Annotated in this window: 53 protein-coding genes (1 of these 53 only partly in view); 30 read left to right on the plus strand and 23 right to left on the minus strand. The window is 60.5% G+C overall.

What is annotated here, in order from left to right:
* Positions 1-572: 572 nt before the first annotated feature.
* Positions 573-1,238 (plus strand): hypothetical protein, encoded by a 666-nt coding sequence (locus B9Z41_RS11725; protein ID WP_100147262.1) that lies wholly within the window; start codon positions 573-575, stop codon positions 1,236-1,238.
* A gap of 14 nt (positions 1,239-1,252) precedes the next feature.
* On the opposite strand, the gene moaC is transcribed toward B9Z41_RS11725, so the two are convergent.
* A complete protein-coding gene (gene moaC, locus B9Z41_RS11730; protein ID WP_100147263.1) occupies positions 1,253-1,729 on the minus strand; it encodes a cyclic pyranopterin monophosphate synthase MoaC in 477 nt (158 codons plus the stop codon).
* Between the two features lie 67 nt (positions 1,730-1,796).
* Between moaC and B9Z41_RS11735 the strand changes: the two genes are divergently transcribed.
* Positions 1,797-3,398 (plus strand): M48 family metalloprotease, encoded by a 1,602-nt coding sequence (locus B9Z41_RS11735; RefSeq protein ID WP_100147264.1) that lies wholly within the window; start codon positions 1,797-1,799, stop codon positions 3,396-3,398.
* On the opposite strand, the gene B9Z41_RS11740 is transcribed toward B9Z41_RS11735, so the two are convergent.
* Positions 3,360-3,719, minus strand: coding sequence for a phage holin family protein (locus B9Z41_RS11740; protein ID WP_100147265.1), 360 nt, complete (start codon positions 3,717-3,719; stop codon positions 3,360-3,362). The genes B9Z41_RS11735 and B9Z41_RS11740 overlap by 39 nt on opposite strands.
* Before the next feature lie 77 nt (positions 3,720-3,796).
* Here B9Z41_RS11740 and B9Z41_RS11745 point away from each other — a divergent pair, with 77 nt between their 5' ends.
* A complete protein-coding gene (locus B9Z41_RS11745; RefSeq protein ID WP_100147266.1) occupies positions 3,797-4,198 on the plus strand; it encodes a DUF3717 domain-containing protein in 402 nt (133 codons plus the stop codon).
* Positions 4,199-4,244: 46 nt separating this feature from the next.
* On the opposite strand, the gene B9Z41_RS11750 is transcribed toward B9Z41_RS11745, so the two are convergent.
* Both B9Z41_RS11750 and purB read right to left on the minus strand, forming a co-directional pair.
* Positions 4,245-4,805, minus strand: a complete 561-nt coding sequence (locus tag B9Z41_RS11750) for a YaeQ family protein (protein WP_100147267.1) — start codon at positions 4,803-4,805, stop codon at positions 4,245-4,247.
* A 14-nt stretch (positions 4,806-4,819) separates the two neighbouring features.
* Positions 4,820-6,199 carry an adenylosuccinate lyase gene (purB, locus tag B9Z41_RS11755; protein WP_100147268.1) on the minus strand — a complete coding sequence of 460 codons (1,380 nt, stop codon included), beginning with the start codon at positions 6,197-6,199 and terminating at the stop codon, positions 4,820-4,822.
* Between the two features lie 84 nt (positions 6,200-6,283).
* On the opposite strand from purB, the gene B9Z41_RS11760 reads away from it, so the two are divergent.
* Positions 6,284-6,898: a glutathione S-transferase C-terminal domain-containing protein gene (locus B9Z41_RS11760; protein ID WP_100147269.1), complete on the plus strand. Its 615-nt coding sequence runs from the start codon at positions 6,284-6,286 to the stop codon at positions 6,896-6,898.
* Between the two features lie 33 nt (positions 6,899-6,931).
* Here B9Z41_RS11760 and B9Z41_RS11765 read toward each other — a convergent pair whose 3' ends face one another.
* Genes B9Z41_RS11765 through B9Z41_RS11805 form a run of 9 tightly spaced genes read right to left on the minus strand, consistent with a single transcriptional unit; the run spans position 6,932 to position 14,538 of the window.
* Positions 6,932-7,408 (minus strand): nuclear transport factor 2 family protein, encoded by a 477-nt coding sequence (locus tag B9Z41_RS11765; RefSeq protein WP_100147270.1) that lies wholly within the window; start codon positions 7,406-7,408, stop codon positions 6,932-6,934.
* 7 nt (positions 7,409-7,415) lie between these two features.
* Positions 7,416-8,189: an SDR family NAD(P)-dependent oxidoreductase gene (locus B9Z41_RS11770; RefSeq protein WP_100147271.1), complete on the minus strand. Its 774-nt coding sequence runs from the start codon at positions 8,187-8,189 to the stop codon at positions 7,416-7,418.
* Position 8,190: 1 nt separating this feature from the next.
* A complete protein-coding gene (locus B9Z41_RS11775) occupies positions 8,191-8,736 on the minus strand; it encodes a DUF3833 domain-containing protein (protein ID WP_100147385.1) in 546 nt (181 codons plus the stop codon).
* A 4-nt stretch (positions 8,737-8,740) separates the two neighbouring features.
* Positions 8,741-10,036 carry an MFS transporter gene (locus tag B9Z41_RS11780; protein ID WP_233202653.1) on the minus strand — a complete coding sequence of 432 codons (1,296 nt, stop codon included), beginning with the start codon at positions 10,034-10,036 and terminating at the stop codon, positions 8,741-8,743.
* On the minus strand, positions 10,033-10,608 hold the full coding sequence (locus B9Z41_RS11785; RefSeq protein WP_100147272.1) for a chalcone isomerase family protein: 576 nt from the start codon (positions 10,606-10,608) through the stop codon (positions 10,033-10,035). The genes B9Z41_RS11780 and B9Z41_RS11785 overlap by 4 nt, the downstream gene beginning before the upstream one ends.
* Complete coding sequence (locus tag B9Z41_RS11790; protein WP_100147273.1) at positions 10,608-11,852, minus strand: cyclopropane-fatty-acyl-phospholipid synthase family protein; 1,245 nt, start codon at positions 11,850-11,852, stop codon at positions 10,608-10,610. The genes B9Z41_RS11785 and B9Z41_RS11790 overlap by 1 nt, the downstream gene beginning before the upstream one ends.
* An 18-nt stretch (positions 11,853-11,870) precedes the next feature.
* Positions 11,871-12,650: a DUF1365 domain-containing protein gene (locus B9Z41_RS11795; RefSeq protein WP_100147274.1), complete on the minus strand. Its 780-nt coding sequence runs from the start codon at positions 12,648-12,650 to the stop codon at positions 11,871-11,873.
* A complete protein-coding gene (locus B9Z41_RS11800; protein WP_100147275.1) occupies positions 12,647-13,930 on the minus strand; it encodes an NAD(P)/FAD-dependent oxidoreductase in 1,284 nt (427 codons plus the stop codon). The genes B9Z41_RS11795 and B9Z41_RS11800 overlap by 4 nt, the downstream gene beginning before the upstream one ends.
* On the minus strand, positions 13,927-14,538 hold the full coding sequence (locus tag B9Z41_RS11805; RefSeq protein WP_100147387.1) for a glutathione peroxidase: 612 nt from the start codon (positions 14,536-14,538) through the stop codon (positions 13,927-13,929). Before B9Z41_RS11805 ends, B9Z41_RS11800 begins: the two co-directional genes overlap by 4 nt.
* A 115-nt stretch (positions 14,539-14,653) precedes the next feature.
* Here B9Z41_RS11805 and B9Z41_RS11810 point away from each other — a divergent pair, with 115 nt between their 5' ends.
* Genes B9Z41_RS11810 through B9Z41_RS11820 form a run of 3 tightly spaced genes read left to right on the plus strand, consistent with a single transcriptional unit; the run spans position 14,654 to position 16,780 of the window.
* Positions 14,654-15,598 (plus strand): MerR family transcriptional regulator, encoded by a 945-nt coding sequence (locus B9Z41_RS11810; RefSeq protein ID WP_100147276.1) that lies wholly within the window; start codon positions 14,654-14,656, stop codon positions 15,596-15,598.
* Positions 15,599-15,608: 10 nt separating this feature from the next.
* The gene (gene rfaE2 / locus B9Z41_RS11815; RefSeq protein ID WP_100147388.1) at positions 15,609-16,112 is read left to right on the plus strand and encodes a D-glycero-beta-D-manno-heptose 1-phosphate adenylyltransferase; all 504 of its coding nucleotides are present in this window, start codon (positions 15,609-15,611) and stop codon (positions 16,110-16,112) included.
* A 20-nt stretch (positions 16,113-16,132) separates the two neighbouring features.
* Positions 16,133-16,780 (plus strand): DUF2238 domain-containing protein, encoded by a 648-nt coding sequence (locus B9Z41_RS11820; protein WP_100147389.1) that lies wholly within the window; start codon positions 16,133-16,135, stop codon positions 16,778-16,780.
* Here the strand turns inward: B9Z41_RS11820 and glnE are convergent.
* Complete coding sequence (gene glnE / locus B9Z41_RS11825) at positions 16,743-19,445, minus strand: bifunctional [glutamate--ammonia ligase]-adenylyl-L-tyrosine phosphorylase/[glutamate--ammonia-ligase] adenylyltransferase (protein WP_100147277.1); 2,703 nt, start codon at positions 19,443-19,445, stop codon at positions 16,743-16,745. The two genes, B9Z41_RS11820 and glnE, sit on opposite strands and share 38 nt — an antisense overlap.
* Positions 19,446-19,550: 105 nt before the next feature.
* Here glnE and B9Z41_RS11830 point away from each other — a divergent pair, with 105 nt between their 5' ends.
* Genes B9Z41_RS11830 through B9Z41_RS11840 form a run of 3 tightly spaced genes read left to right on the plus strand, consistent with a single transcriptional unit; the run spans position 19,551 to position 26,190 of the window.
* Positions 19,551-23,546, plus strand: a complete 3,996-nt coding sequence (locus B9Z41_RS11830) for a YhdP family protein (protein WP_233202654.1) — start codon at positions 19,551-19,553, stop codon at positions 23,544-23,546.
* Positions 23,546-25,534 (plus strand): nitrogen regulation protein NR(II), encoded by a 1,989-nt coding sequence (locus B9Z41_RS11835; protein ID WP_100147279.1) that lies wholly within the window; start codon positions 23,546-23,548, stop codon positions 25,532-25,534. The genes B9Z41_RS11830 and B9Z41_RS11835 overlap by 1 nt, the downstream gene beginning before the upstream one ends.
* A gap of 17 nt (positions 25,535-25,551) precedes the next feature.
* Complete coding sequence (locus B9Z41_RS11840) at positions 25,552-26,190, plus strand: response regulator transcription factor (RefSeq protein ID WP_100147280.1); 639 nt, start codon at positions 25,552-25,554, stop codon at positions 26,188-26,190.
* Between the two features lie 5 nt (positions 26,191-26,195).
* Here B9Z41_RS11840 and B9Z41_RS17165 read toward each other — a convergent pair whose 3' ends face one another.
* On the minus strand, positions 26,196-26,351 hold the full coding sequence (locus tag B9Z41_RS17165) for a hypothetical protein (RefSeq protein ID WP_199172984.1): 156 nt from the start codon (positions 26,349-26,351) through the stop codon (positions 26,196-26,198).
* Between B9Z41_RS17165 and B9Z41_RS11845 the strand changes: the two genes are divergently transcribed.
* From B9Z41_RS11845 to secF, 6 genes are all read left to right on the plus strand, one after another.
* On the plus strand, positions 26,284-27,561 hold the full coding sequence (locus B9Z41_RS11845) for a murein transglycosylase A (RefSeq protein ID WP_100147390.1): 1,278 nt from the start codon (positions 26,284-26,286) through the stop codon (positions 27,559-27,561). The genes B9Z41_RS17165 and B9Z41_RS11845 overlap by 68 nt on opposite strands.
* On the plus strand, positions 27,540-28,076 hold the full coding sequence (locus B9Z41_RS11850) for a hypothetical protein (protein ID WP_100147281.1): 537 nt from the start codon (positions 27,540-27,542) through the stop codon (positions 28,074-28,076). The genes B9Z41_RS11845 and B9Z41_RS11850 overlap by 22 nt, the downstream gene beginning before the upstream one ends.
* Positions 28,077-28,188: 112 nt before the next feature.
* Positions 28,189-31,734, plus strand: coding sequence for an indolepyruvate ferredoxin oxidoreductase family protein (locus tag B9Z41_RS11855; protein WP_100147282.1), 3,546 nt, complete (start codon positions 28,189-28,191; stop codon positions 31,732-31,734).
* A 104-nt stretch (positions 31,735-31,838) separates the two neighbouring features.
* On the plus strand, positions 31,839-32,171 hold the full coding sequence (gene yajC / locus B9Z41_RS11860) for a preprotein translocase subunit YajC (RefSeq protein ID WP_100147283.1): 333 nt from the start codon (positions 31,839-31,841) through the stop codon (positions 32,169-32,171).
* An 18-nt stretch (positions 32,172-32,189) separates the two neighbouring features.
* The gene (secD, locus tag B9Z41_RS11865; RefSeq protein WP_100147284.1) at positions 32,190-34,043 is read left to right on the plus strand and encodes a protein translocase subunit SecD; all 1,854 of its coding nucleotides are present in this window, start codon (positions 32,190-32,192) and stop codon (positions 34,041-34,043) included.
* Between the two features lie 13 nt (positions 34,044-34,056).
* The gene (gene secF / locus B9Z41_RS11870; protein WP_100147285.1) at positions 34,057-35,013 is read left to right on the plus strand and encodes a protein translocase subunit SecF; all 957 of its coding nucleotides are present in this window, start codon (positions 34,057-34,059) and stop codon (positions 35,011-35,013) included.
* A 9-nt stretch (positions 35,014-35,022) separates the two neighbouring features.
* Here the strand turns inward: secF and B9Z41_RS11875 are convergent, their stop codons facing one another.
* Together B9Z41_RS11875 and dprA are read right to left on the minus strand one after the other, a co-directional pair.
* Positions 35,023-35,505 carry a DUF494 family protein gene (locus B9Z41_RS11875; RefSeq protein WP_100147286.1) on the minus strand — a complete coding sequence of 161 codons (483 nt, stop codon included), beginning with the start codon at positions 35,503-35,505 and terminating at the stop codon, positions 35,023-35,025.
* 63 nt (positions 35,506-35,568) lie between these two features.
* Positions 35,569-36,738 (minus strand): DNA-processing protein DprA, encoded by a 1,170-nt coding sequence (dprA, locus tag B9Z41_RS11880; protein ID WP_100147287.1) that lies wholly within the window; start codon positions 36,736-36,738, stop codon positions 35,569-35,571.
* Positions 36,739-36,837: 99 nt separating this feature from the next.
* Here dprA and def point away from each other — a divergent pair, with 99 nt between their 5' ends.
* From def to B9Z41_RS11900, 4 genes are read left to right on the plus strand one after another with little or no spacing between them, the layout of a single operon-like run.
* The gene (def, locus tag B9Z41_RS11885) at positions 36,838-37,344 is read left to right on the plus strand and encodes a peptide deformylase (protein WP_100147288.1); all 507 of its coding nucleotides are present in this window, start codon (positions 36,838-36,840) and stop codon (positions 37,342-37,344) included.
* A 10-nt stretch (positions 37,345-37,354) separates the two neighbouring features.
* The gene (gene fmt, locus B9Z41_RS11890) at positions 37,355-38,320 is read left to right on the plus strand and encodes a methionyl-tRNA formyltransferase (protein ID WP_100147289.1); all 966 of its coding nucleotides are present in this window, start codon (positions 37,355-37,357) and stop codon (positions 38,318-38,320) included.
* Positions 38,320-39,057: an AzlC family ABC transporter permease gene (locus tag B9Z41_RS11895; protein WP_100147290.1), complete on the plus strand. Its 738-nt coding sequence runs from the start codon at positions 38,320-38,322 to the stop codon at positions 39,055-39,057. The genes fmt and B9Z41_RS11895 overlap by 1 nt, the downstream gene beginning before the upstream one ends.
* The gene (locus B9Z41_RS11900) at positions 39,054-39,389 is read left to right on the plus strand and encodes an AzlD domain-containing protein (RefSeq protein ID WP_100147291.1); all 336 of its coding nucleotides are present in this window, start codon (positions 39,054-39,056) and stop codon (positions 39,387-39,389) included. The genes B9Z41_RS11895 and B9Z41_RS11900 overlap by 4 nt, the downstream gene beginning before the upstream one ends.
* A 45-nt stretch (positions 39,390-39,434) precedes the next feature.
* Here B9Z41_RS11900 and denD read toward each other — a convergent pair whose 3' ends face one another.
* Positions 39,435-40,460 (minus strand): D-erythronate dehydrogenase, encoded by a 1,026-nt coding sequence (gene denD, locus B9Z41_RS11905; protein WP_100147292.1) that lies wholly within the window; start codon positions 40,458-40,460, stop codon positions 39,435-39,437.
* A 32-nt stretch (positions 40,461-40,492) separates the two neighbouring features.
* On the minus strand, positions 40,493-40,876 hold the full coding sequence (locus tag B9Z41_RS11910; protein WP_100147293.1) for a hypothetical protein: 384 nt from the start codon (positions 40,874-40,876) through the stop codon (positions 40,493-40,495).
* Between the two features lie 80 nt (positions 40,877-40,956).
* Here B9Z41_RS11910 and B9Z41_RS11915 point away from each other — a divergent pair, with 80 nt between their 5' ends.
* Positions 40,957-41,706, plus strand: a complete 750-nt coding sequence (locus B9Z41_RS11915) for an SDR family oxidoreductase (protein ID WP_100147294.1) — start codon at positions 40,957-40,959, stop codon at positions 41,704-41,706.
* A 60-nt stretch (positions 41,707-41,766) separates the two neighbouring features.
* Entirely contained in the window at positions 41,767-42,960 is a 1,194-nt protein-coding gene (locus B9Z41_RS11920; RefSeq protein ID WP_100147295.1) for a phosphoglycerate kinase, read from the plus strand.
* Between the two features lie 7 nt (positions 42,961-42,967).
* Here the strand turns inward: B9Z41_RS11920 and B9Z41_RS11925 are convergent, their stop codons facing one another.
* Entirely contained in the window at positions 42,968-43,339 is a 372-nt protein-coding gene (locus B9Z41_RS11925) for a surface-adhesin E family protein (RefSeq protein WP_100147296.1), read from the minus strand.
* Positions 43,340-43,393: 54 nt separating this feature from the next.
* Positions 43,394-44,482, minus strand: a complete 1,089-nt coding sequence (locus tag B9Z41_RS11930) for a fatty acid desaturase (protein WP_233202656.1) — start codon at positions 44,480-44,482, stop codon at positions 43,394-43,396.
* 291 nt (positions 44,483-44,773) lie between these two features.
* Here B9Z41_RS11930 and pyk point away from each other — a divergent pair, with 291 nt between their 5' ends.
* The 3 genes from pyk (at position 44,774) to B9Z41_RS11945 (ending at position 48,246) form a co-directional block, all read left to right on the plus strand.
* Positions 44,774-46,207, plus strand: a complete 1,434-nt coding sequence (gene pyk / locus B9Z41_RS11935; RefSeq protein ID WP_100147298.1) for a pyruvate kinase — start codon at positions 44,774-44,776, stop codon at positions 46,205-46,207.
* Positions 46,208-46,288: 81 nt separating this feature from the next.
* Positions 46,289-47,353 carry a class II fructose-bisphosphate aldolase gene (fba, locus tag B9Z41_RS11940; protein ID WP_100147299.1) on the plus strand — a complete coding sequence of 355 codons (1,065 nt, stop codon included), beginning with the start codon at positions 46,289-46,291 and terminating at the stop codon, positions 47,351-47,353.
* On the plus strand, positions 47,350-48,246 hold the full coding sequence (locus B9Z41_RS11945; RefSeq protein ID WP_100147300.1) for a phosphoribosylaminoimidazolesuccinocarboxamide synthase: 897 nt from the start codon (positions 47,350-47,352) through the stop codon (positions 48,244-48,246). The genes fba and B9Z41_RS11945 overlap by 4 nt, the downstream gene beginning before the upstream one ends.
* 32 nt (positions 48,247-48,278) lie before the next feature.
* Here the strand turns inward: B9Z41_RS11945 and trxA are convergent, their stop codons facing one another.
* Entirely contained in the window at positions 48,279-49,235 is a 957-nt protein-coding gene (trxA, locus tag B9Z41_RS11950; protein WP_100147301.1) for a thioredoxin, read from the minus strand.
* A gap of 47 nt (positions 49,236-49,282) precedes the next feature.
* Between trxA and purE the strand changes: the two genes are divergently transcribed.
* From purE to B9Z41_RS11970, 4 genes are read left to right on the plus strand one after another with little or no spacing between them, the layout of a single operon-like run.
* Positions 49,283-49,777 carry a 5-(carboxyamino)imidazole ribonucleotide mutase gene (gene purE, locus B9Z41_RS11955; RefSeq protein WP_100147302.1) on the plus strand — a complete coding sequence of 165 codons (495 nt, stop codon included), beginning with the start codon at positions 49,283-49,285 and terminating at the stop codon, positions 49,775-49,777.
* Positions 49,774-50,964, plus strand: a complete 1,191-nt coding sequence (locus B9Z41_RS11960; RefSeq protein WP_100147303.1) for a 5-(carboxyamino)imidazole ribonucleotide synthase — start codon at positions 49,774-49,776, stop codon at positions 50,962-50,964. Before purE ends, B9Z41_RS11960 begins: the two co-directional genes overlap by 4 nt.
* Positions 50,965-50,989: 25 nt before the next feature.
* Positions 50,990-52,015: an L-threonylcarbamoyladenylate synthase gene (locus tag B9Z41_RS11965; protein WP_100147391.1), complete on the plus strand. Its 1,026-nt coding sequence runs from the start codon at positions 50,990-50,992 to the stop codon at positions 52,013-52,015.
* A gap of 29 nt (positions 52,016-52,044) precedes the next feature.
* Positions 52,045-53,313, plus strand: a complete 1,269-nt coding sequence (locus B9Z41_RS11970) for a hypothetical protein (RefSeq protein ID WP_100147304.1) — start codon at positions 52,045-52,047, stop codon at positions 53,311-53,313.
* A 4-nt stretch (positions 53,314-53,317) separates the two neighbouring features.
* Here B9Z41_RS11970 and dacB read toward each other — a convergent pair whose 3' ends face one another.
* On the minus strand, positions 53,318-54,802 hold the full coding sequence (gene dacB, locus B9Z41_RS11975) for a D-alanyl-D-alanine carboxypeptidase/D-alanyl-D-alanine-endopeptidase (protein WP_233202657.1): 1,485 nt from the start codon (positions 54,800-54,802) through the stop codon (positions 53,318-53,320).
* A 32-nt stretch (positions 54,803-54,834) separates the two neighbouring features.
* Here dacB and tsaB point away from each other — a divergent pair, with 32 nt between their 5' ends.
* Positions 54,835-55,587, plus strand: partial view of a tRNA (adenosine(37)-N6)-threonylcarbamoyltransferase complex dimerization subunit type 1 TsaB gene (tsaB, locus tag B9Z41_RS11980; RefSeq protein WP_100147305.1) — the 5' portion only. The gene runs 57 nt beyond the window's last position; only the first 753 of its 810 coding nucleotides appear in the window; it begins with the start codon at positions 54,835-54,837; the stop codon falls past the right edge of the window.

A 55,587-nucleotide genomic window follows, 5' to 3' on the forward strand; every position in this document is an offset into this window, starting at 1 on the left:
CCGTTGAACGCTTGTGACCACCTCAACCCGATTGGGCCTTGCTGAAGACATAGTCATATCCATAGTCGTATTCCTAGTTGTTAGTTTAAGGAATACCAACGGGACTGTTTTTCAGGGGGCTAACTCACCCGTATCCAATTCTGGACACTACTACGGACTCCTCAAGATTAGCAATTGATTGGGACTCTGTGAATGGAGTTTTTAGTTGGGATGCTTCTGGAATTACTTGGGCCGTGAATGGAGATCCAATTCCGCTATGGTACGGAGCGCTAAGTTACTTGAGTATTAAATGGGAGTTGACGGACTCTCAAGGGTTGAAGAATATTTGTACTTATACATTGAACTCTGATAATGGTACCGGACCGATACCAGATAACGAGAGCATCGCCTCATACATTGCAATAAGTCAAGATTATTCAAATTTCGCAACATATAGAAATCCTTACGTTTACGGCGTCGACAAATATGCACGTGTAGACAATGAACATACAGGCTACTACTCCCCCCCCGTCATCCTAGACCTCAACGGTGACGGCGTTCATTTCACCTCACTCCAAAGCTCCAACGTCACGATGGATGTTAACTTTGACGGCATTCAAGACAAGATGGCCTGGGCAGGCAACGACGATGGCGTGTTGGTGTGGGACAAAGACCACAACCATCAAATCACAGATGCTTCAGAGTTCGGTTTTCAAACCCTCAAGGTCGATGCCCAAACGGACTTGGAAGGTTTGCAAGCGCTAGACACCAACGGCAATGGCCTACTTGATGCGGGTGATGACAAGTTTGCGGAGTTTGCTGTTTGGCAAGACGCCAATGGCAATGGCAAGACGGATGCGAACGAATTCAAAACACTGAGCGAGCTAAATATTGCCAGCATCAACCTGAAGTCGGATGGCCAAATGCGTGATGCAGGGACGTTGTTGGCCAGCAGTGGCAGTGGCGAAAGCGATGCGGTGGTGATGGGCAATGCAGCCTTCACGCGCACAGACGGCAGCACAGGCCTGGTGGCGGATGCGATGTTGGCTTATGAACCAGGACGTGTTGCCGCAGCAGAAGCCGATGCACAAGTGGCAGAAGTTGTCCGCCAAGCTTTGTTGTTTAACCAGATGTGCAACACAGCCCCGGTTTCAGATGCTGCGGCGTTGGCGTTTGTTCCTATTGAGACGGATGTGACGGTGCAAGACTTACTGGCAACCGCCTCTGAAGCTTCGCACCAAACGCTGCAAGCCGCGTGATGTGAACGACCGACTCACCGACCCACATAACTCCCCGACTTCCCCCCATGCTTCTCTAGCAAGCGCACATCGGTGATGGTCATGCCTCGGTCGACCGCTTTGCACATGTCATAAATCGTGAGCAATGCAATTTGCACGGCGGTCAGTGCCTCCATCTCAACGCCAGTCTGTCCCACGGTTTCTACCGTCGCAGTGCACGCAATGCTGTGGTTGTCGGCGTTCATTGCAAACGCCACGGCAACACGTGTGAGCGCCAAGGGGTGGCACAGAGGAATCAAGTCACTGGTCTTTTTGGCGGCTTGAATCCCTGCGATGCGCGCAATGCCCAGCACGTCGCCTTTTTTCGCGGTGCCGCTTTGCACCAGTTCAAACGTGGCAGGCAGCATGTGAATGCTGCCACTGGCGACACCAACCCGACGCGTGTGGGCTTTGTCGGCCACATCGACCATGTGGGCTTGGCCTTGGGCATCAAAGTGAGTGAGTGTGGACATGGGCAAATTCACCGGGGGTTAACATGACAGGCGCATCATACGGCCCGGCCCCTCTGTCTCTGTCACCATGCTTTCATACGCTTCAATTTTTGCTTCTGTGCACCGCGCTGGCTGGCAACGTCTGGGTTTGCTGGGGCTGTGCGTGAGCTTGGGGTTGCCGCTCAACCCCCTGCACGCCCAGCCTGCTACCACCCGTTTGCCCAACTTGGGCGACGGCGCTGAATTGCCCCTGGGTGCAGAGCGTCGCCTGGGCGAGAGCATTGCACGCGAAATCTACCGCGACCCCGACTACATCGACGACCCAGTGCTGGGCGACTACCTGCAATCCATTTGGCAAGTGCTGTTGGACTCAGCCAGACAGCGCGGTGAACTCACCCCGGAGTTGGAGCAACAGTTTGCTTGGCAAGTGGCCTTGATTCGCGACCGCAGCATCAACGCCTTTGCGCTGCCTGGCGGGTATTTGGGCGTGCACTTGGGCCTGATCTCTGCCGTGGCCAGCCCCGATGAGTTGGCCTCGGTGCTCGCGCACGAACTCACCCACGTGACCCAGCGCCACATTGCCCGCATGATGGCGCAGCAAGGGCGTCAAGGCCCGATGGTGGTGGCGGCCATGATCTTGGGCATGCTGGCGGCCAGCCGAACACCCAGCGCCAGTGGCATGAGTGCTGCCAACGCCGTCATGGTGGGCGGTTCAGCCGCCGCCATGCAAAGCCAGTTGAATTTTTCGCGTGACATGGAGCGCGAGGCCGACCGCATTGGCTATGGCGTGATGACCGGCGCTGGCTTCGAGCCGCAAGGCTTTGTCACCATGTTTGAAAAGCTGCAACAAGCGGCGCGTTTGAACGACAACGGTTCCTTCCCCTACCTGCGCAGCCACCCCATGACCAACGAGCGCATTGCCGACGCCCAAGTGCGTCAGCAGTTGCTGCCTCCACGCCCTGCGTTGGCCTTGCGTGCGGTACACGCCATGATGGCCGCACGCGCCCAAGTGTTGACCGGCCCCGGTGTCGATGCCTTGCGTGCCATCAGCGCACAAGGCTCGGCCAGCAACTTGGCGTCGGCTCCCGTGGCCAAGCAGGCTGGGGCGTTATATGGCGCCACCATGGCTGACATGGCTCTGCGTGAATGGGCTTCTGCCCGACAGCATATGGCACGTTTGCAGGCCTTGCCCAATTCAGATGCCCCCGCCGCATACGCCGTGCGCTTGCTCAGCACTGAACTGGCCTTGGCCATGGGCGACGCCACGCAAGCCCTTGGTGTGATCGAACCCAAAGTCCGCGTGCTTGCCGCAGACGACCGTTCCGGCCACCTGCTGTTGGCGCAAAGTCGTTTGGCTTCCAAGCAAGTGGCGCAAGCCAAACTGGCCAGCCAAGAATTGATGCTGTGGCTCAACCAACGTCCGCGCGATGCCTTGGCCTGGCAACTGCTCGCGTCGGCCTATGAGCTGCAAGGCGACAGCTTGCGCGCCATCCGCGCACAGGCCGAGGCACGTGCCATGGAGTTGGATTACCCGGCGGCTGTGGACCGCTTCAAAGCGGCGCAAGAGTTGTCTAGGGGTTTGGCGCGTGAAGGTCGCTTAGACCGCGCCGGGCACATCGAGGCATCCATCATCGATGCCCGCCTGCGCCAGTTAGAGAATTTGCGGCGGGAACAAGCGCTGGAGCGCTGAGTCAATCACCACGCCAAACGCTGAGTAGACCAGCGAGCCCAGCAAGGCCGCGCCAAAGCCTTGCACCTGGAAGCCGTCCAAGATGCCGGCCACGGCCCAAAACATCAAGGCATTGATGACAAACAAAAACAACCCCAGCGTGACCACGGTCACAGGCAGCGTCAGCACCACCAGCGCAGGGCGCACCACCAAGTTGAACAAACCGATCACAAAGGCGGCCACCATGGCCGCGCCAAAGCCCGTGACTTCAACGCCGCTGTAGAGATGTGCCAGGGCCAAGAGGGCCACGGCATGGAGTAACCAAGAGAAAATAAGTTTCATGTCAGGCCAGCATAGCATCCCGGCTATCATCCACACCCCCCAACGCCCCGGTTTATTAGGTAGCCCCCTCTAGCGCCATGTCAGGTATCCACATCACCGACATCGAAGCCGCCATCAATTTTTGGCGCGACAAAAAGCCCTCTCCTGATGGCGTCACACTCGCGCCTGAAATTCGTGCCTTGGCAGAGGTCTATGCCTTGATGGTTTATTACCGAGAAGACGAAGCCGCTGAAAAAGGTTTCCCACCCAAAGCCTATGACGCGTGGCTCACTTGGTACCAGAGCACGCCAGACACGCCCTGCATCGCCATCTGCTCCACCAGCCAGGGTGACCCCGAATGCAAAGGCTGTGGCCGCACGTTTGACGAGGTGCAGTACTGGACCGAAATGTCACCCGCAGACAAGCGCAGCACCTGGCGGCGCATCAGCATCATCGGGACTTCGTGGCGCTTCAACAAATACGCTGAGCGCGCCGCCTAAAGTTTGAGAGAAAGCGCAGCCTCTTAAAAATGGGATGCGCTCGGGCCTACTTCCAGCGCTCGCACTCGATGTCAACCGTGGTCTTGCCATTGCTCATCATCACCACGCCTTCTTGCACCGTGGCTTGCAACTGCATGCTGCGCTCGGCCAGCTTGGCCAACTCTTGCGAGGCCGCGCTGGGAATGCGCCACACCTGCAAGGTGCTGGGTTTGATGAGTTTGTTTTGCATGGTGCGCCACCACACCTCACCCGAGCTGGAGAACACATACAGCATCACCTGATCGGCTTTGCTACAGGCTTTGAGCAGGGGCTTTTCTTCGGGCTGGCCGACCTCAATCCACAGCCGCGTGCGGCCGGTGAAGTCGCGCAGCATCACGTCGGGTTCGTTGGGGTCTGACAAACCGGCACCAAAGCCCAGCACGCCGTCACCGTTGCACACGTCTTGCAACTGGTGCGCTTGCAGCGACAGGGCCACCAGACGAACCATCATGCGTTCGTCGGTCTCGCTCGGGTGGCGCGCCAAGGTGAGCGCGTGGTCGGCGTAGTAGCCGTGGTCAATGTCGGCGATCTGAACGTTCGCCTTGAAGATGGTGGATTTGATGGCCATGGGGTGTGCGTCGCTCAGACGCGGCGGGCCAGCTCTGCCGCCTTGCCCACGTAGCTGCCGGGGGTCATGGTCAACAGGCGGTCAATCTCAGGCTGAGGAATCTCCAGCGAACGAATCAAACCATGCAAGGCTTCGGGGGTCACCGTCTTGCCGCGGGTCACCTCTTTGAGTTTTTCATACGCACCCTGCACGCCATAGCGGCGCATCACGGTTTGAATCGGCTCTGCCAGCACTTCCCAGGCGGCGTCCAGGTCAGCGTCCAGCGCTTCGCGGTTGAGTTCGAGCTTGTTCAAACCCACATGCAGCGACTGGTACGCCAGTGCGGCGTAGCCCAGCGCCACGCCCATGTTGCGCAACACCGTCGAGTCGGTCAAATCGCGCTGCCAGCGGCTGATGGGCAACTTCTCGCTCAGGTGTTTGAGCAAGGCATTGGCCAGACCTAAGTTGCCTTCGGCGTTTTCAAAATCAATCGGGTTGACTTTGTGCGGCATGGTGGACGAGCCAATCTCGCCCGCCTTCAAGCGCTGCTTGAAATAGCCCAACGACACATAGCCCCACACATCGCGTGACCAGTCGATCAGGATGGTGTTGGCACGTGCCACCGCATCGAACAACTCGGCCATGTAGTCGTGAGGCTCGATCTGAATGCTGTAGGGCTGGAACGTCAGCCCCAGGCCCACAGGCTCAGGTGTTTCCACCACGCGGCGGCTGAAGGCTTCCCAGTCCATGTCGGGCCAGGCGCTCAGGTGGGCGTTGTAGTTGCCCACCGCACCGTTCATCTTCGCCATCATCGGTACGGCGGCAATGCGCGCACGCACGGTTTGCAAACGCATCACCACGTTGGCCACCTCTTTGCCCACCGTGGTGGGGCTGGCGGTCTGGCCGTGGGTGCGACTGAGCATGGGCACATCGGCGTAGGTGTGCGCCATCTCGCGCAACTTGGCAATCAAGCCGTCGAGCCCGGGCAACACCACGTGGTCGCGACCGGCTTTGAGCTGCAAGGCGTGGCTGGTGTTGTTGATGTCTTCGCTGGTGCAGGCAAAGTGAACAAACTCGGCGGCTGCTTCAAGCTCGGCGTGCCCCTTGAATTGGTTCTTGATCCAGTACTCCACCGCCTTCACATCGTGGTTGGTGGTCTTCTCAATCTCTTTGATGGCGAGCGCGTCCTCGGTGGAAAACTGGCTCACCAAGCCCAGCAAGTGGCTGCGGGCTGCGGCGCTCAAAGGCTTGAACTCGTCAAAGCCCGCGTCACTCAAGGCGATGAACCAGGCGATTTCGACTTGCACACGGCGGTGCATATAGCCTTGCTCGCTCATCAAAGGACGAAGGGCGGAGAGTTTGGCGGCGTATCGGCCGTCCAGCGGCGATAAGGCCGTGACTTGGGTAATGCTCATCCTCAGATTTTAGGTGGTGCCGCGCACACCTGACGCTGCATGGAGCCCGATAAAATGCACGCCAATTCAAACCACACACGATTTATGAAACTCATTGGTGCCATCAGCAGTCCCTACGTGCGCAAAGTACGCATCGTCATGGCTGAGAAAAAACTGGACTACCAGTTCTTGCTTGAAGACGTTTGGTCTGCCGACACCCACATCGCCCAATCCAACCCCTTGGGCAAGGTGCCGTGCCTCATCATGGAAGGTGGCGAGGCGCTGTTTGATTCGCGCGTCATCGTGGAATACGTCGACACCTTGTCGCCGGTGGGCAAGCTCATTCCTGTAGGCGGACGTGACCGCGCCGAAGTCAAAACCTGGGAGGCCTTGGCCGATGGGCTGTTAGACGCTGCGATCTTGGCCCGCTTGGAAGCGCACTGGCCGGGTCGCGCCGATGCCGAACGCAGCCAAGCCTGGATTGAGCGTCAGATGAAAAAAATCGACGACAGCCTGGCTGCCATGGACCGCGCTTTGGCCGAACGCAACTACTGCATGGGCATTCACTTGAGCCTGGCCGACATTGCCGTGGGCTGTGCCCTGGGCTATTTGGATTTCCGCTTTGCCTACATCGATTGGCGCAGCGAGCACCCCAACCTCGGCGCTTTGTACGAGCGCTTGGCGCAACGCCCTAGTTTTCAAGACACCCAGCCAGCGTGAACGGCCAACGCCCGCTGCAGCGGGCCTTTTCTTTCAGCGGTTGGCGCGGCGTTTGAGCCAGCGCATCAAAGCGCCCACCAGCGGTAACTTTTCGTACAGCTCTTCGGCGGCATCCCAGTAGTCGCGGTGTACGGCCACGCGCCAAACGCCTTGGTCTTGGCGCAGCACCAAGTGGCTGGCCCCTCGGACGGTCTGCGTCGTGCCGCGCTTGAAGTTGCGAAACGCAAACAAAAAATCCCAGGTCACACAACACTGTGCGCCTTGTTGCACGCATTGGGTGATGACAAAGCGAGGGGCCTCTAATTCGCAAAACATGTGCTCAAAAATCGCGCGGATGGCGGCCAAGCCTGTCACCTCGTTGAACGGGTCTTTGAACTGTGCATCGTGGCTGTAAATGTCGCCCAGTTGCGCCAAGTCGCTGGGTTGCAGGTGTTCAAAAAAAGCCACCAAGCGTGCCACTGCGGCTTGCGGGGTGTCGGTGCCAAGAGGGGTGTGTTCGCGGGTGTGCATGAGGGCCTCACAGGCCGGTGGCGCGGTGCACGATGGCAAAGTACCACCGGTAGGGCAACACGCGCAACAGCTTGAGCCAGCGCGTGAAGCGCTTGGGGAAATGAATTTCAAACAGCCCACGGGCCCAGCCCTGCAACATGGCGTCGGCGGCTTGCGCCGGGCTGATCAAGGCCGGCATCTCGAAGCTGTTTTGTGCAGTCAGAGGCGTGGCGACAAAGCCCGGGTTGACCACGCTCACGCCGATGCCTTGCGATGCGAGGTCCATGTACAAGGCTTCGGCCAAGTGAATCAACGCCGCTTTGGTGGGGCCATAGGCCAGGCTTTGCGGCAAGCCCCTGTAGCCTGCCACGCTGGATATCAAACTCAGGTGACCCTGGCCTTGTTGCAGCAGGCTTGGCAACACGGCGTCCAGCATGTGCAAGGCACCGGTGTAGTTGACCGCCTGGTGTTGCAGCATCTCGGGCAGCGAATACGCTGTGGCCCGCACCGACTTGTAATAGCCCGCGCAGTACACCACCACATCCAGCCCTTGCAGTGCTTGCACTTGCTCGGCCACGTGTCGCATGGCGTGGGCATCTGTCACATCTAAGGCAAAGGCATGGGCGCCCGCGTGCGCTTGAACAAACGCTGCCAACAACTCGCCTTGGCGTGCCGACACCACCACGCGCGCCCCAGCGGCATGCAGCGCGTGTGCAGTGGCCAGGCCAATGCCGCTGGACGCGCCAATCAGCCACACACTGCGGCCTGCCCATTGGGTGATGGGTGGGTTCATGGGCCGCATGTCAGGCTCGCCGTTGGAACGACAGGGTCACATCGCCCAGGTGGATGCCCCACTTGGTCATGCGTGCTTTGTTGAGCATGACCTGTGGCGTCATCAGGTACATCCAGTCGTCCATCTGCACGTTCCAGACTTGGCCATCGACCGGCAGCGCCAGGGTGTAGCCCCACCGAAAGCTGTTGCCACGGGTTTGGCCTTGGGCCGTGCCCACCACGTCGCCCGCCGTGCCGCTGTAGGCCCCGTTGCCCAAGTGCTGCAAACGCCAAATGCGTTTGTCGCGGGTGCCGTCGGCATACACAAAGTCTTCGTCCAGCACGCCGCTGTCGCCTTGCCATTGGCAGTTCATCACCACGGTGAAGCGTTTGACCACCTTGCCGTTGCGGTCGGTGAACACGCCCCATGCATCCACGGTGCCGTTGAAGTACTGGCGCAGGTCCAGCAGCGGGCGCTCGTTGGCATAGTCGTCCACGCTGGGGCTGGCGCAGCCACTCAGGGCTGCGGCGCCCACCACCGTGCCCACGCTACCCAGCAACAGTTTTCGTCGGTTCATCATGTCAGTTCTCCTGCAACACATGGCGCAGCGTCCACAAACGCCACGCGGCTAAAAATTTCAGACCGCAAGGCAGCACACCATAGGCCAAGGTCAGCGCCCACAGTCCTGAGGCATTGTGCGCTCCTGGTGTGTAGCCCAGGGCTTGCAAGGCCGGCAAGCTCACGCCCGCAGCCAAGGCGAGGTTGAGTTTGGTCGCCACTTGCCACCACCCCAGGTAGCGGCCCTCATGCGCGCCGTCGTCACCCGCCCGTTGAATCACGCCTGTCAGCAAGGCACCAGGCACCACCAGGTCGGCACCCAGCGCCAAACCCGACAAGGCGCAGATCACGCCAAAGCCGATCAAGTCGCCGGCAGCCAAGCTGACCGTCCACATGAACACGCCCATGGCCAGCGCCATCCCGAGGCCCCAGGCCTGCAACAGTCCCACGCGGCGCACCACACGCAGCCACAGCGGCAGCGACGCCGCGGCGGCCACAAAGTAGAGGCCTAGGTAGCGCGCCTCAAAGCCGCTGGGCGCTTGCAGTTGGTCTTGGATGAAAAACATCACCAAGGTGGCCGGCACGGCGCTGGCAATGCCGTTGAGCACAAACACTTGCAGCAGGGCGCGAAACGCTGGGCGTTGCAGCGGCGATGCATCGCTGACCGGGACACTGTGTGTGTCGTGTCTTGGCTGCGACGGAAACGGTGCGCTGCGCCACAGCCACCAGCACAGGCCCAGTGCCAACGCAAATCCACTCACCAGCAGGTGGGCATGCAGCAAGGTGGGCAAGACCGAGGCCAGCACCACCCCCACCAGCCCTAAGCCTTCGCGCCACGCCACGATGCGGCTTTGCTGTGTGGCTTGGCCACCCAAGCGGGTGCCCCAAGACTGCAAGCTCAGGTTCAAGCAGGTGGCCCCCACATAGGCCAGCACCAAGCACACGGCGGCGAAGGGCAGAACGTTGTCGGGCGTGACCTGCACACCCAGCAGGCGCAACCACACATCGGGCAGCCACAAGCCAGCAAAGCCCAAGGCCAACAGAACGCTCAACGCGCCGGTGCGTTGGCGCACGCGTGCCATGCCCTGGGCAAACCAGCTGTCACAGCGCGCGCCCAGCCAGGGGTCGAGCAAGGCATCCAGGGCGCGCACGGCCAACAGCAAGGCGCCTAGGCTGGCCAGTGACACGCCCCACTCGGTGGCGTAACGGTGTGGCAGCAGCACATACAAAGGCAAGCTCACAAAGGCCAGCGGCAAAGCCATTCCACTCAAGCGCAGCCACTGCGTGATGGGCCACGGTGCGTGGTGGGTGTTCGTCACGGCGAAGCGCCTGCCAGCAACTGTTGGCGCAACAGCGGTTGCGAGGTTTGCGGCGAGAGCCAAATGCCAAAGAAGCGGCGTGCAAACTCCAGCTCGCGTATCTCGCCCACGGCTTTGCCTTGGTGCAAAAACTGCGCGCCCGACTCGGGCAAGTACACCCCGGTGATCACCTCGCCGCTGCGCACATTGGGCAGCAGAGATTGCAAGCTTTGCAGCCAAGTGGCGGACTGTTCGGCACTCAGGGCGCGCTGGCCTTGCATCTCGGCGATGGAGCGCTGCGCAATGTCGCGGCCCTGAAAGTCGCGCAAATAGCGCAGCTCCAACACCAAGCGCTGCGAGGCCCAGTCGTTGGGGGCAAATGTGGCGTTGCTGGCCCACAGGCTGGCGTGGTACACGTCAAAGCCCCAGTAGGTGAAGCGATGCTCACCCACCAGCCGTGGGTTGCCCAGCAGGGGGCGCAGGCGTTGAAAGGCCTGTGCGGCCAGTTCTTTGCTGGCGGTGTTGTCTTGCGCAAGCGCAGGCCAGGCGCACACCAAGGGCAGCGCGCCGAGGAGCCAAGACCTGCGCTGCATCACACCTTCTCCAGCGTGTACTGCACCACGTCGATGTTGGCTTGTTCAAACGCCGCTTCGCAATAGGCCAGGTAGAAATCCCAAATGCGTACAAAGCGCTCGTCAAAACCCAAGGCCAGCACGCGCGGCTTGTCGGCCAAAAAGTCGTGACGCCAGCGACGCAGGGTCTCGGCGTAATCCAGGCCAAAGGCCATCTCGTCCACGATGCGCAAGCCCGCTGTGGCCGCCTGCGCACGAAACTCGCGCGGACACGGCAAGCAGCCACCCGGGAAGATGTATTGCTGAATGAAGTCGGTGCTTTTGACATAGCGTTCAAACAACGCGTCGTCGATCACGATGGTTTGAATGCACGCTTTGCCGCCGGCTTTTAGCAAGCGCTGCACCGTCTCAAAGTAGGTCGGCCAATATTCCTGGCCCACGGCTTCGAGCATTTCGATCGAGCAAATCGCGTCGTAGGGCCCGTCGTTGATGTCGCGGTAGTCTTGCAAGCGCAAGTCGCTGCTGGCTGCCAACCCCACGCGCTGCATGCGCTCTTGGGCGTAGGCCAATTGCTCATGGCTCAGGGTCACGCCGTGCATGCGGGCACCAAACTCCAAGCCACCCATCTCGGCCAGTGCGCCCCAGCCGCAACCAATCTCCATCACCCGGTCGCCAGGCTTGACACCCGCCATGCACAAGGCGCGGTGCACTTTGGCGTTTTGCGCGAGTGACAAGTCTTGGCTGCGGTCATCGCCAAACCAAGCCGACGAGTAGTTCATGGTGGGGTCTAGCCACAGCTGGTAGAACGCGTTGCCCAAATCGTAATGGGCGTGGATGTTTTTGGCGCTGTTGCGCCGTGTGTTGCGGTGGAGCAAATGCCGCACGCGGTACACCAAGCGGCCCAGCCAGTGGCCGTAGATCAGGTCGTCCATCTCGCGGCGGTTGGCCACCAGCAGTTGCAGCAACTCCGGCAAATGCGGTGTGCTCCAGTCGCCCGCGATGTAGCCCTCGGCAAAGCCGATGTCGCCGGATTTGGTGGCCTCACGCAAAGGCTTCCAGTTGTGCAAATGCAAGTGCGCATGCAAGCCGGGATGCGCGTTGTCGTGTTGGCCAAACTGCGTGGTGCTGCCGTCAGGCCACATCACGCTCAAGCTGCCGTGGCGCAATTTGTGCAACAAGGCCACCACGCGGCGTGCGCTGGCGGGCATGTCGCTCGACAGGGGCAAGACGGAGGCAGATGTGGTGGAAGAGGTGGTGGTGTTCATGGCGAGTCAGGTTCAACGTCAACGGGTCACAAAATCTTGAGGGGGGGTGGGCTTGGTGAAAAAACGCACACGCTTGCGCCACAGTTGCAGCGCTTGCCAGTGGATGCGTGCCATCACCATCAGCGTCATCAAGGGAAAGCGCCATAAAGCACGCTGTTGCGCTGTGCGCGTGGCGGGCATGAGTGTGCCGCTGACGCTGGTTTGAATCAACGGGCCCAGCGCGTCGTCGTGGTCGACACGTGCCACGGTGCGGTCAGTGGTGCGCATGAAGCGAAAACGGTAAATGCCTTCGATGGCGCAAAACGGCGACACATGAAACACCTTGCTGGCCACCAGTTCTTGGCCCCAGCGTGGTTGATCCAGAAGGTAGCAATGCCGCTCGCCAAAGGTGTTGTTGACTTCAACCACGATGGCGCGCAAGCCGCCATCTGCGGTGTGGCAATACCAAAAACTCACGGGTTTGAAGGTATAGCCCAGCACCCGTGGGTAGCAATGCAGCCACACCTCACCTGTGGCGTCGGTGATGCCCTCTTGCAGCAGCAGCTCATCCAGCCATGCCAGTGCACCGCCTTGTGCGGCGCTGCGTCCGTCGCCGTGGTCCACGTCGTGAAAACTCATCAGCCCGGCCCGGTTGATGGCCAGTTCAGTGGGCGCACCTGCTGCCAGGCTGCGCATGGGCAGCAGCAAAAAATACGTGGCGTAGTCAAACGCATGGTGGCTGGGGCGCAGGCGCGTGTGGCGTACGCGTCCCAAGCCCAACAAGGGCCCGGCGGTGTGCGCGCGTGCGTTTGTGTTCATTGGGCCAGCACACCCAAAGCGGCATCGCGGCCGGCCTTGAAGCCGTCTTCGTGAAACCCATAGCCCATCCAAGCACCGGCGTACCAGGTGTGTTGTTGGCCTTGCAGTGCGCTCACTTGGGCTTGTGCCCGGATGGCGGCCAAGTCAAACACAGGGTGGGCGTACTCGAAGCGGCCCATCACTTGGGTGGGGTCAATCTCTTCGATCGGATTGAGTGACACAAACACGTTGTGTGTGAATGGCAAGGGCTGCAACTGGTTGAGCCAGTAGTGCAGACAGACTTGGGCGCGTTCCGTGTTGGCTTGCGCCGCGCGTTGGTAGTTCCACGCCGCCCAGGCCAGTTTCTTTTTCGGCATCACCGAGGCGTCGGTGTGCAACACCGCCAAGTTGGGGTGGTAGCGCACGGCACCCAAAATACGTTCTTCATCCACACTGGGCGCGGCCAGCATGGCCAACGATTGGTCTGCGTGTGTGGCCAGCACCACGGCGTCAAAGCGTTCACTGCCTGATGCGGTGTGGACGCTGACACCCTGTGCCTCGCGTTCAATCCGTCGTACCGGGGTGTTGAGGCGTTTGTCCTGAATGCGCGCGATGATTTTTTCGACGTAGTGGCGCGCCCCTCCACGCACGGTGTGCCATTGCGGGCGGTTGTTGACCTGCACCAGCCCATGGTTGTGGCAAAACCGCACCATGGTGGCCACAGGAAACATCAGCATTTGATCGGTGGGGCAACTCCAGATGCAGCCCAACATGGGCAGCAAATAGTCATCGCAAAACGCCTCCCCAAAACGGTTGGCCAGCAAAAATTCACACAACGGTTGTGCCAACTCTTCGTCGTGGTTGCGCTCGGCCAATTCGGTGACCAGCGTGTTGAAACGCAGCACCTCGCGCAGCATGCCAATGAAGCGCGGGTTGAATACATTGCGCCGTTGCGCAAACACGGTGTTCAGCGAGGCGCCGTTCCACTCGAGTGGTCGTTGGCCGGGGGCCTGCGGTGCTTGCACCGAGAACGACATGTCGGACTTCGCCGTCTCGACTTGTAATTCGTCGAACAACGCAATCAAACCTGGGTAGGTGCGTTCGTTGAACACCAAAAAGCCGGTGTCCACGCCATGCGTTTGCACACCTTGGGGTGTGGGCAAGGTCACGTCCACGGTGTGGGTGTGACCGCCAAAATAATCGGCTGCTTCAAACAGCGTGATGTCTGCACGACCCGACAGGTGGTGCGCGGCAGACAGGCCCGAAATGCCCGAGCCGATGATGGCGACGCGTCGGCTCATGACCCGTTGGCTTTCGCGGCCAATTGCTTTTCTACTTCGGCCACAAAGCTTTTGTCCTGTGGTCCGGTCATGGCGTTGAAGCTTTTGATGTGTTGGCCGTCACGGCTGATGATGTACTTGTAAAAGTTCCAGCGCGGCGCGGTGCCCGTCTGTTCCGCCAGTTGTTTGAACAAGGGCAGGGCCTCAGGCCCACGCACCGACGACTTGGCAAACATCGGGAATTTCACGCCGTAGGTGTTCTCGCAGAAGTCGGCAATCTTGGCGTTGCTGTCTGGCTCTTGGGAAAAGTCGTTGGAGGGAAAACCCAACAACACCAAGCCACGGTCTTTGTACTTGGCATACAGCGCCTCCAGGCCTTTGTACTGCGAGGTGAACCCGCAGTAGCTGGCGGTGTTGACCACCACCACCACTTGCCCCGCGTATTGGCACAAGGCTTGGGGCTTTTCGTCTTGCAAGCGCAGCACGGTGTGTTGCAGCACGCGTGGGCAGGCGGTGCCCGAAGCGCTGGGTGTGTTCTCAGCCGCGTGGGCCGTGATGGGCGACAGTGACACCCACCCAACCCAGAGCGCAAGGCCTAAACAACGAATGAAACCTGAGAAAAATGACATGAGACCCGCTTGATTTGTGATGGCTATTGAATGATGATGGCGTAAATAGGTGGTTTTGTCCATGACAAAGCCAGAGCCCTCACCTTCCCCTCGGCAATTTTTACGCGACCCCCTCATGAACTTTCGTGCTGACTCTGCGCCTGTGCTGCTGTCGATCGCTGCGGTCGAGCGTGACACGGGCCTTGGCAAAGACACCTTGCGTGTCTGGGAGCGTCGCTATGGCTTCCCGACCCCCGGTCGCGATGCCTATGGCGAACGCACTTACCCGCTGGAGCAGGTCGAAAGGCTGCGCCTCATCAAGCGCTTGATGGACCAAGGTCAGCGTCCAGGCCGCATTGTGCCCTTGCCCACCGAAGACTTGCAGCGTTTGAGTCAGAGCCTTTATGCCGCGCCGCAGTCATGGGTTGTCATACCGGTGGATAGCCATCTCGATGCGTCGCATTACATGGGGTTGATTCGCAGCCACGACGCCGAGAGCTTGCGTACCCACCTCAAACAAGCCTTGGCGCACCTGGGGCTCAAGCAATTTGTCATCGATGTGGTGGCACCCGTCACCACCGCTGTGGGCGACGCGTGGATGCGCGGCGAGATCGAGGTGTTTGAAGAGCATGTCTACACCGAGTGCGTGTCGGCCTTGCTGCGTCAGGCCATGGATACCTTGGTGGACAGCAAAACCGAGGCTATCCCACGTGTCTTGTTGACCACTTTTCCGCAAGAGCCACATGGCTTGGGGTTGTTGATGGCGCAGAGCATGCTGGCTTTGCAAGGGGCGAGCTGCGTCTCGTTGGGCACGCAAACGCCGCTGCACGACATTGCCAAAGCCGCACAAGCCCATGCGGTGCATGTGGTGGCCTTGAGCTTTAGCGCCAGCATGAACCCCAAGCATGTGGTGGATGGTTTGAAAGAACTCTGCCTGCTCTTGCCCCCCACCACTGAAGTCTGGGCGGGCGGGCAAAACCCGGTGTTGCAACGGCGTCAGCACACGGGGGTGGTGTGTTTGCAAGGCTTGGCCCACATTGCCGCTGAGGTGCAGCGCTGGCGTGCTGAGCACGCCGCCTAAAATTGCGGCCATGACCGCCACCCCTCTTCCCCCCCCCGCTTTTTTATCCAAACTCACCTCACGTGCCGAGGCCGTGCAGCGGGTGGCCGCTTTGAAAGCCGTGGGTCCGGTGGTCTTCACCAACGGCGTGTTTGACGTGCTGCACCGAGGGCATGCCACCTACTTGGCGCAAGCCCGCTCTTTGGGCACGAGCTTGGTGGTGGCGCTCAACAGCGATGCGTCTGCACGACGCTTGGGCAAAGGCCCGGATCGGCCGCTCAATGCCGAGGCCGATCGTGCGGTGTTGATGGCGGCGCTCGAATCGGTGAGCCTGGTGACGTGGTTTGACGAAGACACGCCGCTGGAACTCATCACCGAGTTGCGCCCCGACATCTTGGTCAAAGGTGGCGACTACGACATGGCCAAGCTGGCCGAGACCCGCGTGGTGCAAGCCTATGGCGGGCGTGCACTGGCGATTCCTTTTGTCGATGGCTACTCCACCACGGCGTTGGTCAACAAAATACGTGCGCAGTGACCCCCGAGGCTGCTCCCACCATGCCCACCTCCCGCACCCCATCGTTGCTTGTTGCTGTGGCAGTGTTGTCTTGCGGCCTGCTCTGGTCAGGCGTCAACGCGTATGACGTGCCCACATGGTGGCTGGAAGTGTTGCCGGTTTTCATGGCGCTGCCATTGCTGTGCGCCACCTACAAAAATCTTCCTCTCACCACGCTGGTGTACGTCGGCATCTTTGTGCACGCCTGGGTGTTGATGGTGGGTGGCATGTACACCTATGCCCGCGTGCCATTGGGTTTTGAGATGGCCGAATGGCTGGGCTTGCACCGCAACCCCTACGACAAGGTGGGCCACTTTTTCCAGGGGTGTGTGCCCGCGCTGGTGGCGCGCGAAATCTTGCAGCGTGGCGCCTACGTGCAGGGGCGCAAGATGCTGGCTTTCTTGGTGGTCTGCGTGGTGTTGGCGGTCAGTGCCAGTTATGAGCTACTGGAGTGGGCCGCCGCCATGGCACTGGGGCAAGGCGCGGATGAATTCTTGGCCACCCAAGGCGACCCGTGGGACACACAGTCCGACATGCTGTTTGCCCTGATCGGGGCCAGTACGTCACTGCTGGTGTTCTCGGGGCTGCACGACCGACAAATGGCCCGTTTGTCTAAGTGCCAAACACCGTTGCCCACAAGCGAACAATAGCCGAGCGTTCGTTTTCTAGGGTGTGCGCGTCCACTTGTGTGGGTTGCTCATCCAGCCGTGCGGTGTGCTGCACTTTGCGCAACTCACGGTAGGCATCGGCGGCTGCCACACCCACACCGGGCGGCAGCAAACCGGCTGCTTCGGCGTTGTGCAGCAGCGCAATATTGCCCAGGTTGGCGCTCAAGCTGGGATGGGTATGGGAATAAGCCAGCACCAGGTACTGCACCGCAAACTCCACATCGACCATGCCCCCGGTGCTGTGCTTGACATCAAACAACCCTGCCTTGACAGGCCGCGCCGCACGCAGCTTGTCGCGCATGGCTTGAATCTCTTGTGCCAGCGCCGCGTGATCACGCGGCGCATGGATGACGCTACAGCGCACGGCTTCAAAGCGCGTGCGCAACTCAGGCGACCCCAAGCAGCAGCGTGCCCGTGTCATGGCTTGGTGCTCCCAAGTCCAGGCCGTGTTGCTGCCACGCTGAGCTTGGTAGCTGGCATAGGCCTCAAAGGTGGTGACCAGCAAACCGGAATTGCCGTTGGGACGCAAGGCGGTGTCAATCTCGTACAAGTCGCCTTCGCCTGTTTTCACCGTCAACCAGTTGATCAGTTTGCGCACAAAGGCGGCATAAATTTCGCCCGCTTGTTCGTGCGGGTCTTCGTAGACAAACACGATGTCAAGGTCGCTGCCATAGCCCAGTTCTTTGCCGCCCAATTTGCCGTAACCGACGATGGCAAACAAGGGTTCGTCGCGGTGGCGCTGCTTCAAGCGTTGCCAAACCCAGCGGCTGGTGACTTTGAGCATGGTGTCGGCCAACGCGCTCAGGTCATCGGCCACTTGCTCGACCGTCAGGCTGCCTTCCACGTCACGTGCCAAGGTGCGAAAAATCTCGCCATGGTGTGCGCGACGAAGCAGGTTCAACAACGATTCGTCGTCGTCTTGCTCCACGTTGTGCAAGGCGGCGCGGCGTTGTTCGAGCTCGTCTTCAAAGCCCACGGGGTCAAAGCGCTCGTGCAACAAAGCCTCGCTGGCCAGCTCATCGATCACACCGGGGTGTTGCAGCAAATAGCGCGCAGGCCAACGTGCGGCGCCCAACAAGCGCAGCAATTGTTCGTGCACACGTGGCCGCTCCATCAGCAAGGCCAGGTAACTTTCGCGGCGCAGCAACGGCTCCATCCAGTCGCACCAGCGCACGGCGGCATCTTCGCTGGCGTGTCCTTCCAGCACCCATTTCTGGGTGCGTTGCAGCAACTTGAGCAAGCGCTGGCGACCGTCTTCGCGCAAAGCGCGTATGCGTGGGTGGTCGGGCCAGTCAGCCACGCGTGCGCGCAAACGTTCGCTGAGGTGCGGCAGCAGACTCTCCAGGTCAGGGCAGTCGAGCCCGTTGCTCTGGTTGCATCCTTTGCAGTCTTTGCCGTGCTTGTTTTTCGGGGCGCTGTCTTGACCCAGCAAACGGTCAAACTCTTGCGCAACCAATTCGCGGTGGCCGTCGAGCTGGATCAAAAAGTCACACACATCGCCAAAGCCCAAGGTCAGCGAAATCCAGTTCAGGTCGGCATCTTGGGTCGGCAGCAGGTGGGTTTGCTGGTCGTCTAAGTACTGAATGCGGTGCTCGACTTGGCGTAAAAACACATAAGCCTTGGCCAGTGCTTCGGCGGTCTGGGTCGGCATGAGCTTGGCTTGTACCAAGCGTTGCAAGGCTTGCAGGGTGGGGCGTGTGCGCAGTTCGGGGAATTGGCCACCACGCACCACTTGCAGCAGTTGCACGGTGAATTCAATTTCGCGAATGCCACCACGCGACAGCTTGACGTCGTTGGCGCGCTCGGGACGTCCTGCGCTGCGTTTGGCGGAGTGGTTGCGAATTTGTTGATGCAGCCCGCGCAAGGCTTCGAACACGCTGTAGTCCAGGTAACGGCGAAAAACAAAGGGCAACACGGTGTCGCGCAAATCTTGTGCCGAAGCTTGCGCATTGGCCGGTGCCACCACGCGGCTTTTGAGCCAGGCAAAGCGTTCCCACTCGCGGCCCTGCACCAAAAAATATTCCTCCAACGCACTGCGTGAGACCACACTCGGGCCCGAATTGCCGTTGGGGCGCAAGGCCAAATCCATCCGGAACACAAAGCCATGCTCGGTGGTGTCGCCAATCAGGCTGTAAATCACCTTCACCGCTTTGGCAAAGTAGTCGTGGTTGCTGATGCGCCCGCGTCCGTCGGGCAAGCCCGTGGTGTCGCCGTCCTCGTCGTACACATAAATCAAGTCAATGTCGCTGGACACATTGAGCTCGCGCGCCCCCAGCTTGCCCATGCCGATCACCCACAGCACGGCACGTTGGCTGTTGGGTGTCATAGGGGCGCCGTATTGCGCATCCAGTTGCGTGCAGGCTTCTTGGTAGGCCACGTCCAGGGCCAGCTCGGCCAGCTCGGTCATGGCGCGCGTGACCACCGACAACTCGGCATGTTGGGCGCAGTCAAGCACCACCAGGCGCTCCATCACCAGTTGACGCAAGATGCGTAGCGCCTCACCGCAACCGTGCTGTTGGCGCAAGGCAGCCAGGCACGTTTGCATGCTGGCCATCACCGGCTCACCTGGGGGCAACCATCCCATGTCGGCCTGGTAGCGGCGGCGAATACGTTGAACAAAGCGGGAGTAAGCGCTCAGGTCGTTCATCGAGGGGGGGATAATTCCGGTCACGTCGCTTTCACCATGAAACAGTTGTCCAATTTGTCAGAGTCCACCCCTCACATAAGTACCCCGCGGTCAGCGTGGTCGCGCTTGCTCACGGTTGTCGCATGGTGTGTCGGCGTGGTGTGTGTCACCGTCGTGGTTGCCTGGGCTGCTCTGCACGCTTTGATTGTGCCGCGAATCAACGATTACCGTGAGTTGTTGCAGCAGCAGGCCACGCGCGCCATCGGCACGCGCGTCGAGATTGGCCACATCCGTGCGCAGGGTGGTTGGCTGGTGCCCAGCTTTGAAGTGAGCGACATCTTGCTGTTTGACGCCCAAGGCCAAGAGGCCTTGCGCTTGCCGCGCGTGTTGGCTGCCTTGTCATTGCGCTCCGTGTTGCAAGGCGGGTTTGAGCAGTTGGCGATTGACCAACCCGAACTCGACATTCGCCGCGATGTCAACGGACAGCTCTGGGTCGCTGGTTTGAGCACACAAGCGTCGGGTGACGGCAGTGGTGCTGATTGGTTTTTTTCGCAGCATGAGTTTGTGGTCACGCAAGGTCTGGTGCGTTGGCGTGACCAAAGCCGTTTGGGTGAAGACGCGCCGGTGTTGACCCTGAGCCATGTTGATCTGGTGGTGAAGAACCAATGGAACGGCCACGACTTGCGCATCGACGCCACACCGCCCGAGGCGCTGGGTCAGCGTGTCTCGGTACGCGGCAAGTTTCACCAGGCCCCTTGGGGGCGTCCTGGCGATGTGGCGTCATGGACGGGCGAGGTGTTTGCTGACATGCCGTATGTCGATGTGTCCACCTTGCGTCAGTGGTTGCCCATGGCGCAGGGGGTGTCGGTGCAAGAAGGTCGTGGCGCGGTGCGTGTGTGGGTCGATGTGACCCATGGCCAGCCGGCCGGTGTGGCTGCCGATGTGGCGCTGGAGGCGGTGGATGTGCATCTGGGGGCTGAACTCAAAGCGTTGCGTCTGCGCCATGTGCATGGCCGACTGGGGGCCAAGTGGCAAAACACAGGTCCGAACCAGGAGGTGGAAGTCAACAGCCAGGACCTGGTGTTTGACACCGAAGAGGGCGAACGCTGGCCCGGTGGCGTGGTGCGCGTCAGCTGGCAAGGCGACGACTTGCATGCGGGGGCCTTGAGCGCCGATCAACTGGACCTGGAGGCGCTGGCCCAAATCGGCCAACGTTTGCCCCTGCCCGAGACCTGGCGCGCTGTGTTGGCGCGCGTTCAGCCCAAAGGCCACGTCGACAAATTACAAGCCAGTTGGAACACCCGTGGCAGCGCCACGACCCCCCCAGCGCTGACCTACACGCTGCGCGCTGGCGTGCGCGACTTGCATCTGTTGCGTGACACCATGGCGGGCAGCCCGCTGGCGGACATGCCCGGCATGCATGGCGCGCAGGTAGACATTGACCTGAACCAGCAAGGCGGCAAAGCGCAGCTCAAAATTCAGCAAGGCAGCGTCACCCTGCCACTTGGTTTGGACGATCCCCACTTGGTGTTCGATGACGCCTCGGCACAGTTTGCTTGGCAGCAGCGCGGGGAGCAGCTCTCGGTGCAAGTCACCCAGGCCCAATTGGCCAATGCCGATGTGGCAGGTGACTTCAGTGGCAGTTGGAAAACAGGTGAAGGCAGTCAGCGCTTGCCGGGTGTGTTGGATCTGACGGCCAACATCAGCCGTGCCCAGGCGGCCCAAGTGCACCGCTACTTGCCCAACAGCTTGCCCTTGGAGGTGCGCAGCTACGTGCGCGACGCGGTGCAACAAGGGGTGGCCAGCAAAACTAAGTTGCGCATCCGTGGTGACTTGAAAGACTTGCCCTTTGACAACCCCAAGCTGGGCGAGTTGCGCATCTCCACCCAAATTGACCAGGGTCGTTATGCCTACGTGCCCGTGCCCAAAGGCACCCGCGCACCCGCCGCCAGCAACTGGCCAGCACTCACGGAGCTCAGTGGCGAGTTGGTGTTTGACCGCAGCGCCTTGCACTTCAAAGGCAGCAGCCAGTTGGAAGGCGCTGACAAAGTGCCATGGCAAAAGGTGGAGGCTCACATTGCCAACTTGGCCCGACCCGAGCTCAACGTCACAGGCGAGGCGCGTGGGCCGTTGAGCGATGTGTTGGGGCTGATCTCCCGCACCGCTTTCAACGACTTGACGGGCGACGTGCTGACTGGCAGCCAAGGGTCTGGCCTTGCCAGCTACAAGCTCAGTTTGAAGTTGCCACTGGATGCGCTGCGTAAATCCAAGGTGCAGGGCAGCGTGACGTTCGAGGGCAACGAGCTGCAAGTCATGGCGGGCACGCCCGTGTTGAGCGCTGTCAAGGGCGCCTTGCAGTTCAGCGAGCAAGGCTTCAAGCTCAAAGACCTCAAGGCACGGGCCCTGGGGGGCGATGCACAAATCGAGGGGGGGTTGGCAGTGGGCACACCCTCGGGCGACTCGCCCTTGCAGCTCAAGATCAAAGGCCGTGTCAGCGCCGAAGGCTTGCGTCAAGCCCGCGAGCTGGGTTGGGTCACACGCATGGCGCAACACAGCAGCGGCAGTGCGGCCTATGACTTGACCCTGGGCCTGCGTCGCGGCCAGCCTGAGTTGTTGATCAACAGCGATTTGCGTGGCCTGGCCTTGGCGCTGCCCGCACCGTTGAACAAGGCAGCAGCCACGGCTTTGCCGTTGCGTGTGTCCATGCAGCTCACCCGCGAGTCCTTGCTGCCCAAGGCCAAATTGCTGCAAGACCAAATCAATGTCAGCCTGGGCCGTGTGGTGGCCTTGAGTTATGTGCGTGACCTCAGTGGCGACCAGCCCCAGGTCCTGCGAGGCGGCATTGCCGTGGGCCAAGCGGTGAGCGACAACGTGCCCTTGCGCGACAAAGGCGTGAGCCTGAACTTGCAGTTGCCCGCCTTCGATGTGGACGCTTGGGGTGACGCGGTGGGGCAGCTCACCGGTGTGCCCGCGCGCGATGCCTTGCGTGCCCCTTCGGCCATCAAGCCGCTGGGCAGCGCCGCCGAGGCGGGCAATGCCCAAGACTATGTGCCCACCTTCTTGGCTTTGCGCGCAGACCTGCTCACGGTCAGCGAGCGGGTGCTGCACAACGTGGTGGTGGGGGGCACCCACCAAGGCGAGGTGTGGCGTTTGAACATGCATGCCGATGAGCTCAATGGTTCGGCCGAAGTGCGTTTGGCCAGTGGCAACACCCCGGCCCAATTGTTGGCACGTTTGAGTTACCTCAACATCCCGCCCAGCCTGGTGCCTGACGTGGAGCGCATGCTCAGCGAACAACCCAGCAGCATTCCGGCCTTGGACATCGTGGTGGACGACCTGACCGTGCGCAACAAAAAGCTGGGGCGCCTGGAAATTCAAGCCGTCAACCGCACGGGCAGCAATGCATCACGTGAATGGCGCTTGAACAAACTCAACCTCACCATGCCCGAGGCCAGCTTCACCGCCAGTGGCAACTGGGCCGCAGACGGCCCCAGCGTGCGGCGCACCCAGCTGAGCTTTGTGATGGATGTGAACGACAGTGGTCAACTGCTGGCGCGCTTGGGAACACCCGACGCGATTCGCGGTGGCAAGGGCCGCCTGGAGGGGCAGGTGTCTTGGCGTGGCTCCCCCATCACGCTGGACTACGCCAGCATGTCGGGCAAGCTCAACATGGCGATTGAAAAAGGGCAGTTCCTCAAAACCGAACCCGGTGCAGCCCGGCTGCTGGGCGTGTTGAACTTGCAGGCCTTGCCGCGTCGCCTGAGCCTGGACTTCAGCGACATCTTCAGCGACGGTTTTGCGTTTGACTTTGTGCGCGGTGATGTGCGCATTGACCAAGGCGTGGCCTTCACCAACAACTTGCAAATGAAGGGTGTGGTGGCAGGCGCTTTGATTGAAGGACGGGCTGACTTGGCGCGCGAGACCCAAGACCTCAAGGTGGTGGTGGTGCCCGAGATCAATGCAGGCACCTACTCGCTCTACATGGCCACCATCAATCCCTTGGTGGGCCTGACCTCGTACCTGGCCCAATTGATTTTGGCCAAACCGCTGGTGCGCGCCAACACGCGTGAGTTCCACATTGATGGCACCTGGGTCAACCCCCGTGTGACACAGGTCGAGTGATGCCGTTTCCTGCGGGTACGTTGTTGCGTCGTTGGGCCCTGTGGCTGCTGCTGGTGTTGCTGGTGCTGTCAATGCTCAGCACCCTGGTGTGGCTGGCCGGGCGCTACGAGGTGAGCCAGGTGCAAAGTCGCATCGAGCGTGATGCGTCAGACGCAGTGAGCGACATTCGCGCCGCTTTGACGCGCAATGTGCAGACCTTGCAGACTTTGCAATTTGTCGACCACACGCAGCGGCCTTGGCCACAAGAAGCGGCGAACTTGTTGCGTGAACACCGCGAGTGGCTGCGGCTGGAGTGGCGTGACCCAGATTTGCGCGTGATCGCAGCAGCAGACACCCCTTTTCGGGCCCCTGTGTTTGCCAAGTTTGGGCGCTCCTCGCGTCAACCCGAGGTGGTGCAGGCCTGCGCTGTGGCGCGCCGTCAAAGTGGACCCGGCTATGGCGTGAGCAACTATGTGCCACAAAACGATGGCTTGGGGCTGGAGATCATGGACCTGTGTCTGCCCGTGCTCTCCGACGGCCAACTCACTGGCTACACCGTGGCCAGTTATGCCCTGAACGAAATACTCGCTGGCATGGTCGGGCCACAACTCACCCGCAGCCAAGAGGTGTCGTTCACCGAGTCCGATGGCACGCGACTGGCCAAGTTTGGCACGCCACGGCGTGGTAGCCGCGTCTTCACTGCGCAGCAACTGCTCGACTTGCCGGGACACGCCATGGTGTTGCGTTTGGACAGCTGGCGTGCGGCACCCGATTTGTTTCCCAACGTGCTCACCGCCTTGGTGACCGCCATGGCGATTGCGCTGGTCACCGTGTTGATCATGCTGGCGCGCGACATGCGGCGTCGCCAACGCGTGGAGTCTGACCTCGCCGACGCCCTGGCCTTTCGCAAAGCCATGGAAGACTCGTTGGTCACGGGCTTGCGCGCGCGTGACAACCAGGGGCGCATCACCTATGTGAACCCGGCGTTTTGCGAGATGGTGGGCTTCAGCGCCAAAGAGCTGTTGGGTCATGGCATACCGGCCCCGTACTGGCCGCCCGAGATGATTGATGAGTACGGCCAGCGCCAAGCCTTGCGCTTGGCGGGCAATGCGCCGCCGCGAGAAGGCGTGGAGTCGGTCTTCATGCACAAAAACGGTCAACGCATTGCGGTGTTGATTTTTGAGGCCCCGTTGATCAACGCCCAAGGCCAGCAAACAGGCTGGATGAGTGCCGTGCTCGACATCAGCGAACAGCGCCGTGTGGAAGAGCTCTCGCGTGCCAGCCAAGAGCGCTTGCAAGCCACCGCCCGATTGGCCACGGTGGGTGAGATGGCGTCGTTGTTGAGCCACGAACTCAATCAACCGCTGGCGGCTATTTCCAGCTATGCCACGGGCAGCATGAACTTGCTGCAAGACGTGGCGCTGCAAGACCCTACCTTGGCCGACATGCTGGGCAGCGCGATTCAGCGCATTGGCCAGCAGGCCGAACGTGCGGGTCGGGTCATCAAGAGTGTGCATGACTTCGTGCGCCGCCGTGACCAAGCCCGTGAAGCGGTGTTGCCGCTCACCTTGCTCGACAACGTGATGCCCTTGATCATTTTGCAAGCGCGCAAGTTGGGGGTCCGTGTGGTGGTGCGTTGCCCGCAGACCCTGCCTGCCGTGCTGTGCGACCGCACCATGGTCGAGCAGGTGCTGCTGAATTTGGCGCGTAATGCCATGCAAGCCATGGCCGAAGACACCTCAGACAAAGTGCTCACCCTGACTGTGCGCCCTGCCGCATCCAACGCAGTGAGCCGTTGGATGGAGTTCTTGGTCACCGATGTGGGGCCCGGCATCGCGCCTGCGGTGGCTGAAAAACTCTTCACCCCATTCTTCACCACCAAAGCGGAGGGCATGGGCTTGGGCCTGAGCCTGTGCCGCACCGTGGTGGAACAACACGGTGGTTTGCTCAGCCACTGCGACCACACGCCCCGTGGCACGGTGTTCAGCTTCACCTTGCCTCAAGCCTGATTTCCAAGGACCTCACCATGCAACCTTCCGAAGACGCTCTGGTATTCATCGTGGATGACGATGCCGGTGTGCGTGAAGCTTTGGCTTGGCTACTGCGTTCGCGACGTTTACCCAGCGAGTCGTTTGACAGCGCCGATGCCTTTTTTGAGTTCCTCAACACCCCGCCCCACACGGCGTGGTTGCCCAGCCAGCCAGGTTGTTTGCTGCTGGATGTGCGCATGCCTGGCATGAGTGGGCTGGCCTTGTTCGAGCACTTGATCGAACGCAAATTGCTGGATGTGTTGCCGGTGATTTTTTTGACCGGTCACGCCGATGTGCCGACCGCCGTGGATGCGGTCAAGCGCGGCGCGTTTGATTTTTGTGAAAAACCGTTTTCAGACAACGCCCTGGTCGACCGCATCGAGCAAGCCTTGCAACGCTCGGCCAGCACCTTGCAAATCCAGCGCGCCAAACAGACCTTGCAACAGAGCTTGGCTGATTTGACGGACCGTGAACGTGATGTGATGCGTTTGGTGGTCGAGGGCTTGCCCAACAAACTGATTGCCGATCAGCTCGACATCAGTGTGCGCACGGTCGAAGTTCACCGCGCCCGCGTGTTTGACAAGATGGCCGTCAAGTCAGCGGTGGAGCTGGCCAATTTGTTGCGTGGCGAGTGAGGGGCTCAACGCGTGTGGGTGTCGTCTGGGGGCGTGAGATGCGGTGCTTGCTCGCTGGCCTCTTCGTGCTCGGCTTCGCTGCGCCCTGAAAACATGGTCCACCACACGATCAACACCAAAATGCAACCCGCGCCCAGGGCTTCGAGCAAAATCAACAGCATGAAACAACTCCTGTGGCGTGTGGCATCGGCGCTGATTGTAGGAAGCCTGGTGGCCTGTGGTTCTGCGCCGCGGCAGCAGGCGGTGGTGGACGACTATGCGCGCCCAACGCCCAGTGCGCCAGCCGTTGCCTCCCCACGCGCTGACACGCCTCGCGCCAGCGGTGCGCTGGCGGGCTTGCCCGGCACACCCAGCCCGCAACAGGCCTACCGCAGTCGCTGGGTGTTGGCCTCGTGGAACGATTTGCCAGGTTGGCCCGACGACCCACTGCATGAAGCTTGGAATGCGTGGCTGCAAAACTGCGAACGTCCCGGCCCCTTGTTTGGCCCGTTGTGTCCTGACGTGCGGCAATTGCTGCTGGCCAGTGACGACGACCGTCGCTTGTGGATGATGGCGCACTTGCAGCCCTACCGCGTCGAGTCGCTGGATGGGGCGCCAGACGGCTTGCTCACCAGTTATTACGAACCCCTGTTCGACGCGTCGGCGCAGCGTCGCCCAGGCTTTGAGGTGCCGCTGTATGCGCCACCGGAGGGCTTGGCCGAGTTGCGTCGTGCCGGGCGCATGTGGTTCACGCGCCAAGAGATTGACACCCTGCCCCAAGCCCAAGAAGCTTTGCGGGGACGCGAAGTCGCTTGGTTGGCCGACCCGATAGATGCCTTGGTGTTGCACATTCAGGGCTCGGGCCGCGTGCGCATCACCGACGCCAACGGACAGGTGCGCGTGGTGCGCTTGGCGTTTGCGGGCTCGAACGAACAACCCTACCAAAGCGTGGGCCGCTGGTTGCTGGACCGGGGCTTGATTCGTGATGCCTCTTGGCCGGGGATCAAAGCCTGGATCAGCAGCACCCAAAGTAGCAACCCGCGCTTGGTGCAGGAGATGTTGTGGAGCAATCCGCGCTATGTGTTTTTCCAGCCAGAGCAGCGCAGCGCGGCCGATGCCGACCTGGGGCCACGTGGCGCGCAGGGTGTGCCCTTGACGCCGGGCCGCTCCATCGCGGTGGACAAAGACTCGGTGCCCTATGCCACGCCGCTGTGGCTGAGCTCTCGTGGCGCCAGCGCCAATTTGCAACGCATGGTGTTCGCCCAAGACACGGGCAGCGCCATCGTGGGTGCTGTGCGCGCTGACTACTTTGCGGGCACGGGTGCTGAAGCCGGTGAGCTGGCCGGTCGTGTGAAACAAAATTTGCGCCTGTGGGTGCTGTGGCCGAGGTAGACATGGGCATCAAGCAATTCAATGGCGAGTGGGTGTCACAGGAAGACCGGGTGCTGTTTCGCTTCAACACCCACGAGAACGAAGAGTTCTGCGTGTGGCTCACGCGTCGCATGGTGCAAGGTGTGTTGCAGGGCGCGCAGCAGTTGACGCTCAAGAGTTTGGAAAAAACCCACAGCCCAGAAGTGGCCCAGGTGGTGCAAGCGTTTCAGCAACAGTCGGTGGCCCAGCAGGTGAAGTTCAGTCAAAGTTACGAGCCAGCGACGCAAAAACCACTGGGGGAGCAGCCGCTGCTGGTCAAGGGCTTGGTGATGAACCTGGTGGAAGACCAAACCCAAATCGAGTTTCAGTTGGTCAACGGCCAAAGCGTGAATCTGTCTTTGGTACCCCATGTGTTGCAAGTGATGGTGACCTTGCTCAACAAGCTGCAACAGACCGCAGGCTGGGGCGTTGGTTTGGACGCCTTAGAGCCAAGTGCAGAGCCCGTGGCGACGCCACCTTCGCACCACGTTCACTGACACATGACACGCCAAGCGGTCGACCTCTGGTGCGCCACATAGGCGGCTCCAACGCAGGTGCGCGTGCAGGCCTACACTTTGCGCACATGACCAGAACTTCAGGAGCATTGCGATGAACGCACCTCTGCCCGAGCACATTCGCCGCGCACTCGACAGCGTCACCTTAGACGACAAGTACAGCCTCGACGTAGGCCGTGCGTTCATGAGTGGTGTGCAAGCCTTGGTCAAGCTGCCCATGCTGCAACGCCAGCGCGATGCCCTGCAAGGCAAAAACACCGCCGGTTTCATCAGTGGTTACCGTGGTTCGCCTTTGGGTGGCTATGACCAGGCTTTGTGGAAGGCCAAGTCGTATTTGCAGGCGCAGCACATCGTGTTTCAGCCGGGTGTGAACGAAGAGTTGGCCGCCACGGCTTTGTGGGGCACCCAACAGTTGGGCTTTGCCCCACCAGGCAGCAACAAGTTCGACGGTGTGTTTGGCATTTGGTATGGCAAAGGCCCCGGTGTGGACCGTTGCGCCGATGTGTTCAAGCACGCCAACATGGCGGGCACCACGGCCTGGGGCGGCGTGCTGGCCGTGGCGGGCGACGACCATGTGGCCAAAAGCTCCACGGCGGCGCACCAGAGCGACCATATTTTCAAAGCCTGTGGCACCCCGGTGTTCTTTCCCTCCAGCGTGCAAGACATTTTGGATTTGGGCTTGCATGCCATTGCCATGAGCCGCTTCTCGGGTCTGTGGTCGGGCATGAAGACGATTCAAGAAATTGTGGAGTCCAGTGCCACCGCCGTGATCGACCCCGCGCGCGTGAACATCGTGCTGCCCGAGTTCGAGATGCCGCCCGGCGGCCTGCACATCCGCTGGCCCGACGACGCGCTGAGCCAAGAGGCGCGTTTGTTTGACTACAAGTGGTACGCCGCGCTGGCCTATGTGCGCGCCAACCGCCTGAACTACAACGCGATCGAAGGCCCGAACGACCGCTTCGGCTTGATCGCCAGTGGCAAGGCCTACAACGACACCCGTCAGGCCTTGCTCGATTTGGGGCTGGACGACGCCACCTGCCAACGGGTGGGCATTCGCTTGCACAAGGTCAGCGTGGTGTGGCCGCTGGACGCACAGCTCACGCGCGAGTTCGCCACTGGCTTGCAAGAAATATTGGTGGTGGAAGAAAAACGCCAGGTCATCGAATACCAGCTCAAAGAAGAGCTCTACAACTGGCGTGCCGATGTGCGCCCCCATGTGCTGGGCAAGTTCAACGAGGTGGAAGGGGACTTCTCGGGCGGCGAATGGTCGCAACCCAACCCCAGCGCCAACACTTTGCTGAGAGCCAACGCCGACTTGAATCCGGCGTTGATTGCCAAGGCCATTGCGCAGCGCTTGAAAAAACTCGGGCTCGATGCCGACACCCAAGCCCGCGTGGATGCGCAACTGGCCATCCTCAGCGCCAAAGAGCGCGCCATGCAGGTGGTCGAGGTCAAGGCCGACCGACAACCTTGGTTTTGCTCGGGCTGCCCGCACAACACCTCCACGCGTGTGCCCGAAGGCTCGCGCGCCATGGCGGGTATTGGTTGCCACTTCATGGTGTTGTGGATGGACCGCAGCACCAGCGGCTTCACCCAAATGGGCGGCGAAGGCACGCCCTGGGTGGGGCAGCAGCCTTTTGTGAACGACACCCACATGTTTGCCAACATGGGGGACGGCACCTACTTTCACAGCGGCATCTTGGCGATTCGCCAAAGCATTGCCGCGGGTGTGAACATCACCTACAAAATTTTGTACAACGATGCCGTGGCCATGACCGGCGGCCAGCCGGTGGGTGAACGCCCCGAGGGCCACAGCGTGCTGCAAATTGCGCACAGCATGAAGGCCGAAGGCGCGCAGCGCATCGTGGTGGTAACGGATGAACCCGATAAATACGATGGCGCGGATTTGGGGGCTGGTGTGGCGGTGTTTCACCGCGACGAACTCGACCGCGTCCAGCGTGAGATGCGCGAGATCAAAGGTTGCACCATCATCATCTACGACCAAACCTGCGCCACCGAAAAACGCCGCCGTCGCAAACGCGGCACGATGGTGGACCCCGCGGTGCGCGTGGTGATCAACGACTTGGTGTGTGAAGGCTGCGGCGACTGCGGCGTGCAAAGCAACTGCCTGAGCGTGGAGCCGCTCGAGACCGAGTGGGGCCGCAAACGCACCATCAACCAAAGCACCTGCAACAAAGACACCAGTTGCTTGAAAGGCTTTTGCCCCAGCTTTGTCACGGTGGAAGGCGGCCAGTTGAAAAAGAAGGCCAAAGGCGTGACGGCCTTGGCCTACCCCAACCCCGAATTACCAGAGCCCAACCTGCCGCCACTCGACCATGCCTGGGGCATGGTGGTGGCAGGTGTGGGCGGCACAGGCGTGATCACCATCGGCCAGTTGCTGGGCATGGCGGCGCACATCGAGGGTAAGGGCATCGTCACCCAAGATGCCGCGGGCTTAGCGCAAAAAGGCGGCGCCACTTGGAGCCATGTGCTGATTGCCAACGACCAAGACGCGATCCGCACCACCCGTGTGAGCTTGGCGTCTGCCGACTTGATCCTTGGCTGTGACCCCATCGTCACAGCGGGCAAAGAAACCTTGCAACGCATGCGCGCAGGCCGCACCCATGTGGCTCTGAATGCCTACAGCACGCCCACGGCGGCGTTCGTCAAAAACACCGACTGGCAAAACCCTGCCGAGCAATGCGTGGCTGAGATTGCACACACCGTGGGCGCAGAGGGCTTGAGCGTGTTCGACGCCAACCGCGTGGCCCTACAGACCTTGGGCGACAGCATCTTTGTCAACCCCATGATCTTGGGCTACGCGTGGCAAAAGGGCTGGGTGCCTCTGGGGCATGAGGCTTTGATGCGTGCCATGGAACTCAACGATGTGGCGGTGGCTCAGAACCAAACGGCGTTTGAGTGGGGCCGTCAATGTGCACACGACTGGGCGGCGGTGCAAACCGCGTTGGCACCTTCTCAAACCGTGCAATTTCACAAGCCCGCGGGTGTGGATGACGTGATTGCGAGGCGTGTAGCATTTCTGACCGACTACCAAAACGCCGCCTATGCCGCGAGCTACCTCGGCGCGGTAGAGCGTGTGCGTGCGGCCGAGGCCGCGCTGCACAAAACTTCGCTCACCGAGGCGGTGTCACGTAACCTCTTCAAGCTGATGGCCTACAAGGACGAGTACGAGGTGGCGCGCTTGCACACCGATGCGGCGTTCTTACAAAAAATCAAGGGCATGTTTGAAGGCGACTACACCCTCAACTACCACTTGGCCCCGCCCTTGATCGCCAAGACCAATGCCAAAGGCGAGTTGCAAAAGCAAAAGTTTGGCCCGGCCATGTTGACGGGTTTCAAGCTGCTCCAGCACTTCAAGGTCTTGCGCGGTACGCCCTTGGATATCTTTGGTTACAGCGAGGAGCGCCGCACCGAACGTGTCTTGATCGACGAGTACCGCGCCACGCTGGACACGGTGCTGGCCAAGCTCACGCCAGACAACCACGCACTGGCGCTTGAGCTGGCGCGGGTGCCCGAGCAGATCAAGGGCTTTGGCCATGTGAAGGCGCGCAACTTGGCGGCGGCGCGCAGCAAGTGGGACGGGTTGCTGACGCAGTGGCATGCACAGGCCCTGGTGTAATCAGGGTCGCCAGAGGGCTGAGCGCCCGCCGCATACAATCCCCGGCTGGCCTGCTGGGGTGCGTTTTGCGCCTTGGTGGGAGCCCTTCTATTTGGAGTTCCACCGTGTTCATTTCTTCTGCTTTTGCCCAAACCGCACCTGCTGCCTCTGCTGGTGGCGACATCATGTCTTCGCTCACCGGCATGTTGCCTTTGGTGTTGATGTTCGTGGTCTTGTACTTCGTGATGATTCGTCCCCAAATGAAGCGTCAAAAAGAACACAAGTCCATGATCGACGCGCTCGCCAAAGGCGATGAAGTGGCGACCGCTGGCGGTCTGTTGGGCAAAGTCACCAAGCTGGGTGACACCACCTTGAGCGTGGAGATTGCCACCGGCGTCGAAGTGCAGCTGCAGCGCAGCGCTGTGGTGCAAGTGTTGCCCAAAGGCACGGTCAAGTAACTTCACTTCAAAGCGATCATGAACCGTTACCCGTTCTGGAAATACGCGATCATTTGCATCGCTTTGTTGGTGGGCTGTGTCTACACACTGCCCAACTTTTTTGGTGAAGCTCCGGCGGTGCAAGTCTCGTCGGGCAAGGCCAGTGTCAAGGTCGATCAGGCGGTGCAAGAGCGCGTGCAAGAGGCGCTCAAGGCCGCAGGCATCACCCCCGATGTGTTGACGCTGGAGAGCGGTTCGCTCAAAGTACGCTTTGACAACACCGACACCCAACTCAAAGCCAAAGACGCCATTCAGCATGCGTTGGTGCCCGACGCCAATGACCCCACCTACGTGGTGGCGCTCAACCTGTTGTCGCGTTCACCGGCCTGGTTGTCGTCGTTGAACGCTGCGCCCATGTACCTGGGGCTGGATTTGCGTGGTGGCGTGCACTTCATGCTGCAAGTCGACATGCCCGCCGCGTTGACCAAGAAAACCGAATCGCTGGCGGGCGACATCCGCACCACCTTGCGTGAAAAGAATGTGCGCCACAGCGGCATCAGCCGCAACGGTCAGACCATTGAGGTGCGCTTTCGTGAGATGGCGACCTTGGAGTCCGCCCAGCGCGTGATCCAAGACCAGTTTGCCGATTTGCAAACCACCAGCGCCCCAGACGGTGCCGACTTCAAACTCAGCGCCACCATCAACCCGGTGGCAGCACGCCGCGTGCAAGAGCAGGCGATCAAACAAAACATCACCACCTTGCACAACCGCATCAACGAACTCGGCGTGGCCGAACCGGTGATTCAGCAGCAAGGCACCGACCGCATCGTGGTGCAACTGCCTGGCGTGCAAGACACGGCCAAGGCCAAAGATATTTTGGGCCGTACCGCCACGCTGGAAATCCGCATGGTTGATGAAAGCGCCGAAGCCCGTGCCGCCGAGCTAAGCAACGCCCCTGTGCCCTTTGGCACCGAGCGTTTCTTGGAGCGCAACGGCCAAGCGGTGATCGTGAAGAAGCAAGTTATCTTGACCGGCGAGAACTTGACCGACGCCCAGCCCGGCTTTGACAGCCAGAGCCAAGAAGCGGCGGTGCACCTGACGCTCGACGCCAAGGGCGCGCGCATTTTCAAAGACGTGACCCGCGAGAGCGTGGGCAAGCGCATGGCTATCTTGCTGTTTGAAAAAGGCAAGGGCGAGGTGGTGACGGCCCCCGTGATTCGCAGTGAAATTGGCGGTGGCCGGGTGCAGATTTCGGGCCGCATGAGCACGGTAGAAGCCAATGACACAGCGTTGCTGTTGCGCGCGGGCTCGTTGGCTGCACCGATGGAGATCATCGAAGAACGCACCATTGGCCCAAGCCTAGGTGCTGAGAACATCGCCAAAGGTTTCGATTCGGTCACTTGGGGATTTGTGGCTGTGACGGCCTTCATGTGCGCGTACTACATGCTGTTTGGCGTGTTCTCCAGCGTGGCCTTGGCAGTGAACCTGTTGTTGTTGGTGGCTGTGCTGTCCATGCTGCAAGCCACCCTGACCCTGCCGGGCATGGCTGCCATGGCCTTGGTGCTGGGCATGGCGATTGACGCCAACGTGCTGATCAACGAACGCGTGCGTGAAGAGTTGCGCAATGGCGCATCCCCGCAGTCGGCCATTCACGCCGGGTACGACCGCGCCTGGGCGACCATTTTGGACTCCAACGTCACCACCTTGATCGCTGGTTTGGCGCTGCTGGCTTTTGGTTCCGGCCCCGTGCGTGGATTTGCGGTGGTGCATTGCTTGGGCATTTTGACCAGCATGTTCTCGGCCGTGTTCTTCTCGCGTGGCTTGGTCAACGTTTGGTATGGCCGCCAAAAGAAATTGCAAACCGTGTCCATTGGCACGGTGTGGCGCGCTTAAAAAAGGAACTCACGTGGAATTTTTTAAGATTCGCAAAGACATCCCGTTCATGAAGAACGCGATTGCGTTCAACGCGATCTCGTTCATCACCTTCCTCGCGGCGGTGTTCTTTTTGTTCAGCCGTGGCTTGCACCTGTCGGTCGAGTTCACGGGCGGCACGCTGATGGAAGTCAGCTACAGCCAAGCAGCAGACCTGAATGTGGTGCGCGACCAAATTGCCAAGCTCGGCTTGAACGATGTGCAAGTGCAAAACTTTGGCACCGCACGCGATGTGATGATTCGCATGCCCGCCGTGAAGGGCCAAAGTTCAGCCCAACAAAGCGAGCAGGTGTTGACCGCTTTGAAAGCCACCGACACCAACATTCAGCTGCGCCGCACCGAATTTGTGGGCCCTCAAGTGGGCGACGAGTTGGCCATCGATGGCTTGAAGGCCTTGGCCTTTGTGGTGGTGGGCATCATGATTTATTTGGCCATGCGCTTCGAGTGGAAGTTTGCAGTCGCTGCCATCATTGCCAACTTGCACGACGTGGTCATCATCCTGGGCTTCTTCGCGTTCTTCCAGTGGGAGTTTTCGCTACCCGTGCTGGCGGCGGTGTTGGCGGTGCTGGGGTACTCGGTCAACGAGTCGGTGGTGATTTTTGACCGGATTCGCGAGAACTTCCGCCGCTACCGCAAGATGAACACGGTCGAGATCATCGACAACGCCATCACCTCCACCATCAGCCGCACCATCATCACCCATGGTTGTACCCAGCTCATGGTGTTGTCGATGTTGCTGTTTGGTGGCGCCACCCTGCATTACTTTGCGCTGGCGCTCACCATCGGCATTTTGTTTGGCATTTACTCGTCGGTGTTTGTGGCGGCTGCGATTGCCATGTGGCTGGGCATTCGTCGCGAAGACTTGATCAAGCACACCGGGCCCAAAACACCGGGTGACCCGGACGACGAAAACGCAGGGGCGGTGGTTTAACGGCAGCCCTCAGTGCGCCACGCGGTGGTGGTCGTCGCACAGCTCATCGAGCACCAAGGCATCGGGCTCTAGCCCGACGCTCCAATACACCATCAGCACGATGATCTTGAGGTCATCCAAAGACACGGGTTGTCCGGGCACCGCCATGGCGCGGTCAATCACGATCTCACGCATGTGGGCCGAGAGCACGCCAGCAGATTCTAAAAAATTGACGAACCCTAACGACTCGGCGCCCAAGTGGTCTTGCTCGGCCACAGAATAAATGCGCAGGCTGTGTGCAGATTCAGGGTGTGTTTCGGGTGCGCTTTGGCTGATGTCGATCAGCTCGGTGTTGTGCGATGCGAGGTTCAACCCGGCCAGCCAATGCAGGGCTTGTTGGATGTCGTCTGACTCAAACCCAACGGCGCTCAGTTTGCGGCCCAGTTGTTGCAACTCAGGACACGCATCGCCTCGCCAGTAGTTTTCATAGACGAATACGAGCACTTCAAACATGGCTTCAATATACCTGCTTTTATGGCGTGACTTGCGCAAATATGTGCGTGTTGTTGCATGTGTTCACGCGCCGCCCAAACGCTGAAACAAACCACCCGGCAAGCGTGCCAGCAGGCCTTCTAGTTCGAGGTTGAGCAACTGTGCTTGCAGAGTGGCGGTGTCCAAGCCGCAGCGCGCTTGCAAAGCATCCAGGCTCACAGGGGAATAACCCAGTTCGTGTAGCAGTGCGCTAGCAGCGTCGTGCGTGGCTGTGCTGCTTTTGTCATGGGTTGCGCTGACGGTTTGTGTTTCCCACAGGGCTTGCGCGGGTTGCCATTGCAGCTCTTCCAGCACGTCTTGCGCTGTCTCGACCAACTTGGCGCCTTGGCGAATCAATGCATGGCAGCCGTGCGATTGAGGGGAGTGGATGGAGCCCGGAATGGCCAGCACCTCACGTCCCACATCGAGCGCCAAACGTGCGGTGATGAGCGAGCCCGATTGCAAAGCTGCCTCCACCACCAAAGTGCCCAAGCCGAGGGCTGCAATGAGGCGGTTGCGTTTTGGAAAGTTGGCGGCCAAGGGCGGAGTGCCCAGCGGGTACTCGCTGATCAAGACGCCGTGTTGGGCAATGTCTGCGGCTAAGGCGTGGTGCTGGCGCGGGTACACGCGGTCCAGGCCCGTACCCACGACTGCCACGGTGCGCCAAGGCGCTGCCTTGGCTCTGTGAGGCGGCGTGTGGAGCGCCTCATGCAAGGCCCCTCGGTGCGCCGCACCATCCACGCCTAGCGCCAAGCCCGAGACCACCGTGAGACCTGCCGCACACAAGGCCTGGCCAAATTGTTCGGCGGTCTGTGCACCTTGTGGGGTAGGGTTGCGACTGCCCACCACGGCGATGGCGCTGCTCAGGGTGCCTTCGATTTGGCCTTGCGCATACAGCATCAGGGGTGGGTCAGCCAGGTCAAGCAAGGCTGGTGGGTAATGCGCGTCGCCCAAGGTCCACAGGGCATGCCCTGTGTGTGGCGTGGCGTGGGCGAGCCACTGCTGTGTGCGCACGCATTGAAGCGCCACTTCGTGGGGCTCTTGCAACAAGGCCTGTGTTTGTTTGGCGCTGACCACTTGGCGCAACGCAGTCTCGGTTTGGGTGAAGATGGCTTGTGGACTGCCAAAGCAGGCCAGCAAGCGCCGTGCCGCGTCGTTGCCGACGCCATCGGTCAAGCTCAAGCGCAGCCAAGCGCGCAGTTCGTCGTGGTTCATGTGGCACTCTCCTGTGTTGCTGAAAAGCATTCTGAGAAGGCCTGATGTGCGGGTGCATGCGTGCGGGTAAAAAATTTCAAAACCGGGGACAATAACGACATGGCAAAACTCGACATTCTTCGATTCCCCGACCCCAAACTCCACACCGTGGCCAAGCCGGTGCAGGCTGTGGACGCACGCATCCGCACGCTGATTGCCGACATGTTGGAAACCATGTACGACGCCAATGGCATTGGCCTGGCCGCTACCCAAGTCAATGTGCATGAGCGCTTGGTGGTGATGGATGTGTCTGAAGACCGCAACCAGCCCATGGTGCTGATCAACCCACGCATCACCTGGGCCAGCGACGAACGCGTCAAAGGTGAAGAGGGCTGCTTGTCGGTGCCTGGTATTTACGACGGCGTGGAGCGCGCCACCGCGGTGAAGGTGGTGGCCCAAGACGGTGAAGGCCAAGAGCGTGAGATTGCCGCTGAAGGCTTGTTGGCAGTGTGCATTCAGCACGAGATGGACCACCTGATGGGCAAGGTGTTTGTCGAATACCTCTCGCCTTTGAAGCGCAACCGCATCAAAACCAAGTTGCTCAAAGCCCTGCGTGACGACGAATAAAGGCTTGTCGATGCGCGTTATTTTTGCGGGCACGCCCGAATTTGCGGCAGTGGCTTTGGCCCGCATCCATGCGGCGGGACATATCGTGCCCTTGGTGCTGACCCAACCCGACCGGCCCGCGGGACGTGGCATGAAGTTGCAAGCCTCGGCGGTCAAGCAACTGGCCTTGCAACACTGCATGCCTGTGGCGCAGCCGCGCAGTTTGCGTTTGGATGGCAAATACCCCGAAGACGCTGCAGCCGCCCAAGAGGCGATACACGCTGCCCAGGCCGATGTGATGGTGGTCGCTGCGTATGGCTTGATCTTGCCGCAGTGGGTGTTGGATGCGCCACGCCTGGGCTGCCTCAACATCCATGCCTCACTGCTGCCGCGTTGGCGCGGCGCAGCGCCCATTCACCGCGCCATCGAAGCGGGTGACGCGCAGACGGGGGTGACCATCATGCAAATGGACGCGGGTTTGGACACGGGCGCGATGTTGCTGACGCATACCCTGCCGATAGCACCGGACGACACCACCGCCAGCTTGCACGACCGTTTGGCCGAGTTGGGGGGCGATTTGATTGTGCAGGCCTTGGTGCAAGCCCAAGCTGGGCAACTCCAGCCTGTAGCGCAACCCGAGGTCGGCGTGACCTACGCACACAAGATCGACAAGGCCGAAGCTGCGGTGGATTGGACGCAGGCCGCCGAGGTGCTGGCGCGGCGCGTGCGTGCCTTCAACCCTTTTCCGGGGGCCACCGGCCATGTGGCGGGTGAAGCCATCAAGCTGTGGCAAGCCCATGTGCACACGCGTGTACACGACGTCAAACCCGGCACCGTGCTGAGCGCCGATGACCAAGGGGTGTGCGTGGCCTGTGGCCAAGATGTGTTGTGCGTCACCCAGTTGCAACGCGCGGGTGCCAAGCGCTTGAACGCCGGTGATTTTTTGCGTGGCTTCGCTCTGACGCCTGGTCAGTGCTTTGACGTAGGAGTGGGCTGATGTTTTGGCAAAGTCGTGTACGCAGGCACCCCGAGTTCAACGTGGGCATGCGTGACTTCGGGCCACAGGCTTTGGGTATCGTGGCCTGGGGCTTGATGATTGGCGTGGCCATGGTCAACTCGGGCATGGGCACCTTGGCTGCCGTGGCGATGGCCTTGTTGGTGTTTGCCGGCAGTTCGCAATTGGCGGCCATCCCGCTCATCGTGGCAGGCGCGCCGGCTTGGGTGATTTTGGCTACCGCGTTTTGCGTCAACCTGCGCTTTGTGGTGTTCAGTTTGCACATGCGCCCTTTTCTGATTCATCTGCCACGTTGGACGCGTCTGGCCGCGGGCTACTTCATCACCGACAACGGTTATGTGCTGTTCACCAAGCGTTTCCATGTACCTGGACGCACTGAGGACGAGCGCTTGGCGCAAGTGGCCTACTTGGCGGGCGCCAATTCCTTGAACTGGGCCAGTTGGATGCTGGCGAGTTTGGCGGGCATTGCTTTGGCGCACAGCATTCCTCCTGCCTGGGGGCTTGGGTTCGCGGGCATCTTGTGCTTGCTGGGCATGCAATGCTCGCTGGCCAGTTCACGCCTGCGCATCGTGGCCTCGCTGGTGGCTGGGGTCACCGCGGTGTTGGTCTATCACCTGCCCTTGCGTTTGAACATCGTGACGGCCATTGCCGTGGCCGTGTTGGTGTGCATGACTGCCGAACGCTTCAAACCAATGCCAACGCCTGGAGGCCACGCATGAGCGCCACAGAGATTTGGACTTTGGCCGTGATTGCGGGCTTGGCCGTGGTCACCGTGGTGGCGCGCAGTTTCTTCTTTATTTCCGACAAAGCCTGGCACTTGCCCCACTGGGCGCAGCGCGGGTTGCAATACGCACCGATTGCGGCGTTGTCTGCCGTGGTCGTGCCGGAGGTGGTGATGAGCCAAGGTGCGCTGATTGCCACTTGGCAAGACGCCCGCTTGTTTGCCGCAGCGGCGGGCGTGGCGGTGTACTTTGCCAAACGCGATGTGTTGCTGACCATCGTGTTGGGCATGGCGGTCTACCTGCCCTTGCATTTGGGCTTGGGCTGGTAAGACCTCCAAGACGCACCGCGCCACACCGCGCAGTGCTGCGCTGGCTCAGCGGGCTGTCAAACCTCTGAGCGCCTCTGCGGCGTTGGGGCCGGCTTGTGCATCGGCAATGTATTGCCGAATGATGTCTTCAAAGTTTTTCTCGGCCACCAGCCCCAGCGCGTTGGCGCGTTTGGCCGTGGTGGCCTTGGCCCAGCGCGAGACGATGCCGATGATGGCCTCGTCCGGTTGAAAGCGCACCCGTGCGCGCACTTCGGGTCCAGCCACGGCTTCGAGGGCGTCGAGCATTTGTTGCACGCTCACATTCAACCCCGGCAGGTTCATGGCCGTGCGACCGCCATAGGCCTCACGGCTGCATTCAAACACGGCAATCAAACCTTCGACGGTGGCACGGGGCGACGACACCGAATGCGTCAACGTGGGGGGCACCGGGCAAATCGCCTCCATGCCTGCCAGCGGTTCGCGGATGATGCCGCTGAAAAATGACGAGGCTGCGCCGTTGGGTTTGCCCGGGCGTGTGGTGACGGTCATCAAGCGTGCGCTGCGGCCATCGATGAAGCCTTTGCGGGTGTAGTCGGCCACCAAGTGTTCGCAGATGTGTTTGTGGATGCCGTACGAGGTTTGTGGCGTGCACAAGGTGTCGTCGTGCACCACATCGGGCAAGGGCACGGCGTCGTCCGGACCAAACACCGCGATGGAGCTGGAGAACACCAGCCGCGTGGGCGCTGCCCCGGCTTGTTGCACACGCGCGCGCAAGGCGTCGAGCAAGGCGCGCGTGCTGTCGAGGTTGGAGCGCAGGCCCAGGTCAAAGTCAGTTTCGCATTCGCCCGACACCGCGGAGGCGAGATGAAACACCCCATCCATCGCTTCGTGCTGCAAGGCTTGGCAGTGGTCCAACAAGGGGCCAGTTTTGACGTGTACGCGAGGGTCGGCCACCAAGTCGGCCGGGGGGGCGACTTGGTCGGCCAACACCAGTTCAGTGATGGGCTGATTGGCCAGTTGACCGCGAGCCAGTAACGTACGGGCGAGTCGGGCGCCCAAGAAGCCGGCACCGCCGGTGATGAGTAAACGCATGGGGTATCTCCTGCAAATGTGAGGGACGATGATCAGCCGCGTACAAACAGCGTGACCAGTTCATCGGGTCCTACCTGGCGGCTCCAGTGGCCGTGGACGGTGGGGTCAAAGGTGGCGCCTGCGGGCAGTACGTCGGCTGAATAAAAGTGTTGGCCGGGGCCAAAGATGCGCGAGCTGCCGTCTTGCAAGCCAATCTCCATCTGGCCCTCCAGCACAAACAACCACTGCGGGTTTTCGGTGCAGTGGAATTCGCTACGAAAGCCCACCGGGCTGCGACGCAGCTGAAAGCCGCTGCTGGCCATCAGGGGCGACAAACGGGCTTGCGGCTTGCCTTCGCTCAGGCTTAATGTTTCGGTGCGAAAGCGGGCGCGGCCATCGCTGTCGGTAAAGAGAATGGTTTTTTCAAAAGTGCTCATGCCGCCACTTTAGCGTGAGTGACAGCCGCGCCTGTGCGCTCGCGAGACAATGGCGTTTTTCACACAAGGAAGAACACACCATGCGCAAAGTTGCCGTTGTCACAGGAGCGAGTTCAGGCATTGGAAAGGCATGCGCCTTGGCCCTGCTGAGCGAAGGATGGGATGTGGTGCTGGTGGGTCGGCGTATTGACGCGCTGCAAGCCACTGTTCAAGAAGCGGGTGCCAATGCCGAGCGCGCGCACGCCGTGCCGGCCGATGTGGGCCAAGAAGATTCAGTGGCCGCATTGTTTGACACGGTGCGCGAGCGCTTTGGCCGCATTGATTTGCTGTTCAACAACGCGGGCATCTTTTTGCCCAGCGCGTTGCCGGGGGACATTTCGGCGGCGGATTGGCGCCGTGCGGTGGACATCAACTTCAACGGCGCGTTCTTTTGTTTGTCACATGCGTTCAAGCTCATGCAAACCCAAACGCCCCAAGGCGGTCGCATCATCAACAACGGTTCGATTTCGTCCCATGCGCCGCGTCCGGGCTCTATCCCCTACACCGCCACCAAGCACGCCATCACCGGCTTGACCAAAGCAGCTGCACTGGATGGCCGTGCCTTTGACATTGCCGTGGGCCAAATTGACATTGGCAACGTGGCCACCGACATGACCGAGCGCATGGCCAGTGGCGTGTTGCAGGCGGATGGCAGTGTGCGTCCCGAAGCGCGCATGGACATCTCGGCCGTGGTCGACACCTTCATGGCCATGGCGCGTTTGCCACTCACCGCCAATGTGTTGTTCATGACAGTGATGGCCACCAAGATGCCGTTTGTGGGCCGCGGTTGAAACCTGGCTGCAAGCCTGCACTTTTAAAATTCGTCTTTATTTCCAATCTTTTGCATCTTCATGAACGTCCTTCGCTTCTCTGATTTGTGCGCCAGCGGCAAAGCCCGTGGCCAACGTGTCTTCATCCGCGCCGACCTGAACGTGCCGCAAGACGACCACGGTGCCATCACCGAAGACACCCGCATCCGCGCGTCGGTGCCCTGCATTCAGATGGCCTTGGACGCTGGCGCTGCCGTGATGGTGACCAGCCATTTGGGCCGCCCCACCGAGGGCGAGTTCAAACCTGCCGACTCGTTGAGCCCCGTGGCCAAGCGTTTGGGCGAGTTGTTGGGGCGCGAAGTGCCCCTGGTGTCCAACTGGGTCGATGGTGTGCAAGTGGCACCGGGTCAATTGGTGATGCTGGAGAACTGCCGCGTCAACAAAGGCGAGAAAAAGAACGCGCCTGAGCTGGCCCACAAACTCGCCGCCTTGTGCGACATCTTTGTACACGACGCGTTTGGCACGGCCCACCGCGCCGAAGGCACCACCTATGGCATTGCCCAGTTCGCCCCCATCGCGTGTGCGGGCCCCTTGTTGGCGGCAGAGATTGACGCCATCAGCCAAGCCTTGGCCAACCCCAAGCGTCCTTTGGCCGCCATCGTGGCGGGCAGCAAGGTCTCCACCAAGCTCACCATTTTGAAGAGCTTGGCCAGTAACGTGGACCAACTCATCGTGGGCGGCGGCATCGCCAACACCTTCATGTTGGCAGCGGGTTTGAAGATCGGCAAAAGCTTGGCCGAGCCCGATTTGTTGGCCGAGGCCAAAGCCGTGATCGAGATCATGAAAGCCCGTGGTGCCGAAGTGCCGATCCCCACCGATGTGGTGTGCGCCAAAACCTTCGCTGCCGATGCGGTGGCCACGGTGAAGAAAGCCACCGAGGTGGCCGATGACGATTTGATTTTGGACATTGGCCCCGAGACCGCTGCCAAGTTGGCCGCGCAACTCAAAGCTGCTGGCACCATCGTGTGGAACGGCCCGGTGGGCGTGTTTGAGTTTGCTGCGTTTGAGAACGGCACCAAGGTGATTGCCCACGCCATTGCCGAGTCCAGCGCCTTCAGCATTGCCGGCGGTGGCGATACCCTGGCCGCCATTGCCAAATACGGCATTGAAAAACAAGTGGGCTACATCTCCACCGGGGGCGGCGCGTTCTTGGAAGTGCTCGAAGGCAAGACCTTGCCTGCGTTTGAAATTTTGACCCGGCGCGCGGCGGCTTGAGCGACGCTTACCAAGCGCAAGCAAATCCAAACAGCTGGCGACTCATCCGGTCTTGACTGACGGGTTTCCAGTCGCCGCTTGCGGGCAATGATTTAAGGGCTGGGCCATTGCCCATTTTGTTGGGATGGCTGGTGGCGCTCAAGGTTTTGTATTTGGCTTCGGCGCAGTCGTAGTCGATGTATGACTTGACCGATTGCTGCCCAGTCGTGTCTGGGCTTTTCAAGTCGTAGACCACCCAGATGCGGCGGTTTTGGTTGATGCGGGCGATGGACGAGGAGTCCACATACACCGTGGCCACTTCGTTGTGCGTGACGGTGACCCACATGGCCTGGGCGGTGTGCATGAACAGACTTAACAGCATGAACAACCAAGTTTTCATGGTGGAGCTTCCAAGAAAAAGCCCCGACCAGCGGGGCTTTGAACAGGTGGCGGTTTAGGCCGCAACTGGCGTGGATTTCACGCTGGTGGGTCGACCTTCATAGTCGGTCCAGCTGTCGATCTTGAAGTCATACAGCTTGCAGTCGCGGGCGGTTTGGAAGTACCAGCCCCACGAGAACGGCTGAATCACAATGCGCTCTGGCAGCAGTTCTTCGAGCTTGCTCTGCGCCTGCTTGAGCTTGTAGAGCGGGATGCTCATATCCAGGTGGTGAGCGGTGTGCTCCATGATGTGGTGCATCAAAGCGCCAATTTGCAACGGGAAGGTCAGGTGCACGGTAGTTGACACAAAGGGCTGTGCTTTGGACCAGGCGCCACGTTCATCGTGCCAAGACACTTTGACGTGGGTGTGGTGCACGTACACCACAAAGCCAATCATCGACACCCAGAAGAAGAACGGCACCACCACGCCCACCAGCAGCATCAAGGCGACCGATTGCTCGGTGGCGATGGCCGCCCAGGTCATCGCTGCCACCCATGCCACACCAAAGCCGGTGATCAGCAGGCAGTCTTTGATGAAGATGGGGCGACGTGTGGGCATGTTCTTTTCGTTGGGGAACACCATCTTGTTCCACCAAATCTCGATCATGTAATACAGGCCAGGCGCCCAGCCGCTGCGGTAGACGCGGTCACGCAGCTTTTCAAAGGGGCTGAGTGCGGCAAATTCTTCGGGTGTGTAGGGCGCCCACACAAAGTCAAAACCTTTGAGGTTGGTGTAGCCATGGTGCACCACGTTGTGCCCGATGTCCCACAAGCTGTAAGCGGTCAGAGACGGCAAAAAGGCAATGCGCCCCAACCATTTGTTGAGGTTGCGGTGTGGGGTCAGGCTTTGGTGACAAGCATCGTGGCCCAAGATGAACAAGCGGCCAATCACAAAGCCAGCGGCCAAACCGCACAACAGCTTGGCCCACCAAGCTTCAAACATCACAGTACCTGTGAGCAAAGCGGCCCACAGCACGTAGTCAACAAACAGCAGCACAAAGGCCAGCACCGTGGTGCGTTCGGCCAGCGGCACCAGCCACTCGCGCATGACTTTGCGGTGCGGCATCGGCTCGTGAGGAAGAATCGGTTTTTGAGTCAGGTTCATAGTCAACAGTCAAATAGGTCAGCCCACAGTGGGTGGCCCATGCGAGATCTTAGGGCGGCAGTGCTAACGCGCACTGATTTGTATCAAACGGTTGCCAATTATCTCTGTTTACGACGCCTGCCGGGCTTTTCCCCGATAACCCTTAGTAGGCAGGGGGGTCAAAAAGCCCACACTGGGCCCTGGTTTGAATACTTTCGCGGACTTTGAACCGTCGCCATTGGCCCACAAGCCACAAAGTGAGCGCATTCAAACATGTGAGAATGAACAAAACAATTCCAGAGGAGTCTTTGTATGCTGCGTCGCGCCACCAAAATTGTTGCCACCTTAGGTCCCGCTTCCAGCGATCCAGCGTTGTTGGAGCAAATGATTCGCGCTGGCGTGAACGTCGTGCGTCTGAACTTCAGCCATGGCAAAGCCCAAGACCACATTGACCGTGCGCGCTTGGTCCGTGAAGCTGCGGTGCGTGCTGGCCGTGAAGTCGCCATCATGGCGGACTTGCAGGGCCCCAAAATCCGGGTGGGCAAATTTGCCGAAGGCAAAGTCATGCTGGAAAACGGTGCCAAGTTTGTGCTCGACGCCTCGCGCACCGAACCCGGTGATCTGCAAGGCGTGGGCTTGGACTACAAAGAATTGCCGCGCGATGTCAAACCCGGCGATCTGTTGTTACTCAATGACGGTTTGATCGTGCTGACTGTTGATGCCGTCAAGGGTGAGCAAGTACTCACAACCGTCAAGTTGGGCGGTGAGTTGTCCAACAACAAAGGCATCAACAAACAAGGCGGTGGCTTGACTGCGCCTGCTTTGACCGCCAAGGACATGGACGACATCAAGACCGCCATGAGCTTTCAGGCCGACTACATCGCGGTGAGTTTCCCCAAAAATGCCACCGACATGGAAATGGCACGCCAATTGGCCAATGTGGCGGGCGCTGAATACAAACACAAGCCTGGCTTGATTGCGAAGATCGAGCGTGCCGAAGCCATTCCGCATTTGGAAGAAATTTTGCGTGCCAGCGACGGCATCATGGTGGCGCGTGGTGACTTGGCGGTGGAGGTGGGCAATGCCATCGTCCCCGCTCTGCAAAAACGCATGATCAAGCTGGCGCGCCAGCATGACAAAGTCGTGATCACCGCCACCCAAATGATGGAGAGCATGATCACCAACCCCGTGCCCACGCGCGCCGAGGTGAGCGATGTGGCCAACGCCGTGCTCGATGGCACCGATGCTGTGATGCTCAGCGCCGAGACCGCTGCTGGCAAGTTCCCGCTCGAAACCGTGCAAGAAATGGCCAAAATTTGCAGCGCCGCCGAAGGTGCTGAGCAGGTGGAGCTGGATGCAGACTTCACCGACCAAACCTTCAGCCGCATTGACTACAGCATTGCCATGGGGGCCTTATTCACCGCCCATCACCTGGGCGCCAAGGCCATCGTGGCCTTGACCGAGTCGGGGTCGACCGCGCTGTGGATGAGCCGTCACCGCATCCACATCCCTATCTATGCCCTCACCACCAAGGTGGCAGCGCAGCGCAAGATGGCGTTGTTTCGCAATGTGCGCGCACTCTTGCTCGACACCAGCGCCGACCGTGACACCGCGTTGTTGCAAGCCGAGGCCCACCTCAAATCGCGTGGCGATGTGGCCACTGGGGATGTGTACGCCATCACCTGTGGCGAACCCATGGGCACACCCGGCGGCACCAACATGCTCAAAATTTGTAAAGTCAGCTGAACCCGCTGTCAGGCACGCACCCAGTTGCGGCCATTAAAATTGAGCGAACTGATACAGATTTAACTTTAAGGACTTTCCCACATGGCACTCGTTTCGATGCGCGAACTTTTGGACCACGCTGCTGAGCAGGGTTACGGCATTCCAGCTTTCAACGTCAACAACTTGGAACAAGTCCAAGCTGTGATGGAAGCCGCTCACGAAACAGGCTCGCCAGTGATTTTGCAAGCCAGCGCTGGCGCACGCAAATACGCGGGTGAGTCGTTCATCAAGCATTTGATCCAAGCGGCCACCGAAGCCTACCCCCACATTCCCTTGGTCATGCACCAAGACCACGGCACCTCGCCCAAGATTTGCCAAGGCGCGCTGGATCTTGGCTTTGGCTCGGTCATGATGGACGGCTCTTTGCGGGAAGATGGCAAAACCCCGGCTGACTTTGATTACAACGTCTCGGTCACCCAGCAAGTGGTGGCCATGGCCCACAAAATTGGCGCCACTGTGGAAGGCGAACTCGGCTGCTTGGGCTCGCTCGAAACCGGCGAAGCCGGTGAAGAAGACGGCGTGGGCGCGGTGGGCAAACTCGACCACAGCCAAATGCTGACCGACCCTGAAGAGGCCGCGCAATTCGTCCAAGCCACGCAGCTCGACGCCTTGGCCATTGCCATTGGCACCAGCCACGGCGCTTACAAATTCAGCCGCCCGCCCACGGGTGATGTGTTGGCCATCAGCCGCGTCAAAGCCATTCACGCGCGCATTCCCAACACCCACCTGGTGATGCATGGCTCGTCCAGCGTGCCACAAGACCTGCTGGCGTTGATCAACCAGTACGGCGGCAAGATGAAAGAAACCTATGGCGTGCCCGTGGCAGAAATTCAAGAAGCCATCAAGCACGGCGTGCGCAAAATCAACATCGACACCGACATCCGTTTGGCCATGACTGGCGCGGTGCGCAAATTCCAAGCCGAAAACCCCGACAAGTTCGACATGCGCGAATGGATGAAGCCCGCCCGCGAAGCTGCCAAAGCCATTTGCAAGCAGCGCTACATCGAGTTCGGTTGCGAAGGTCAGGGCAGCAAAATCAAAGGTGCCACGCTGGCCATCATGGCGGCCAAGTACGCCAAAGGCGAGCTGGCGCAATTGGTCAAATGAGTATCGCGCTCCACACTTCAGCCTTGACTTCACTGCCCTTGCTGGCGCGCGGCAAGGTACGCGACAACTACGCGGTGGGCGACGACCGCATCTTGATGGTGGCGTCAGATCGCATCAGCGCGTTTGACGTGATCATGGGCGAGGCCATTCCCGGCAAGGGCGAGTTGCTCACCAAGATGGCGTTGTTCTGGTTTGGCAAGCTCGGTCACATTTGTCCCAACCACTTGACGGGCGAAGCCCCTGAAAGCGTCGTCAGTCCTGATGAGGTGGCACAGGTGCAAGGCCGCTCCATGTTGGTCAAGCGTTTGAAGCCTATTCCCGTGGAAGCCGTGGTGCGGGGCTACTTGGCAGGCAGTGGCTGGCAAGAGTACCAACAGAGCCAGTCCGTGTGCGGCGTGCCCTTGCCCAAGGGCTTGAAGAACGCCAGCAAGCTGCCCGAGCCCATCTTCACCCCTGCTGCCAAAGCGGCGGTGGGCGACCACGATGAAAACATCACGTACGAACAAGTGGTCGACATCATTGGCAGCACCTTGGCCGAAAAAATTCGCACCATCAGCATTGCCTTGTACGAGACCGCGCGTGATGTGGCTGCCGCCAAAGGCATCATCATTGCCGACACCAAGTTTGAATTTGGCTTGGACTCCCATGGCAATCTGGTGCTGATGGACGAGGTGCTCACGCCCGACTCGTCACGCTACTGGCCGGCGGACAGCTACCAAGAAGGCGTCAACCCGCCCAGCTACGACAAGCAGTTTTTGCGCGACTGGCTGGAGACCGCCCAAGTCCAGGGCAAGCCCTGGAGCAAGTCACCCCCGGCACCGCACTTGCCGCAAGAGGTGATTGCCCAAACCGCAGCCAAATACCAAGAGGCGTGGGAGCGCCTCAAAGACTGACACGTGACGTTGCCCCTTGTGGGGCAGCGTCATCAGTTGAGCGCCATGCTGAGCTTGCGGCGGTAGCGCGACACCAGCTCGGCCTGGGGATCTTCTTGCACCGCGCCTTTGCCTGTGAGTTCAATGCCGCCTGCGGTTTTGCCAAAAGACGCATCGTCTGTTTTGGGTTTGGGCGGCGTCATCAGCTCCAAGATGGCCACATAGGTTTTGCGCGCCACATCCTCGTTCCAGGTTTTGTCGCGCATGATGATGTCGAGCAACTCTTCCATCGCCGCTTCCATCTGACCCGCAGCCACCAGCACGCGGGCTTTGGCCAAACGGGTGTCGAAGTCGCGTTTGTTGAGCGCAATCTGGGCATCGAACTGTTCTAAGGTCCAGCCACCACGCGCATCCGTGCTGACAAACTGCAAAGCTTTCAACCAGTAGTTCAAGGCGTCAAAGCGCAGTTGCAGCGGGATCTGCACCAGCATGGGTGCCAGCGCAGCTTGCGCCTCTTCCAGGTCGCCCACGGCGATCAGCAGCTTGACAAAGTTGTAGCGCGCTTCGTCGTCGGCGGGGTTGAGCGTCAAGGCTTCTTGCAGTTTGGCCAACGCGGCGTCGGGGTCACCAGCCTGCATCAGTTCTTCGGCGGCTTGTGTGTCGGCTTCTGCCGCCAATTCACCCTCGGAGGGCAGGTGCTTGTCCAAAAACTCGCGCACTTTGCCTTCGGGCAACGCGCCCATGAAGCCGTCCACAGGGCGGCCTCCCATCAACAAAATACAGGTTGGCAAACTCTTCACGCCAAACGCGCCGGCCAGTTGCTGCTCGTTGTCGGCATTGATCTTCACCAGCTTGAAACGCCCGGCATAAGCGGTTTCCAGCTTTTCCAGCACCGGGCCGAGGGACTTGCAGGGGCCGCACCAGTCGGCCCAAAAATCCACCAGCACAGGGGTGGTTTGCGAAGCTGCAATGACTTCGGCTTCGAAATTCTCAATCGTCACATCGATCATGGGGGTCCCGTCTTAAAATTCGACTTTCGCTCACACCAAGCCACATCATGACCCAGTGCCAAGTTGGCGTCGTCATGGGATCCAATTCCGATTGGGACACCATGCAACACGCAGCCCAGATTCTCCAAGAATTTGGTATCTCCTTTGAAACCCGCGTGGTTTCTGCGCATCGCATGCCAGACGACATGTTTGCATATGCTGAAAGTGCCCAAGGTCGAGGCCTGCGCGCCATCATCGCGGGTGCCGGCGGTGCCGCTCATTTGCCCGGCATGCTGGCGGCCAAAACCATCGTGCCTGTGCTAGGTGTGCCGGTGGCGAGCAAGCATTTGCAAGGCGTCGATTCGTTGCACAGCATCGTGCAAATGCCCAAGGGCATTCCGGTGGCCACCTTTGCTATTGGCAACGCAGGGGCTGCCAACGCGGCCTTGTTCGCCGTGGCCTTGCTGGCGTCAGGCGATGCGGCATTGACAGCCAAGTTGCAGGCGTTTCGTGTCGCGCAAACCGAAGTCGCCCGCCACATGACCTTGCCCTCGCACGTATGAGCGTGCCTCTCAAGCCTTTGTTGCCCGGTGCCACGCTGGGGGTGCTGGGGGGCGGTCAGCTCGGGCGCATGTGGGCCCATGTGGCGCAGCGCATGGGCTACAACACCGCCGTGCTCGACCCCGATGCCCAAAGCCCAGCGGGTTTGGTGAGCCACCACCACATCCGTGCCGATTACCTCGACCCCCAAGGTATGGCGCAACTGGCGAGCCTGTGTCAGGCCGTCACCACAGAATTTGAAAACGTTCCTGCCGATACCTTGGCGCAATTGGCCCAAACGCTGCCTGTGTCGCCTGCCGCATCTGCTGTGGCCATTGCGCAAGACCGTGCGCGTGAGAAAGCCCACTTTGTGCAATGCGGCGTGCCGGTGGCCCCGCATGCTGTGATCGACACGCCCGAACAACTGGCGGCGGTGCCAGACAGTTTGTTGCCCGGCATTTTGAAAACCTCTCGCATGGGCTACGACGGCAAAGGCCAACTGCGCGTGCGCACACGTGACGAATTGAATGCTGGCTGGGCCAGCTTAGGACGTGTGCCCTGTGTGCTGGAAAAAATGTTGCCGCTCGCTGCCGAGTGCTCGGTCATCGTGGCGCGGGGCCGTGACGGCACGTGCGTGCACTTGCCCGTGCAGCGCAACCTGCACCGCGAGGGCATTTTGGCCGTCACCGAGGTGTGGGCCGGTAACGTCTCTGCCGAGCTGGCGCAACAAGCGGTGGCCGCCGCCCAAGCCGTGGCCCAAGGCTTGAACTATGTGGGCGTGTTGTGCGTTGAGTTCTTTGTGCTCGCCGATGGCGCGTTGGTGGTCAACGAAATCGCGCCGCGCCCCCACAACAGCGGGCACTACAGCCAAGACGCGTGCGATGTGTCGCAGTTCGAATTGCAAGTGCGTTGTATGGCCGACTTGCCGCTGACCCAGCCGCGCCAACACAGCCCGGCCATCATGCTCAATTTGTTGGGGGATCTGTGGTTCCCTCAACAATTGGGTTCTGACCCCCATTGTTCTGATCCGACCGAGCCGCCTTGGGCCCAGGTGCTGGCCTTGCCAGGCACGCACTTGCATTTGTATGGCAAGCACGAGGCCCGCGTGGGCCGCAAGATGGGCCACCTCAACATCACGGCTGCCACGCCACAGGCTGCGCGTGCGGTGGCTTTACAAGCGGCTGCTATTGTTGGCATCGCGCCCTTTTGACAGCCATCACCTGGCCTTTCTTTCCATGATTCTTGACGGTCAGTCTCCCCAAGCCATCGTTGCCGCAGCCCAAGCCTTGCAGCGCGGCGATTTGCTGGGCTTGCCGACAGAAACTGTCTACGGCTTGGCCGCCGATGCCGGCAACGATGCGGCGGTGGCCAAAATCTTCGCGGCCAAGGGGCGGCCCAGCGAGCATCCCTTGATCGTGCACGTCGCCAGCGCCGATGGCGTGGCACGTTTTGCCAGCCATGTGCCCGGCTTTGCGACCCGGTTGATCGACGCCTTTTGGCCCGGCCCCTTGACCTTGATCTTGCCGCGCAGACCCGATGTGGCTGCGGTGGCTGCCGGTGGTCAAGACTCGGTGGGCCTGCGCTGCCCCTCGCACCCCGTGGCCCAAGCTGTGCTGCGCCAAGCCGAACGCTTGGGCGTGTACGGCGTCGCGGCACCCAGTGCCAATGTGTTTGGTCGCGTCAGCCCCACCACGGCGGCGCACGTGGCCAGTGAATTCGGTGCTGATTTGTTGGTTCTGGATGGCGGCGCGTGTGAGGTGGGCATTGAGTCCACCATCGTCGACTGCACCCGTGGCGCACCTGTGCTGTTGCGCCCGGGCCTTTTGACGCCCGAGCAACTCAGCTTGGCTTGTGGCGAGACGGTGCATGTGTCTGCAGCGCTGAATGGCCAAGCAGACCCGCAAGCCCCACGCGCTTCGGGCACCTTGGCCTCGCATTACGCACCGCGTGCGCGGGTGCGCCTTGTTGACGCCCACAACGTGTCCGCTGAACTCCTAGCATGGCAACAACACAGCCCCGCCACTGACACCTTGGCGCTGTGGACGGTCGAGCCTGTCACGTTGAGTGCCGCCTTCGCGTCTCGCGTGCATCGGCAGCCCATGCCGCAAGATGCCGCCACCTGTGCCCATGCCTTGTTTGCGCAACTGCGTGCGTTCGACGACCTGGGCGTGTCAGACATTTGGGTTCAAACCCCGCCTGCCGATCCGCTGTGGGACGGCGTGCTTGACCGCCTGACCCGAGCTGCCACGCCGGTTCGTTAAACTAATCTGCTAATCAACGAGAGCCTTTGATGATTCACTTTTCTGTCCAACGTTTGATCGGCCTGTGCGCCTTGGCGCTAGCCAGCTTGCTGGCGGGCTGTGGTGGCTCCAGCAGCACCGTCAACCCCTTGGTGGCAAAGCGTGTGATTGCGTTCGGTGATGCGTTCAGTGATGTCGGAGATGGCTCCTCTCCGTACACGACCCGCAACGGGCGCTACACCATCAACGGCGCGACGTCAGGGGGCATTGCCACCATCACCACCCCGACGACGGTGGCCGAGACCTTGGCCAACATCTACGGTCTTTGGAGCACGACGCCCGTCGCAAGAAAAATGGTGAGCGGCGCTTATCCTGCGATCACCATGCCAACCACGGGTGTGGTGAGTTACGCGGTGGGCAATTCGATGATCAATCCTGCCACGGCTTACGACGGCTTGGGGGGCTCCGATGCCACCTTGGGCACACAAATCACGCAGTTCTTGGCCGATGGTGGCCCGCAAGAAAACGACCTCATCGTCATCACAGCGGGCACGCGCGATTTGCTGTCTCTGGCAGTGCGCTATTTGGGCCGTAGTGGCAACACCACCACCAAGGCGTCAGATGGAACTGCATGGACGCCTCCCTCAGGCCTTGTTGCCAACCTGGGTGGCGATTTGGCAAAGACGGACGTCTATAACCGCTTGGACAGCACCACCACAGAGCTGGTGACCCAAATTGCCAAACTCATTGACGCAGGTGCCAAGCATGTGGTGGTGTTGGAACCCATGAACTTGTCGCGTACACCCTGGGGCTTGTCTTTGGATGCGACTTCGGTGACGTTTCTGCGTTCATTGAGCTATGACACCGACACCAGCTGCACCAGCGGCAATAACCAAAACTCCTTGCATTGCAAGCTGACCATTGCATTGAGCAGCAAATACCCGCCCACGGTGTATGGCCAGAAATTGCTGGCGGTGGATATCGCGCAATACTTCAACCTGTTGTCTGGCACCACTTCGACGGGCAGTGCCAACACGTACACCTCGTATTTCACCCAGCCTCCTACGAGTCCGGCTTGTGCGGTGAGCGCCATCTCAAGTACAAGCACAAGCACCCTGAGTAGCAGCTACGTTGCGTCCAGCATCGACGCCGCCTGGACCGCCGGGTGTGATGCTGATACGACAGTGTGGACCGCCATTTCCTCTTACCCGTTCACGGGCTTCATGTTTGCCGACAATTTGAACCTCACCCCGCAAGGCAACGCGCTGCTCGCCAACTACATCTACAGCAGCAGCATGTACCGCGCTGCCTGGCGTTAAGCCTTCACGGCTGCTGCGCCGCCCAATCTATCAAGGCATCCAAAGCGGGGCGCGCAGCATTGGCATTGGGGTGGTTGAGGATGGCTACCAGCACCCAGCGTTTGCCGCTGGCGGTGTCCACATAACCTGCCACGCCCGCCACATCACGTAAGCTGCCGGTTTTCAAATGGGCCACCGCCTGTGACTTGCTGCGCTTCAAGGTGCCATCCAAGCCCGTGATGGGCAAGGAGCTCATCAACTCAGACATGCTGGGTGAGTTCCACGCCACTTGCAACAAATGTCCCAAGCTCTGCGCGCTGGTGCGCTCGTCTCGGCTCAGGCCCGAGCCGTTGTCGAGCACCGGGGCCTCACCGCCCACGCGATCCCGCCACCAGCGTTGCACCACCTCGCGCGACGCCTCCAAGCTGCCCACGCCGCGTTGCTGCTGGCTCAAGGTGAGAAACACCTGCTGAGCCATCACGTTGTTGCTGTACTTGTTGATGTCGCGGATGGTCTCTGACAAGGCCGCCGACTCCGCACTGAACGCGGGCTGCAAGTTGGTGGGCACCGTGCCATCACGCACTTGCCCCACCAGTTGTCCGCCGAGCTGTTGCCACATGCCCAGCACCGCACGTGCGGCAAATTGCGTGGGCGCGCTGTAGGCCACAGGCCACATTTTTTCGCCGCAGCTCGCCGGATAGCTGCCCGCAAACTTGACCCGCGCAGGGTCTGTCCAATCGGCGCGCAAGCCCGTGCGGTAGTCGTTGCAGGCCTCGGTGGACAGTGGCACGCTGGTGGGCATCTGAACCCCCGCCAAGGGCGGCTCCACCTGAATGCGTGCCACGTTGGCGCTGCGGTCGGGCACGAACTGAATCAACAAGGATTTGAAGTTGAGCAGCAGCGCATCGGGTGCGGCGTTGTAGGGTCGCAGCGGCTCGCCATCAAAACCGCCAGCGTCGCGCGGTGCCATGTCAAACGCGCTGTGGTCGAGCACGATGTCGCCCTGAATTTTTTGAATCCCCAAGCCCTGCACGCGGCGCAACAGCAGCCATAAGCGTTCCACCACCAAACGGGGGTCGCCGCTGCCGCGCAGGTACACATTGCCTTGCAGCGTGCCGTCGCGCACCACGCCCTCCACATACACCGGCGTGCGCCAGACAAACGCGGGGCCCAACAGGTCCAGCGCGGCGGTGGTGGTGACCAACTTCATCAGCGACGCGGGGTTGACGGGTGTTTGCGCCGACACACTCAAACGTGCTGGCCCGTTCAGCGCGGTGTCCAGCACCACCACATGCAAGGCCTCCCGTGGCACCTTGGCGCGTTGCAAGGCCGCCTCTACCTCTGGCGGTAGTTGGCCCACGTCACCACTGGCGTTGGCAGTGGGGGATGGCGTGTGACGGGTTTTGTGCGTTTTTTGCGTGGCGTGGGCTTGTGCCCAGGCGGCGCTCCAGACGCTGCTCAGGCAGGCCGTCAACAGCATCACAAACAAGGGGCGAAGTGGGCGGGTCATGGGCAAATTATGTCTGCCAGGATAATCACGCCATGTCCCGTACCCACACTCGCACACACCACTGGCTTGCTTTGGAGACCAGCACCGACACGCTGTCTCTGGCGGTCATGCGTGGCGACCAGGCATGGGTGCACACCAGTGCTGGGGGTGCCCAAGCCTCGGCCCAGACCTTGCCGCAAATTCAAATCCTGATGGCACACGCAGGCTTGCGCTATGCAGAGCTGGATGCGGTGGTGTTTGGCCGGGGGCCTGGGGCCTTCACCGGGCTGCGCACGGCGTGCTCGGTGGCGCAGGGCTTGGCCTTTGGGGCCGATGTGCCGGTGCTGCCCGTGGACACCTTGTTGGCCGTGGCAGAAGAGGCAAGGCACATTGCGCTTCATGCGGCACTTGAGCTGTGTACCGCCGATGCCGTGTCAACCCCCACCCCGACCCGTGTGTTGGCTGTGCTCGATGCGCGCATGGACCAGGTGTATGTGGCGGCTTACGAACACACCCAAGGGGTGTGGCACTGCGTGCAAGAAGCCGCCGTGCAAAACCCCGAAACGCTGAGCTGGCCGACTCACTGGCACGCGGGCGAACCCTTTATTGCTGCGGGCAACGCCTGGGGCATCTATGCCGGTCGTTGGCCCGCCGCGTTCACGGCGGCGCAGGTGCAGGCCTTGCCCACAGCGTCTGCCTTGTTGCGCTTGGCACCTCTTGCCTGGGCGCAAGGCTTGGCCGTGCCTGCTGAACAGGCCTTGCCGCTGTATATCCGAGACAAAGTGGCGCAAACCACCCAAGAGCGT

It is taken from the genome of Limnohabitans sp. JirII-31, from assembly GCF_002778315.1.
In the GTDB taxonomy this organism is placed as follows: Bacteria; Pseudomonadota; Gammaproteobacteria; order Burkholderiales; family Burkholderiaceae_C; genus Limnohabitans.

Excerpts from the sequence above, each read along its gene's own strand:
- B9Z41_RS11795 (WP_100147274.1), bottom strand. The coding sequence starts at position 12,650 with ATGAACACAAACGCACGCGCGCACACCGCCGGGCCCTTGTTGGGCTTG.
- B9Z41_RS11910 (WP_100147293.1), bottom strand. The coding sequence starts at position 40,876 with ATGAGCACTTTTGAAAAAACCATTCTCTTTACCGACAGCGATGGCCGC.
- B9Z41_RS11765 (WP_100147270.1), bottom strand. The coding sequence starts at position 7,408 with ATGCACACCCGCGAACACACCCCTCTTGGCACCGACACCCCGCAAGCC.
- glnE (WP_100147277.1), bottom strand. The coding sequence starts at position 19,445 with ATGAACGACCTGAGCGCTTACTCCCGCTTTGTTCAACGTATTCGCCGC.
- B9Z41_RS11840 (WP_100147280.1), top strand. The coding sequence starts at position 25,552 with ATGCAACCTTCCGAAGACGCTCTGGTATTCATCGTGGATGACGATGCC.
- B9Z41_RS11750 (WP_100147267.1), bottom strand. The coding sequence starts at position 4,805 with ATGGCCATCAAATCCACCATCTTCAAGGCGAACGTTCAGATCGCCGAC.
- B9Z41_RS11920 (WP_100147295.1), top strand. The coding sequence starts at position 41,767 with ATGAACGTCCTTCGCTTCTCTGATTTGTGCGCCAGCGGCAAAGCCCGT.
- rfaE2 (WP_100147388.1), top strand. The coding sequence starts at position 15,609 with ATGACCGCCACCCCTCTTCCCCCCCCCGCTTTTTTATCCAAACTCACC.
- B9Z41_RS11945 (WP_100147300.1), top strand. The coding sequence starts at position 47,350 with ATGAGTATCGCGCTCCACACTTCAGCCTTGACTTCACTGCCCTTGCTG.
- def (WP_100147288.1), top strand. The coding sequence starts at position 36,838 with ATGGCAAAACTCGACATTCTTCGATTCCCCGACCCCAAACTCCACACC.
- B9Z41_RS11800 (WP_100147275.1), bottom strand. The coding sequence starts at position 13,930 with ATGAGCCGACGCGTCGCCATCATCGGCTCGGGCATTTCGGGCCTGTCT.
- B9Z41_RS11805 (WP_100147387.1), bottom strand. The coding sequence starts at position 14,538 with ATGTCATTTTTCTCAGGTTTCATTCGTTGTTTAGGCCTTGCGCTCTGG.
- B9Z41_RS11925 (WP_100147296.1), bottom strand. The coding sequence starts at position 43,339 with ATGAAAACTTGGTTGTTCATGCTGTTAAGTCTGTTCATGCACACCGCC.
- dprA (WP_100147287.1), bottom strand. The coding sequence starts at position 36,738 with ATGAACCACGACGAACTGCGCGCTTGGCTGCGCTTGAGCTTGACCGAT.
- fba (WP_100147299.1), top strand. The coding sequence starts at position 46,289 with ATGGCACTCGTTTCGATGCGCGAACTTTTGGACCACGCTGCTGAGCAG.
- fmt (WP_100147289.1), top strand. The coding sequence starts at position 37,355 with ATGCGCGTTATTTTTGCGGGCACGCCCGAATTTGCGGCAGTGGCTTTG.
- moaC (WP_100147263.1), bottom strand. The coding sequence starts at position 1,729 with ATGTCCACACTCACTCACTTTGATGCCCAAGGCCAAGCCCACATGGTC.
- B9Z41_RS11760 (WP_100147269.1), top strand. The coding sequence starts at position 6,284 with ATGAAACTCATTGGTGCCATCAGCAGTCCCTACGTGCGCAAAGTACGC.
- secD (WP_100147284.1), top strand. The coding sequence starts at position 32,190 with ATGAACCGTTACCCGTTCTGGAAATACGCGATCATTTGCATCGCTTTG.
- B9Z41_RS11775 (WP_100147385.1), bottom strand. The coding sequence starts at position 8,736 with ATGAACCGACGAAAACTGTTGCTGGGTAGCGTGGGCACGGTGGTGGGC.
- dacB (WP_233202657.1), bottom strand. The coding sequence starts at position 54,802 with ATGACCCGCCCACTTCGCCCCTTGTTTGTGATGCTGTTGACGGCCTGC.
- B9Z41_RS11820 (WP_100147389.1), top strand. The coding sequence starts at position 16,133 with ATGCCCACCTCCCGCACCCCATCGTTGCTTGTTGCTGTGGCAGTGTTG.
- B9Z41_RS11735 (WP_100147264.1), top strand. The coding sequence starts at position 1,797 with ATGCTTTCATACGCTTCAATTTTTGCTTCTGTGCACCGCGCTGGCTGG.
- B9Z41_RS11970 (WP_100147304.1), top strand. The coding sequence starts at position 52,045 with ATGATTCACTTTTCTGTCCAACGTTTGATCGGCCTGTGCGCCTTGGCG.
- denD (WP_100147292.1), bottom strand. The coding sequence starts at position 40,460 with ATGCGTTTACTCATCACCGGCGGTGCCGGCTTCTTGGGCGCCCGACTC.
- B9Z41_RS11745 (WP_100147266.1), top strand. The coding sequence starts at position 3,797 with ATGTCAGGTATCCACATCACCGACATCGAAGCCGCCATCAATTTTTGG.
- B9Z41_RS11790 (WP_100147273.1), bottom strand. The coding sequence starts at position 11,852 with ATGAACACCACCACCTCTTCCACCACATCTGCCTCCGTCTTGCCCCTG.
- B9Z41_RS11740 (WP_100147265.1), bottom strand. The coding sequence starts at position 3,719 with ATGAAACTTATTTTCTCTTGGTTACTCCATGCCGTGGCCCTCTTGGCC.
- B9Z41_RS11895 (WP_100147290.1), top strand. The coding sequence starts at position 38,320 with ATGTTTTGGCAAAGTCGTGTACGCAGGCACCCCGAGTTCAACGTGGGC.
- B9Z41_RS11785 (WP_100147272.1), bottom strand. The coding sequence starts at position 10,608 with ATGCAGCGCAGGTCTTGGCTCCTCGGCGCGCTGCCCTTGGTGTGCGCC.
- B9Z41_RS11845 (WP_100147390.1), top strand. The coding sequence starts at position 26,284 with ATGGTCCACCACACGATCAACACCAAAATGCAACCCGCGCCCAGGGCT.
- B9Z41_RS11875 (WP_100147286.1), bottom strand. The coding sequence starts at position 35,505 with ATGTTTGAAGTGCTCGTATTCGTCTATGAAAACTACTGGCGAGGCGAT.
- purE (WP_100147302.1), top strand. The coding sequence starts at position 49,283 with ATGACCCAGTGCCAAGTTGGCGTCGTCATGGGATCCAATTCCGATTGG.
- B9Z41_RS11810 (WP_100147276.1), top strand. The coding sequence starts at position 14,654 with ATGAACTTTCGTGCTGACTCTGCGCCTGTGCTGCTGTCGATCGCTGCG.
- B9Z41_RS11965 (WP_100147391.1), top strand. The coding sequence starts at position 50,990 with ATGATTCTTGACGGTCAGTCTCCCCAAGCCATCGTTGCCGCAGCCCAA.
- B9Z41_RS11960 (WP_100147303.1), top strand. The coding sequence starts at position 49,774 with ATGAGCGTGCCTCTCAAGCCTTTGTTGCCCGGTGCCACGCTGGGGGTG.
- purB (WP_100147268.1), bottom strand. The coding sequence starts at position 6,199 with ATGAGCATTACCCAAGTCACGGCCTTATCGCCGCTGGACGGCCGATAC.
- B9Z41_RS11915 (WP_100147294.1), top strand. The coding sequence starts at position 40,957 with ATGCGCAAAGTTGCCGTTGTCACAGGAGCGAGTTCAGGCATTGGAAAG.
- B9Z41_RS17165 (WP_199172984.1), bottom strand. The coding sequence starts at position 26,351 with ATGCTGTTGATTTTGCTCGAAGCCCTGGGCGCGGGTTGCATTTTGGTG.
- B9Z41_RS11835 (WP_100147279.1), top strand. The coding sequence starts at position 23,546 with ATGCCGTTTCCTGCGGGTACGTTGTTGCGTCGTTGGGCCCTGTGGCTG.
- B9Z41_RS11855 (WP_100147282.1), top strand. The coding sequence starts at position 28,189 with ATGAACGCACCTCTGCCCGAGCACATTCGCCGCGCACTCGACAGCGTC.
- B9Z41_RS11930 (WP_233202656.1), bottom strand. The coding sequence starts at position 44,482 with ATGAACCTGACTCAAAAACCGATTCTTCCTCACGAGCCGATGCCGCAC.
- B9Z41_RS11770 (WP_100147271.1), bottom strand. The coding sequence starts at position 8,189 with ATGCGGCCCATGAACCCACCCATCACCCAATGGGCAGGCCGCAGTGTG.
- B9Z41_RS11725 (WP_100147262.1), top strand. The coding sequence starts at position 573 with ATGGATGTTAACTTTGACGGCATTCAAGACAAGATGGCCTGGGCAGGC.
- trxA (WP_100147301.1), bottom strand. The coding sequence starts at position 49,235 with ATGATCGATGTGACGATTGAGAATTTCGAAGCCGAAGTCATTGCAGCT.
- pyk (WP_100147298.1), top strand. The coding sequence starts at position 44,774 with ATGCTGCGTCGCGCCACCAAAATTGTTGCCACCTTAGGTCCCGCTTCC.
- B9Z41_RS11900 (WP_100147291.1), top strand. The coding sequence starts at position 39,054 with ATGAGCGCCACAGAGATTTGGACTTTGGCCGTGATTGCGGGCTTGGCC.